We start from the raw sequence: 56665 nt of genomic DNA, 5'->3' as shown, positions 1-56665 counted from the left end.
GCAACGGGATCGACGATGATCCTGTTGTACTGGCTCCAGTTGACTTTCGTCTGATAGCGATACGGTACGCGGCCGGTTTTATCCTCGCTGTTCGGCTGGAGCTGCGATGCCGAAGCCAGCCCGGAATAAACCGTGGGGTCAGGTGTCGTGCATGCGGCAACGCTCGAACAGGCGAGCATCAGTGCGGCGCCGACTTTCAAATTTTTTATCAATGACTTGGCTCCAGCTTTGGAAATACCGAATGGCATCTGCTGGCAGCGGTTTTATGGAATTCGAATGTTGCTGTGTTTGCTATGATATGCGGAAATGTTCGTGAGCCGTGTTCGCTCCGGGCAGCGCGACGCGTGATGACGCGACGGCCGGGCAATAAGTCATTGCGATGAAGGGATCGGCGGCGCGCCTTCGGGCTGGATCGCCTGAGGGGCGGGAAGATCGATCACGACGACCAGGCCGGTTGGCGTCCTGTCCAGCAACGTCAACTGTCCATTATGCGCTTTGGTGACAATTCCTTTGGCGATCGGAAGGCCGAGCCCAAGCCCGGAGCCGCCCTGGGCACCGATCTGGCGGGATTTATCCACTTTGAAGAACGGCTCCAGAACTTTTGCCTTGGCCTCATCGGTCAAACCAGGACCATTGTCGCCCACCGATATTTTGATCCCGCCATCGTCGCTCTCTTGCAGATCGATTTCGACTTGCTTTGCATAACGAGACGCATTGTCGACCAGATTCGTGATTGCCCGGGTCAGGGCCTGAGGTTTGCAGATAAACGCCAGTCGCCGCGAACCGGTGAAGCTCACATCGACGCCCATGTCGGAGAAGTCTGTCGCAATCGTCTGCAGCAGGCTTGAGATATCGACCTTTCGATCAGTCTCCGCAGTGGACGCGTCTTTGAAATAGGCCAGGCACTCGTCGATCATGAAACTCAATGTGCCGATATCGGCCAGCATCAGGCTGCGAAGCTCGGGCTCGCCGGAACGCTCGGCACGCATCCGCAGTCTCGTCAGAGGTGTCCTGAGATCATGACCCACGCCACTCAGCATTCTTGTTCGATCCTCCGCCATGCTCTGGATTCGATCGCTCATGACGTTCAGCGATTCCGCCAGACTTCGAATCTCGGCTGCGCCGTCCGGTTCGAAAGGCTTTTCCCAACTGCCCTCGATGCTTGCTCGCTTTGCGGCGGCGGCAAAGCGCCTCAGAGGCTCGGTGATAAGCCAGCTGCTGAAATATGCGAGCAGCACCAATGGGATGACGATTTTCAAAAACCCGCTCGCAGCGGCTGGAACAAACCAGACATAGCTGGGAAAAACCGGCAGTTGAAAGACAAGGGCGCGCTTGTCATCAATTCTAACAGTTAGGACATCAGGGTGTGATTGACCGATGACGAAGCGATGAAATGCCGCGAAAATATTGTCGGCGAGCATTGTGTTGATACGCGCCACCAGCTCGCTGGGAGATACCATCTGCTGTTTGCCGGCAAGTGGCTGCTCCAGGGACAATTTTTCGACCCCAACGCCGAGTGCCGCTGCTCTCTTGAGAACGGTGACTTCGTCTTGCGCTGAACTTGCCTGGGCAAATTGCTCCGCGACCGTCGCCGCTCTGGCAGCAAACAGGCCGTTTTGAAACCCGCGATCGTGACGGCCGTAGATATAGGGCTCCATGGCGGTCGCCACCACGGAAACGAGCACGACAAGGAAGGTCGCCAATATGAGGATCTGGCTTTGGATCGAAGCGCGCCGGAAATTTCTCAAGAGAGACGCTCTACCTTGGATGCGAAGAGATATCCCCCCAGCCGCACCGTCTTTATGAACGTCGGATCTTTCAGATTTGGTTCGATCTTTTGCCTGACCCGGCTGATATGGGCGTCGATGCTGCGCTCGACCGGCCCCGCCGATCCGGCATGTGTCATCGACAACAGCTGTTCGCGCGTCAGGACCTTGTTGGGATTGCAGCAGAAGGCCAGGAGGATATCGAACTCCGCGGTTGTCATGGAAACTTGCGCTCCATCCGCGTCGTGGAGCCGGCGGCTTTTTGGATCAATGCGCCACCCCGAGAACATCATCGGTCCAAGTGCTTCCTCCTGATGATGAGCATATGACGCTCTTCGGAGAATACTCTTGATCCGGGCCAGCAGCTCGCGGGAGTTGAATGGTTTCGTGACATAGTCATCGGCTCCGAGCTCCAGGCCGAGAATGCGGTCGATATCCTCCTGCAGCGCCGTCAGCATCAGGATTGGCACCGAGCACGCCGCACGAAGCCGCCTGCAGATGCTGAAGCCGTCCTCGCCCGGCAACATCGCATCGAGAACGATGAGATCGAATTGCTGTCGCACCATCATTCGATCCATAGCCGCACCGCTCTCCACCGACGAGGCCTCGAAGCCGCTGCTTCGGACAAGGTCCACCAGCATATCCGCGATGGCGGGATCGTCTTCGACGATGAGGATATGAGCCTGATTGGGAACTGCCATTTCTTATGCCATCGTCATTCGTTCTCTTGCCGGGAGATGCCCCTCGGCGCGAAATTACCACGTTTCACCGTGTCTAGGTCAGGCGGGCTCGGCCACTGTCAACCGCACTGGTTAATCTCCCCAGCGTTCAGACACCACACGATCTGTCGCCGACACGGGTCCGCCTTCAGGATATCAAGTGTCGTGCAATGCTATATTCGATAATGTTGAGATATGTTGCAGGATTTCCGACACCGGGTCCGGCGTCAAAACTGGCTTTCGGGATCGCCACTGATTTCCACCTTGTCACCTTGGATGGCGCTGTCGATGATGACGGTGGCGATGAAACACATCCGAACGACCAGCAGGCAAAAGAACACCAGAGAGACGATCGCCGTCGTGTAATGCTTCAACGCCGAGCGCTTCGAAAGCCGTGCGGTGAATCTATCGAGACCGTTTCTGGCGAGACGACCGATTGCCACCAGCAGGAACAATAGCGTGATGATATATCCGCTTGCCGATGCTGCGCCTAGCAACTGAAACATGAGAAGACACCCGCACCAAGTAAAGAGCTCTGGTCTCGGAATGATGCTTTCGATCCGACGAAACCCGGTAGAAAGATGCCGATAGGCTCCGTCGGGAACGCGGCGCGTCGGCGATGAGAATTCGGCCACGTCTATTCAGCCCGCTCCGCGCTTGATGTGGAACGGCGACTTAAAAGAAGAGTTGTGGCAGCACGCCACCGAGATGCCTTCACCGCACCTGCAATCGGCGCCGAGGCTTTTTGGACCGCATCAATCCTGCCTGTCCTTGGCGTCGTCAGAGCCGCCACCCTTCTCAGAAATGCGTCGCTGTCGAATTCCTTCGAGGAATGAATCGACTTTGCTGTCGATTGGGCAGTATGAAAAAACACCTCCAGATTGATGACCGGTATCGGCTTGATGTTTCGGACCATATCGATATCTGATCGGATCGTTACGGCCAGAAAATATCGGTCCGAACGCAAGGCGTCGAAAAGCTCAGGCACCGAGGACACAGCCGCAGCAGCATATCCGTCCTCATTCAATTTCGAGACGATGTCGCAGGCAGCGTCTTTTCCGAGAAAGACGAGAATTGGCTTTTGCTGATTGCTTTGCGCGGAAGACATCACTGGCACGCTCCTGACTTGTCGCCAAAAGTGTAGCCCGCATCGACGCTTCTGTTTGTTCGGTTTTATTCGGTTTTATTGCGTCAGGGAGCGCGTGCGAAATTCATCAAATTCAGCCCCGTGATCGGACCTCGGGCATTCACGACAACGCCGCCCTGAGCCAGGGAGGCATCCCGGCCCGCTTTCGCAGTAGATTGTCGATCGATATCGATCCCGCACCCGAAGCCGCGAGCACGAACATGCCGCCGGCAATCGCCAGGTCCTTCTCGAAATGCAGCAGTTCGTTCTGGCTCGCAAAATTCGTGTGAAAGAGCAAGGCGGTCGCCAGGCAGAAGAGTGCCAGCGCCAATGCGCCAAGCCGGCTGAGGAGGCCTGCCGCAACGGAAAGGCCGGCGCCGATCTGAAGGGCAATGGTGGCAAGCGCCACCGGCGCCGACAGCCCCAGTTTTGCGAAAATGTCGAAAGTCGCGGTGATATCTGCCGCGAGCGACCAAGCTTCGTGCAGGAAGATCAGCGACAGCAGAAGCCTGCCGAGGAGAAGAATGAGATCGGCCAGTCGGGGCCGGCTTGAGGCGCTTTCCATCATACCCTCCGATTTGAAGAGCAGGTGGTTAGCCCGCTCAAGGCAAGGCGCATTATAGCAGGCTCGCCCCGACATTGATCGCAAGCGCCAGGATCGTCGTGTTGAACAGGAACGACAGCACCGCATGCAGCAGCGTCAGCTTGCGCATGCTGGTCGAGTTGACCGCGACATCCGCCGTCTGTGCGGCAACGCCGATGGTGAAGGAGAAATAGAGGAAATCCCAGTAGCCGGGCTCTTCGATCCCGTCCGGAAACTTGAGCCCGCCTTCCTCGTCCGCTCCGCCATAGAAATAATGGGCATAGTGGATGGTGAAGAGCGTATGCAGAAAGATCCAGGAGATCAGGATCGTCAGAACCGCGACACCTGCCCGCGCCAGCGCGACATCAGGTGCCGCCTCCTTGATCGAATGAAGCTCGAGGCCGATGCCGGCAACGCTGGCAAGTGCGGCACCGATCGAAAGAGCCAAGAGGACGGTGTCGGAGAAATCGAGATCCGCCGAGCGTTTCCGGATGCTCTCAACCGTGGCCCGCAGCATCTTGCGCCAGCTGAGAGCGACAAAAACGCCGGCGCTGACATTCCAGCCGAACAGAATGTTGCCGGCGCTGACCTCACGCGAGGTTACAGCCAAGAAGACCACCAGTCCGGCAACGACGGCGATGATGAAGCTCGCATGCTTATCGGCAAATGCCGCAAGCGAATTTGCTCGTTCCTCATCCGCCATTTCGGTCTCCGACAGCATATGCCCTTGATAACAGCACGAAAAAGGCGCGCCTGCCAGCCGGCAGCCGCGCCTCCGATTGTGGCCGGGCCTTATCAGGCGGCGGCGAGCTGCAGTTCCTTCTGCACCATGGTGCGCAGCGTTCCGAGATCCTTGGCGAAGGCGCGGATGCCTTCGGCGAGTTTTTCCGTCGCCATCGCGTCTTCGTTCATCATCCAGCGGAAGGTCTTCTCGTCGACCGAGACCTTCGGATCCGGCTTGCGGCTCTCCGGCGAGAGCTTGCGCTCCAGCTTGCCTTCATCCTTGGCGAGCTCGTCGAGCAGGTTCGGGCTGATGGTCAGGCGGTCGCAGCCGGCAAGGGCTTCGATTTCGCCGGCGCTGCGGAAGGAGGCGCCCATGACGATCGTCTTGATGTCGTTCGCCTTGTAGTAGTTGTAGATTTCACGGACAGAGATGACGCCCGGATCTTCCTCGGCAGTGTAGTCCTTGCCGGTCGACTTCTTGTACCAGTCGAGGATGCGGCCGACGAAGGGCGAGATCAGGAACACTTTGGCGTCGGCGCAGGCGATCGCCTGGGCCTTGCTGAAGAGAAGCGTCAGGTTGCAGTCGATGCCTTCCTTCTGCAGCACTTCCGCGGCGCGGATGCCTTCCCAGGTGGAAGCGAGCTTGATGAGGATGCGATCCTGGCCGATGCCGCGGTCCTTGTAGGCGGCGATGATGGCGCGCGCCTTGGCAAGCGAAGCCTCGGTATCAAAGGAAAGATCGGCGTCGACTTCGGTCGAGACGCGGCCCGGAACGAGCTTCACCAGGGCTGCACCGACGGAGATGGCGAGACGATCGGCGACGGCGGAAGAAACGGCTTCGGGATTGCCGCCCTGCTTCTTGCCCCAGGCGACGGCTTCCTTGATGGCGTCGGCAAACATCGGCGTGCCGAGAGCCTTGAGCACGATGCTCGGGTTCGTCGTGCAATCGACCGGCTTCAGGCGGGCAACGGCTTCGATGTCGCCGGTATCGGCGACCACGGTGGTAATCTCGCGAAGTTGGTCAAGCTTGGATGTCATGGTCAATAATCCTTGTTGAACTTGGGCTGCGACCGGCGCGAGTTCCGCCGGGCAAAGGTGATCTACCGACAGGTTGTTTGCATGCTGCAGGCGAAAATGCGCGCATCCGTCACGGATGATTCATAAACGTGAAGGACAGTGGCCGTGTTCCGGCCGCGAACGAACGGCTGCTCGCACGCAAGCGATACCGCTTGCGGCTGGGAGGCCGGTCGTGACTTTCGGCATGCCCGCACTATGTCCTCCTCGGACGGACAAGAACGACGTGTGTCACCCGGACTATCGCCATTCGCCTTGCGAAAAGTCAAGGACATTTGTGCATTTCAATTGACATAAGTGTCACACCCGTCAATATCCCCGGCAACAAAAGCGTCGCTAAGGCCTTCATCCCATGAGGGATCTAGGGCAGGAAATCGTGCGGAGGAGATGTGGTCAAGCTCAAACGCGGCACGCACACGGCCTATTCGGAGGCATCCTCGCTGCGGCTAAGGGCGGCATGGCTCTATTACAACGAGGGTCTGACCCAGAAGGACGTCGCCGAACAGCTCGGCATCAGCCGCACCACCGTGATCCGCCTGCTCGACGAGGCGATGAAGCGCAGCGAAGTCCAGATCTGGATCAACGATTCGATCGGCGACTGTGTTGAACTTTCGGTGAAGCTGGAGCGCGCCTATGGCCTTGACGAGGCGATCGTCGTCCCTGCGCCGGTCACTGGCGACGTCAATTCATTGGCTAAAAATGTCGGTCTGGCGCTTGGCCAGTTCCTCTCCGAAGCCATCCCCGACGATTACACCATCGGCGTCGGCTGGGGCCGCACCATGACCGCCTCGCTGTCGAGCTTCCGGCCGCCGCGCCGTGCCAATTGTAAGGTTGTCTCGCTGCTCGGCGGCATCGTTGCCGTGCACCAGACGAACCCGATCGATTACACATGGCGGCTGGCAAACCAGCTCGGCGCCGAATGCTACATGTTCCTGGCGCCGCTTCTCGTCGATTCCATCGAGACCAAGCGTAATCTGATCGAGAAATGCGGGCTGGACACGATCTACCGACTCGCCGAAAACCTCGATCTGGCGATCGTCAGCTGCGGCGATATCGGACCGCATTCGACCTCGCTGTCGGAGGGCTGGATCTCGAAGGCTGAGCTGCAGGAACTGATCGATGCCGGCTGCGTCTGCGACACCATGTTCAACTTCCTCGACAAGGACGGCAATTCGGTCGATCATTCGATCAATCGGCGCGTCATGTCCGTCGATCTCGACACGCTGAAAGAGGCAAAGCATATCGTGCTCTCCTCCGGCGGCGCCCATCGGGCCGTGGCGATCCGTGCGACGATCAAGCGCATCGGCTGCAACACGCTGATCACCGATGAAAGTGCTGCACGCGCATTGCTGGAATTGGCAGAAGCCTCGCCGCCCGTCTCTTCTCCCCAGCGGGGAGAAGTGCCGGAGCGATGAGCGGCGACCACGCCGCTCCGTCCTGGAAACCCCTCAGGCGTGCGCCGATTCCCAGCCGAGCATCGCCCGCTTCCGGGTGAGGCCCCAATGGTAGCCCGTCAGCGCGCCGTTCTTGCCGAGCGCCCGATGGCAGGGCACCACGAAGGAGATCGGGTTTGCCCCGACCGCCGCACCCACGGCGCGCTGCGCCGTCGGGCTGCCGATATCGTTGGCGATATCGGAATAGGTGACGGCCTTGCCGAACGGGATTTTCAGCAGGCTCTGCCAGACGCGCACCTGGAAGTCCGTGCCGATCAGCACGACACGCAGCGGCTGGTCCGAGGACCATTTGCCAGGCTCGAAGATGCGGGCGGCATAGGGAACCGTCGCCTGCAGGTCTTCGACATAACAGGCGTTCGGCCAGCGGCAGGTCATATCCTCGAGGCAGGCCCTCTCGTCGCCGGAATCGCTGAAGGCAAGGCCGGCAAGGCCGCGGTCGGTCACCATGATCAGCGCCACGCCGAAGGGGCAGATGTGGAAGCCGTAGCGGATGGTGAGACCACCGCCCTTGGCCTTCCATTCGCCGGGCGACATCGCCTCATGGGTGACGAAAAGGTCGTGCAGGCGGCTCGGCCCGGAAAGGCCGACCTCGATCGAGGTCTCGAGCAGCGGCATGTCTTCCTTGCGCAGCAGCCGCTTGGCGTGATCCAGCGTCACCGCTTGCAGGAAGCCCTTGGGCGACAGCCCGGCCCAGCGGGTGAAGGTCTTCTGCAGCTGGGTCGGCGACTGGTTAAGCCGCGCCGCAATCGCCTCCAGAGAAGGCTGGTCACGGTAATCCTCGGTGATGAGTTCGATCACCCGACGGACAATGTCATAATCAGGGCCGTCAGGCGTGATGTCTGTCTGCAGGTTGGCAATCATATTCATCGTCTTTCTCCTTGTAACAAGGAGATAGTCAAGTGGGGATGAGCAAACCACCCGATTCTTGCGCATCCGCTGGATAGAGCAATACCAGGAAAAGTGCGAAGCGGCTTTCCGTCCGGAATTGCGTAAAAACAAACGCTAGAGCGGTTCTGCGCTTCCGTGAAAAGCTGAAACCGCTCCAGTTCAGATCCGCTGCTTGACCGTCGCCAGCGCTCCCTTGAAGGCCCTGGCGAAGCTTTCGCGATCATCGGGATTGAGGAAGGAGCCGATATCCGTGCGCCGGCCTTCGCCGAAGATATGCATGGAAAGGATGCCGATCTCCTGGTGCCGGCGAACAAGGAAGCGCGTCCAGAACGGATTGAAATGATGCTCCACCATCCGCCCCGAGGGCGCAAACTTGCGCACCGACACATCAGTGCGCGATACCGTCACCTGTTCGCGCGCTTTCCCGGAGCGGTAATTCAGCCAGAAGGCGCCGTAGAGAAGCAGGAAATCCAGTCCGAAGAACAAGCCGATCGGCCAGGCCCCCGTCACGATGAAGAACGTGCCGTAAAGCAAGCAGACGGCACCGGATAGGGCAAGCAGCACCTTGAAGCCCCGGCGGCCGAGCGACCGGTGGGGAAAGAGCTCGGCAGCGAAAACAGGCTGCTCATTGAAGCTGTCGGCGTTGCTTTCCGTCATGGCTGCCGATTATAGAGTTTCCATGGCGAATCCGAAACTCAAATCCGTTACCAAGACGCCGCACGACGCGAATGTGATCGCCCGCCGCAAACCGGCGGCAGCGGTGCGCACGGCCTATTCGCTGGCCGAGCGCGAGGAGATCTTCCGCCGCTTCTCGGTGCAGCGGCCGGAACCGAGAGGCGAACTCGAGCACACCAACCCCTTCACGCTCGTCGTTGCCGTGGCACTTTCGGCGCAAGCGACCGACGTTGGCGTCAACAAGGCGACGCGCGCGCTCTTCAAGGTCGCCGATACACCGGAAAAGATGCTCGATCTCGGCGAAGAGCGGCTGCGCGACCACATCAGGACGATCGGCCTCTACCGCAACAAGGCGAAAAACGTCATCGCGCTCTCGCAGATGCTGGTCGACCAATTCGGCGGCAAGGTGCCGGAGACCCGCGACGAACTGGTGAGGTTGCCGGGTGTCGGCCGCAAGACCGCCAATGTCGTGCTTTCCATGGCCTTCGGCCAGGCGACGATGGCCGTCGACACGCACATCTTCCGCATCGCCAATCGCATCAGGCTTGCCCCCGGCAAGACGCCCGACGAGGTCGAGGCGCGGCTGATGAAGGTGATCCCGAGCCATTACCTCTATCACGCCCATCACTGGCTGATCCTGCATGGCCGCTACACCTGCAAGGCGCGCCGCCCAGAATGCGAGCGCTGTATCATCGCCGATCTCTGCAAATCGCCGGAGAAGAGTTGGGATGTGCCGGCGCCGCTGGTCGAGCTACCGCCGCAGGTGATCGGCGAGGCCGTCGAGTAGGACAGCGATCGCCTGCTCGTAATACCGCCTTTCACCGCCCGCTTCGATCGCGATCGCCGCGCGATCGAAGGCCGCCGATAGCAGCGACGTCAGCGGTTCGAGCATGGCACCGGCCTCGGGAAGCATCGCTGCAAGCCCTGCCCGCAGCGTCGCTTCCGCATTCTCTGCATCGATCGCCGCACTCGCCAGCGGACCGAGAACGGCAGGCGCCTCGATCAGCAGCAGCCGCGTGCGCCCTGGCGCCATCATCGCATCGAAATAGGCCGAGGCACCGGCGATCAGCATGGCACGCGGCGCGTCGTAGGACGCCGAGCGCGCCTCGATCGCCGCGGCCACCGCGCGCGCCTCGCATTCGATAACCGCTCGAAAAAGCGCCTTCTTGTCTTCAAAATGATGGTAGAGCGCGCCGCGCGTCACTCCCGCCGCCGTGACGATCTCCGGCGTCGCGGTTTCGGCATAACCTTTCTCGACGAAGAGACGTCGACCGGCATCGATCAGTGCCTGTCTGGTCTGCTCCGTTCTCTCGCGATTGCTGCGGCTCATGCACACCTCTTTACATACAAACAGAATGTATGTTAATAGTCAAAAACATACAGATTGTATGTAAACAAAAGGAGGAAAACGAGATGAAATCGACGAGCTATTATCCTGTCGTCATGACCGACGACGTTGCCGGCACCGCCAGCTTCTATTGCACGCATTTCGGCTTCAAAGCTCTGTTCGAAAGCGATTGGTATGTTCACCTGCAATCGGCAGAGGAGGAGCATATCGCGCTTGCCATCCTTGACGGCAGCCACGAGACCATCCCGGCCATAGCCCGCGGCAGGGTGTCCGGCCTGCTCCTCAATTTCGAGGTCGCCGATGTCGATGCGATCTATGCAGCCTGCCGGAGCGCCGGCTTGCCAATTCTCAGAGAAATTCGCGACGAGGATTTCGGCCAGCGGCATTTCATCACCGCCGATCCGAACGGCGTGCTGATCGACATCATCAAGCCGATCCCGCCGAACGCCGAATTCGCGGCGATGTATGACACCTCCGCCCTGCCCGCTTGAGCCTCAGGTGTCCCGTGCGGAAATCAGCTTGTGCAGATGCACCATCATGCCGGCGGCAAAAAGCGGCGTCAGAAGATTGACGATCGGGATCGCCAGGAAAAGGGCGATCATCAGCCCGCCGAGAAAGACGGTGGAGGCATGCTTGGCGCGGAAGAGCCGCGCCTCATCCGGCGAACGGAAGCGCATGGCGGCGAATTCGAAGAATTCCCGTCCGAGCAGATAGCCGTTCACCAGAAAGAACGCGACCAGATTGACGCCGGGTATGAACAGCAGCAGCAATGCCACGATATTGCCGAGGATCACCACGCCGAGGAACTTGATCGAGCTTGCCATTGCCGGACCGAGCGGCATGGCGGTGCCCGGCACGTCCTTCGGATAGTCGCGCTTTTCGATGACATCGGCGACGTCGTCGAGAAACAGGCCGGCAATCAGCGCCGTGACCGGCGACAGCAGCAGCGCCAGCATGAGAGCAAGGCCGATTCCGGCAAAAATTGCGAAGATGAGAGCGAACCACCCCGCCCAATCCGGCATATCGGGAAAGAAGCTCGTGAGCCAGGGAAAGAGAAAGGCCATGAAGGCTCCGCGCAGCGCGAACCAGAGACCGACAAGCACGAGAACCGTCAGGCCGAGCACCTTCCAGAAGACAGAGCGTGTTTCCGTTGCGAACAGATTGGCGAGCGAAAGTCGAGCGGCGTCAAGAATCATGTCTCAGGCGTCTCCGGTTGCGCCGAAGATGTAGGGAAGATGCGGGCCACCGACAAGAGAGAATAAAATTGCATTCAGTAATAGAAAACTTGTCGAAAACTAAATACTAATATAATATTGTGGCATACATGAAATACGCACGGGCCTGAGAAGCAGCTTCCGAAATAGTTGCAAAGACAAGGGGTCGCAACAGCGCATCCACGGAACGCCTCTGAGGAAGATGGGGAGGCTGCCGTGGAAGACTTTGTGCAAAAACTCAGGCAATACGCAAAAACCGGCACGCCCGCCGAGCGCCGTATCGCGAAATATTTTACCGAACATCTGAACGACCTGCCGTTCGAGACGGCTGCGTCCGTTGCCGACAGGCTGGATCTCTCGCCGATGACCGTCGGGCGCTTCCTGCGCTCGCTTGGTTATCAGGGATTGGACAGCGTCAAGGTGGAGATTCGCGAGACCGTGACGACATCGCCGGCGCAATTGCAGAGCGCCATGAGCGAGCTGCATGCCGACGCCGCGGAGGGCAAACCGCTCGCCGTGCTGGTTGCCGAACAAATCCAGGCCCTCCATCATATCTATCATCTGACGGCGCAGCCGCACTGGTCGGAAGCCGTCGGCTTGATCAGCACTGCCCGCGAAGTGTCGATCGCCACGCATGCGCGGCTCGCAAGCCTGGCCAATCATTTCTGCCAGCGGCTGACACAAGCCCGCGACGGCGTGCGCACGCTCGACGCCGCCGACAACCGTTTTGCGGAACTCTTCGCCCGGCTGGCGGTCGACGACGCACTGCTCGTCATCATCGATTGTCGCCGCTTCGCCAAGGCGCGGCTGCTTGCCAGAACGGCGCGGCGCTACGGCTATAAGGTCGTGCTCATTTCGCCGCAGCAAGCGGACTGGATGGCGGACCAGTCGAACGTCATGCTGCCTCTGCCGCCCGCTCGTGCCCCCGATCTCGACAATCTTCCGCCGCTGATCGCGCTGCTCGACTGCCTGTCGGAATCCGTCATCCTCCAAGTCGGAGAGGAGGCGGCACTTCGCCGCCGCCGCATGATGGAGTTCGCGACCGTCCTCGGCGAGACGGCAAACCACTAATTCAAAAGGTTACGCGCAGATTCAAAGTGATAGAGCGTCCTTAGAGAGGCGCTCTATTGCATCGCTTCCAATTCGGCGCGATGCCGATGCATGGCGAGAAGACAGCGGTAGTCGCGGTCGTAGAGCGCCTGCTTCGCCTTGTCGGGAAGCCGTTCGTCGGCGCCCGGATACATCGCCTCGCCGGCCGCCGCCAGATCCTTGTACAAGCCGCAGGCGACGGATGCTGCCATCGCCGTACCGAGCAGCACCGCCTCGTTCATCTTCGGCACCACGACCTTGCAGCCGGTCGCATCGCTATACAACTCCATGAGCACCGGGTTTTTCACATGCCCGCCGGCAATATGCAGCGTATCGGTCATGTAGCCGTATTCCTTCATCATTTCCAGAATATGGCGGATGCCGAGCGCGATCCCCACCGCAGAGCGCCAATAAAGCGCGCAGAGGCCGTCGAAGGACGTATCGAGCGTCAGTCCGCTGACGACGCCGACCGCATGCGGATCGGCGAGCGGCGAACGGTTGCCATGGAAATCCGGCAGCACGAAGATCCGTGCACCGAAGTCTTCGCCCTCCTCGGCCCGCAATTCGGCGATCCGTGCGACGATCCTCTGATGCAGCGCCGCCGTCGGCTCACCGCCGGCCGCATGCATCCGCACGATGTGGTCGAGCAGCGCGCCGGTCGCCGATTGTCCGGCCTCCACCAGCCAGGATTGCGGGAAGACTGCCTCGTAGTAGGGACCCCACATGCCATGACTCGGCTTGCGCTCCCGCGAGAAGGTAACGATGCAGCTCGATGTGCCGGCAATCAGCGCCAGCTGATGCTCGCGTTTGACAGGATCTGCGGCATAGCCGCCGAGCGCGCCGAGTGCGCCGGCATAGGCGTCGATCATCCCGGCAGCCACACGGCAGTCCACAGTCAGCCCCAGCGCTTCCGCCGCTTCTTCAGTCAGCCGCCCGACGCTGTCTCCGACAGGCGTGGTCTCATCCGGCAGGTGGCCGCGCGCCTGAAGGTCCTCGAGGCCGATCCGCTCCAGGAAGTCTTGCTGCCAGCCCCTTTCGAGATGGGCGAGATAGTTCCATTTCGCCGTCAGCGTGCAGCGCGAACGGGCAGGCGATCCGGTCGACTTCCACGTCATGAAATCGGCGAGGTCGAAGAAGTAGCCGGCCTTTTCCCAAGTGGCGGGCAGCTTCGTCTTCAGCCACATCAGCTTCGGCATTTCCATTTCCGGCGACATTACGTGGCCGGAATGTTCGAGCACCCTGTGCTGCGTCGCCGTGCAGAAATCGGCTTCCTTCAGCGCCCGGTGATCGAGCCAGACGATCGTGTCGAAACGCCTCTCGCCGCCTGTGGAAACACTGAGCTGCCGACCCTCGATGTCACGGACGACGAGCGAACAGGTGGCGTCGAAGCCGATCGCTCCGACTGCGGCGGCGGCGATGCCGGATTGCTCCATCGCCCTGCGCACTGCCGTGCAGGCGGCCGACCAGATGTCTTCGGAATCATGCTCGGCATGGTTTTCGCGCGGCCGGTTCATCACGATCGGATGCTCGGCCTTGGCGAGCAGACGGCCGCGTGCATCGAAGACGCCGGCGCGCGCGCTGCCCGTGCCGATATCCACCGCAACCACGTGATCACGCATCAAGTCTTGGTCCCGTCCAGCTTATGGTTGCGGACAAGGTGTATCAAATCCGGCATGGCGTCAAACACCACATCAGGCGAAAGGCGGTCGAGTTCGGCACGATATCCGGTGAAATTGGCGTGTGATCCGCCGGTGAAGGCAAAGACCGTCATGCCTGCCGCCTTGGCGGCGGCAATGCCGGCCGGGCTGTCTTCGACGACAACGCAATGAGCCGGCTCGACCTGCATTTCACGCGCCGCATGCAGGAAGAGATCGGGCGCCGGCTTGCCGCGCTTGACCATCGTTGCGCTGAAGATGTCGGGCAGCTTATCGAGAAGCCCAGTCACCGATAGCGACAACCGGATTCGTTCCATCTGGCTGGAGGAGGCAACGCAGCAGCGAACGCCCAGCCCGTCGATCGCCGCGGCGATACCGTCGAGCGGCTTCAGTTCCGTGCGGAAACGGGCGTAGAGTTCGATGCGGATACGCTCGAGGAATTCCTCGTCGGCATGGACATTGAATTCGGTTTCCAGCGTATCGACGAGGGTCGACAGGCTGCGGCCGAGAAAACGCTCATAGGCCTGGTCCTCGGTGATCGAGACGCCGAGATCGTTCATCGCCCCGACGAGCACGCTGATCGAGATCGGCTCGCTGTCGACGAGTACGCCATCGCAATCAAAGATCACCAGCCGTGTTTCAGCATCAGCCATGCAAGACCCAACCTGAGTTCAATTCGGACGCATTACCGTCCCGCTTCACTCGCAAGGCCGGATGATTGGCGGCAGCAGAGACCGCCATCCGGATTCCTTACACTGCGAGCTTGCCGTCGAGATAGAGCTGCAGCGTCTCACGCGTGCCCTTTTCCCACAGGGTTTTGAGAGCATGGGCAAAACGCTTGCGGAAAAGTTCGGATTTTGCCACTTCGCCGAAAATATCGTCGAAGACGAGGAAGGCCGAAGGATCGTCCTTGGCCTTCAGCGCCGCCGCATGCAGGCGCTCTGCGCTCGCGTCGTTGAAAACGATATCCTTGCCGCTGTCGGTCTTGCCGGCAAAATAACGGCACCAGAGTGCTGAAACCAGCGCCAGGCCGACGACATCCCTGCCCTGACTCAAATTGTCGAGCGTCGACGGCAGGATGAATTTCGGTTGGCGGTTCGAGCCGTCCTGCGCCAGCCGCGGAATGGTGTCGGCGATCTTCGGATTGAGCAGGCGATGTTCGATCAGCGCGAAATAGTCCGTTAGCGACGTGTTCGGCACCGGCGGTACAATCGGAATGATCTCGTCTTTCTCGAGTTTGGCGAGGAAGGCGCGGATCAACGGGTCTTCCATGGAATCATGCACGAAGTGAATATCCAACAGCGCCGCCGGATAGGCGATCGCGGCATGCCCGCCGTTGAGGATGCGGATCTTCATATGCTCGTAAGGCGTGACATCGGCAACGAAGGTGACGCCGACCTTTTCCAGCGCCGGCCGGCCGGCGGTGAACTTATCCTCGAGCACCCATTGCTTGAATTCCTCGCAATAGACCGGCCAACTGTCCTCGATCTGGAAATTGTCCCTGAGGAAATCGATCTCACGCTGGCTGGTCGCCGGCGTGATTCGGTCGACCATGGCGTTCGGGAAGGCGACATTCGCCCGGATCCAGTCGGCAAAGGCAGGGTCCGAAAGTGCCGCCGTGCCGACGACGGCATTGGCGGTGACGATGCCATTATGGGGAATGTTGTCGCAGGACATCACGGTGAAGGGTCCGATGCCCTTGTCCTTGCGCGCCTTCAGGCCGGCGACGATCAGGCCGAACACCGTCTTCGGCGCGTCGGGGTTCTCTCCGTCTGCGGCAATGGCGGGATGGGCCGGATTGAACGCGCCTGACGCATCGATGAAATAACCGCCCTCGGTAATCGTCATCGAAACGATGCGGATTTCGGGGTCGGCAAGCCTGGCGACGATCGCGGCGGCATCGCCGACCGGCAGGATGTCGATCATCGGTGCGGTGACGCGCGCCGCCGTCTTGTTGTTGTCCTGCTCGACCACCGTCGTCAGGAAGTCCTGCGCCGCGAGCTTTTCGCGCATCGCGGCATCCGACGGCAGAACGCCGGCGCCGACGATCGCCCAGTCGTGATCCGTGCCCGCGTTGAAGAGATCGTCGAGATAGATCGCCTGATGGGCACGGTGGAAATTGCCGACGCCGAAGTGCACGATGCCGGCTTTCAGCGACGCCCTGTCATATCCAGGGATGGCAGCAGTGCGCGCCACATCCGAAAGCGTTGCCAGCGATAGTTTGCACGTCATGTTTCAGTCCTCTTGAAGGTCTTGCCGAGACGGCCGGGCGCCATCGCTCGGCTCGCATGCCTGCCCCCTAGCCCGGCCGCCTGCTTCAGATGGCAAGGCCGCCCTCGTTGAATTTATGAATACGCGAACGGTCCGGCGTCAGGAAGACCGTATCGCCCGCTTTGGCGGCGAAGTCGCCGCTGCCGCGCGCCGTCAGCATGCCGATGCCATCGGCATCGATATGCAGGAAGGTGTCGGAGCCGAGATGTTCGGCGACCACCACCCTGCCCTTCCACTCGCCGCTTTCCATCGACAGCAGCACATGTTCGGGCCGGACGCCGATGGTATGGGCGTTGAGCGCGGCGGCATGTTGGCCGGTGATGAAGTTCATCTTCGGCGATCCGATGAAGCCGGCGACGAAGAGGTTGCGGGGACGGCTGTAGAGTTCGAGCGGCGATCCGACCTGCTCGATATTGCCCCGGTTCAGGACGACGATCTTGTCGGCCATGGTCATCGCCTCGACCTGGTCGTGGGTGACGTAGACCATCGTCGTCTTCAGCTGCTGATGCAACTCGCTGATTTCGAGGCGCATGTTGACGCGTAGCGCCGCATCGAGGTTCGACAGCGGTTCGTCGAACAGGAACGCCGAAGGCTGGCGCACGATGGCGCGGCCGATCGCCACGCGCTGGCGCTGGCCGCCGGACAGCTGGCGCGGCTTGCGCTCGAGATAGTCGGTGAGATTAAGCACCCGGGCGGCATCGCTCACCTTGCGGTCGATCTCCGCCTTGTCGATGCCCGCCATCTTCAGCGGGAAGGCGATGTTGTTGCGCACGCTCATATGCGGATAAAGCGCATAGGACTGGAACACCATGGCAAGGCCGCGCTCCGACGGCGCCTTTTCGGTGGCGTCCCTGCCGTCGATGACGATCTTGCCGCCGGAGACGTCCTCGAGCCCGGCGATCAGCCGGAGCAGCGTGGACTTGCCGCAGCCCGACGGGCCGACGAAGACGACGAACTCGCCGTCCTTGATGTCGAGATCGATCGAAGGGATGACCTTGGCTTCGCCGAAGACCTTGGAAACCTTCTGAAGGGTAATGCTGCCCATGTTTCTCTCCCTTTTATGTTATTTCACAGCGCCGAAGGTCAGGCCGCGGACGAGTTGCTTCTGGCTGAACCAGCCAAGGATCAGGATCGGCGCGATCGCCATCGTCGATGCCGCCGAGAGCTTGGCGTAAAACAGGCCTTCGGGGCTGGAATAGGAGGCGATGAAGGCCGTCAGCGGCGCTGCCTTCGAGGCGGTGAGGTTGAGCGTCCAGAACGCCTCGTTCCAGGCAAGGATGATGTTCAAGAGCAGCGTCGAGGCAATGCCGGGCACGGCCATCGGCGTCAGCACGTAGACGATCTCCTTCATCAGCGACGCCCCATCCATGCGGGCCGCCTCGAGGATCTCGCCGGGGATTTCCTTGAAGTAGGTGTAGAGCATCCAGACGATGATCGGCAGGTTGATCAGCGTCAGCACGATCACCAGGCCGGTGCGCGTGTCGAGCAGGCCGAAATTGCGAAACATCAGATAGATCGGGATCAGTGCGCCGACCGGCGGCATCATCTTGGTCGACAGCATCCACATCAGCACGTCCTTGGTCCGCTTGGTCGGCGAAAACGCCATCGCCCAGGCGGCCGGAATGGCGATAATCAGGCCAATCAGCGTCGAACCGAAGGAGATGATCACCGAGTTCATGAAGTGGCCGAGATAGTTCGACCGGCTCTGCACCTCCGCATAGTTCTCCGTCGTCCAGTGGAAGAACAGGAACTGCGGCGGCGAGGCGATGGCGTCGGCTTCCGACTTGAAGCTGGTCAAGAAGGTCCAGAGAATCGGGAAGAAGATCAGGATGCCGAGCGTCCAGGCGATCGCGGTGACGATGAGCTTGCGCTTGGTTGTGACTTTTCTGGCCATCTCAAGCCTCCAGATTCTTGCCGACGAGGCGCACGAGGAAGATCGCAACGATATTGGCGAGGATAACAGCCACGATGCCGCCGGCCGATGCCCCGCCGATATCGAACTGCAGCAGCGCCTGGGCATAGACGAGATAGGTAAGGTTGGTGCTGTCGGTGCCCGGCCCGCCATTGGTGGTGACGAGGATTTCGGCAAAGACCGAAAGCAGGAAGATCGTCTGGATCAGGATCACCACGGTGATGGCACGCGCCATGTGCGGCAGGATGATGTAGATGAACTTCGAGATCGGCCCGGCGCCGTCCATTTCGGAGGCTTCCTTCTGCTCCTCGTCGAGCGACTGCAGCGCCGTCAGCATGATGAGGGTGGCAAAGGGCAGCCACTGCCAGGCGACGATCAGAATGACGGAAAACAGCGGCGCATTGGCCAGCCAGTCGATCGGCTGCAGGCCGAGCGCCTTGGCAAGATGGGCGAACAACCCGTTGACCGGGTTCATGAACATGTTCTTCCAGACCAGCGCTGCCACCGTCGGCATGACGAAGAACGGCGCAATCACCAGGATGCGCACGATGCCCTGGCCGTACATCGGCTGGTCGAGCAGCAGCGCAAAGGCGATGCCGCCGATGACGGTGATCAATAACACGCCGGCGACAAGCAGCAGCGTGTTGATCAGCGCGGCGAAGAAAGCCGGATCCGTCAGAAAGTACTGATAGTTCAGAAAACCGACGAAGCTTTCCATGCCGGGGCTGAGCAGATTGTAGTTCAGCAGCGAGAAATAGATCGTCATCGCCAGCGGGACGATCATCCACGCAAAGAGCAGCAGCACGGAGGGCGCAATCATCAGGCGCGCGGAGGAGCGGGTATGTAACGTTGCCATGGCAATCACCGATCTGGACTGAAGCGGGGAGCGGCCGCAAGGCAGCTTTGTCTGGAAAAAAGCGGCCGCCGATGCAGTTCGGGCAATCGGCGGCCCAGAGGGGCGGATTGTCAAGTATCCGCCTCTTGCTCAGGAGGTTTTACTTAATGTAGCCGGCCTTGGTCATTTCGCGGGTGGCCAGTTGCTGTGCGCTCTGCAACGCCTGGTCGACCGAAAGCTGGCCGGCAAGGGCTGCCGAGAACTGCTGACCGATCGCCGTGCCGATGCCCTGGAATTCCGGGATCGCCACGAACTGGACGCCGACATAAGGGACCGGCTTGACGGTCGGCTTGCTCGGATCGGCCGAGTTGATCGAGTCGATCGTCGTCTTGGCGAAGGGAGCCGCCTTCTGGTATTCCGCATTCGCATAGAGCGAGGCGCGGGTGCCCGGAGGTGCGTTCAGCCAGCCTTCCTTCTCGGCGACGAGGTTGGTGTAGTCCTTGCTTGTCGCCCAGGCGACGAACTTCTCGGCGGCTTCGGCCTTCTGCGAACCTGCCGGGATGGCAAGGCTCCAGGCCCACAGCCAGTTGCCGCGTTTGCCGAGGCCCTTGTCGGGAGCGAGCGCAAAGCCGACCTTGTCGGCGACGGTGGATTCCTTCGGGTTGCTGACAAAGGACGCAGCAACGGTGGCGTCGATCCACATGCCGCACTTGCCGGTCTGGAAGAGCGCCAGGTTCTCGTTGAAGCCGTTGGAGGAAGCGCCCGGAGGGCCGGCATCCTTCATCAGCTTGACGTAGAAGTCGAGCGTGTCTTTCCATTCCGGCTGATCGAACTGCGGCTTCCAGCTTTCATCGAACCAGCGGGCGCCGAAGGAGTTGGACATCGCCGTCAGGAAGGCCATGTTCTCGCCCCAGCCGGCCTTGCCGCGCAGGCAGATGCCGTAGACTTCCTTGTCCTTGTCGGTGATCTTGCGGGCAGCATCGGCAATGAAGTCCCAGGTCGGGGCGTCCGGCATCTTCAGGCCGGCGGCGTCGAACAGGTCCTTGCGGTACATCACCATCGAGCTTTCGCCGTAGAACGGCGCCGCATAGAGCTTGCCGTCCATGGTCAGGCCGCTGCGGATCGCCGGCAGCAGGTCGTCGACGTCGTAGTTGGCGCCGAGATTGTCGAGCGGCACCAGCCAGCCCTGCTTTGCCCAGATCGGAACTTCATAGGTGCCGATCGTCAAGACGTCGTACTGGCCGCCCTTGGTCGCGATGTCGGTCGTGACCTTCTGGCGCAGTACGTTCTCTTCCAGGGTGACCCATTCAAGGTCGATGCCGGGATTCTTCGCCTTGAAATCATCCGTCAGCTTCTGCATCCGGATCATGTCGCCGTTGTTCACGGTTGCGATTGTCAGCGTTTCGGCCGAAGCCATGCCGGCAAACGCCAGTGCTGAGCAGGCGCCCAGCATAAAAGTTTTCAATGTCATAATCTTCCTCCCAGAAGATGGGGTGTGAGCATTCGCTTCGCTCATGGGCAATTACTCAACAAATGATAGCGAATGTCAATCGGCAATCGTTGCTGCGATGCCGAAAAGGGTATTCATCCAATTGATTTAACTATGATATTTTTTGCTCAATTCCTGAGCAAAAACTCAGCTGTCTCTTCATCGGTGATCAAAGCATTGATTTGATGGCCGACAACGGCAGCCCTGATCGCCTTGAATTTGCGCTTGCCCTTGGCCAGCCCAATGACCATCGATGCGTCGCGGGACGGGATCGGCGCCGATGCGACGCGCTCGTTAATCGGGTTGTCGATCAACCTGCCGTCGACGTCGAAGATCCAGCCGCAGATTTCGCCGACAGCACCCCCGCGCATCAGCTCCATCATCTCGTCCTTCTCCAGAAAACCGTCGACGCAGAGCGGCCCATCGATGCCGAGTTCGCCGATGCCGACGAAGGTGACATCGGCTTGCGCGCTCATATTAAGCGTCGAGCGCACCAGCTGTTGGCCATGCAGCAGCTCCCGCTCCTCGGCCGAGGTGACAAGCACCGGCAGCGGCATCGGATAGTGTCGCGCCTTCACCGCATCGGCCATGCTGAAGATGACGTTGTAATAGGCCGCCGATCCATCCGGGGCGATATTGCCGGTCAGCGAAACGATGCGGTGATTTGGACATTCGATCGCCGGAAGCTGGTCGACGGCCGCCTTCAGCGTGCGGCCGGTCCCAATGGCGAGGACGATCGGCTCCGGCCGTTTCAGCCACCGCTCGATCTCGGCCGCGGCTGCCTCGGCAATACCGACCGTCGTCGACGACGACGCGGGATCGCTCGGCACCACCTCCACATGTTTCAGCCCGAATTTCCGCCGTAGCTGACTGCCTAGCTCCAGGCAGGCTGCGATCGGATGATCGAGCCGCACCTTGATCAGGCGCTCGGCGACCGCCAGCGACACCAGACGCTGCGCCGATTGCCGCGAGATGCCCATCGCAGCGGCGATTTCATCCTGCGTGCGCCCGGCGACGTAATACAGCCAGCCGGCACGCGCCGCATCGTCGAGCCGTGCAGGGGTCTCGGATCTTTTTACCATCTAATGCCTACCGCGCAAAATGAGCCGGCGTGCCGTCGCCGAACATGATTTGAGTCTGTATCGCGCCAGATCAAAACAAAATTCCGGCAAATGTCGAGCCTGTTGCAAGGAGCCCCGCCAAATAACCGCCGTCACTCGGACAAACCCGCTCAGGCAAACCATTGCACGACGAGATAGATCCCCGCCTTCACCAGACCGTAAATCACCCCGCCGGCAACAACGAGCGACACGGCCGTCATCACGAAGCCGATGAGCGCGAAGAGGCCGTCACGGCCCAAGATCCCGAACGCGAAGACCGAGATCGTGACCGCCGGCAGGATATTGCCGAGCGGGACCGGCAGCAGCAGCACGATCGACAGCAGCAGGCATGCCGCCCCGGCAAGATATTCCGCCGGAGGTTCGGCGAAGATCGCAAGCCTCGGCTTCAACATGCGCTCGGCCCAGGCGAGCCAGCGATGGATGCGGCCGACAATGGTCTCGAAATCCTCCCGCCGCATCGAACGGTTGGCAATCACCTTCGGTAGCCATGGTTTCAGCCCGAAGGTCAGTTGTGCTGCCAGGAAGACCAAGGGCGCCCCGAGCACGGCCGAGGTGCCCGGCGGAGTGGGAAAGGCGTTCGGCAGCGCGAAGATCAGCATCAACGCGCTGATCGCCCTGTCGCCCATCGTGTTGAACAGATCGCCGATCGAGATCCGTTCGCGGCTCTGATCGGCGGCCATCTGCCGCAAAATGGATGAGAGGCGGCGGCCTTTGGGACGTGCTCTTCGGATGGTACTGTTTTCTCTCGTATCGATGGTCGTGGGTCCGGCAGTTGATGAAAGTCTAGGGTCGAATTCTGGCGATGCAATATGCCAATTGAATGACTTGCGGGGTTAGAAATTGCGGCTGCGATCGGAGCCGATGGGCTTGGGCTCACCGGACTTCTCCAACGCCTTGCCATCACGGATGGAAGACGGAAACCCGTCCCGCCTATCCCATCTCCCCACCTGTGGCAGAGATATCAAGCAGAACAGAGGGGATGCCACACGGCACGACCATAAAGCCGGTGACACCACCGCCGAATGAGCGCTTGAAATTCCCCGCCAACAATGCAAGCAGACGCGAGAGACCAGAGAAACGGCAGAGTGGCAATGATCATTTCATTCGACATCGGGGGCACCGCCATCAAGGGTGGCATCGCTCGTTCCAAGACAGACATCCTTCCCCTCGGCCGCCGTCCGACACCCAGGGATGATTTCGCCGCTTTCGTCGAGACCCTGCGCGGCCTCATCGCCGAGACCGGTGAGCAGCCGAGCCGCATCGTCCTTTCCATCGCCGGCGTCGTCGATCCCGATACGCAGCGCCTGATCTGCGCCAACATTCCCTGCATCCACGACCGCACGCTTGGCGCCGACCTCGAAGCCGAGCTCGGCCTGCCGGTGCTGATCGCCAACGACGCCGACTGTTTCGCGATGGCCGAAGCCGGTCTCGGCGCCGGCCGCGGCCACCGCATCGTCTTCGGCGCCATCCTCGGTACCGGCGTCGGCGGCGGCCTGGTTGCCGACGGGCGCCTCGTCAACGAGGCCGGCGGCTTTGCCGGCGAATGGGGTCACGGGCCGATCATCGCATCTGCGGCCGGCAATCCGCCCGTCGCCATTCCCGCCTATGCCTGCGGCTGCGGCCAGAGGGGCTGCGTCGACACGGTCGGCGGCGCCCGCGGCCTGGAGCGCCTGCACAAGACGCTGCACGATCTCGACCTTGCCAGCGAGGAGATCATCGCCCAGTGGCGCCATGGAGAGGAGAAGGCGACACGGACGATCGACGTCTATGTCGATCTCGTCGCCTCGCCCTTGGCGCTGACGATCAACATCACCGGTGCGACCATCGTGCCGGTCGGCGGCGGACTTTCCAATGTCGAGCCGCTGCTTGCCGAGCTCGACCACGCGGTGCGCGCCCGTATCCTGCGCAAGTTCGACCGCCCGCTGGTGGTGCGCAGCGAATGCCGCATCGAACCCGGCCTGATCGGCGCGGCACTGCTGGGACTGAAGGCCGAGGCGGCCTGAAGCAATTCCACGAAAAGTGCGAAGCGATTTTCGTGGAATTGCGATCCCTTAAAGCACCGGCCACATCCGCACGATCGCTGCGAACCGATCCCAGTCCTTGCGTCCAGAAGGCGTCCAGGCAGCCTCGGCGATTGCCGGGAGACGCGGAAAAACCAGTCGGTTGAAATAGGCGCGGGAGAGGAAGTTTTCGGTCCAGATGCAGGCCTGGATGCCGCGCATCTTCTCCTGCAGCGCCTCCGGCAGCTCGCCCTCGGCCTCGTAAGCGTAGGTGTGTTCCGGCGGTGCGTAGCCCGCCCAGCTGGCGCCGGGCTCGGCCCAGGCCTCCGCCTGCGCCATGTCGAGATAATAGGCCTGCCCCGGTGTCATCACCACGTCGTAACCTTGCTGCGCGAGCTCGATGCCGACCTCGGATTTTTCCCAGGCCATCAGCAACGTGCCGTCCCGATCGACCCCGCCGCCGTGCGAGACCTCGTTCCAGCCGACGAGTTTCCTGCCGCGCTCCGACAGCATGGCTTTGATACGTTTCAGGAAATAGGATTGCAGCTCGGCGGTGCCGGCAAGTTCCTCCCGCTCCATCAGCGCCTTGCAGAGCGGCGAGGAAAGCCAGGAGCCATGCGCCACTTCGTCGCCGCCGATATGAAGGTACTCGCCGGGAAACAGCGTCACCATTTCGTCGAACACCTTGCCGAGAAATTTATAGGTGAATTCCACCGCCGGATTGAGGGCGTTGTTCGGATAACCCTGCACCGAGCGGTAACTGTCCGGCGCCTCCTGGCCGTCGACAAGCTCGGGCAATGAGAACAGCGTCGCCATGCTGTGGCCCGGAATATCGATTTCCGGCACCACCTCGATATGCAGCGAGGCGGCATGCGCAACGATCTGCTTCACCTCATCCTGCGTGTAATGGCCGGCGCGCGTTTGCGCCCCGTCGCCGAGCTGCGGCACGAGCACTTCATCCGGGCCGCGCCGGGCGCCGATCTCCGTCAGCGCGGGGTAAGCCTTGATCTCCAGCCGCCACGCTTCGTCATCGGTCAGATGCCAGTGGAAGATGTTGAGCTTGTTCCAGGCGAGAATATCAATCAGCCGCCCGACGTCTGCCACCGGATAGAACTGTCTGGACACATCGAGATGACAGCCACGCCACTCATAACGCGGCTGGTCGGCGATCGTGCCGAAATTGGGGAATTTGAAGCGCTCAGGGTCGGCGCGGGCGCCGTGCAGCAATTGCACCAGGCTGATCAGCCCGTAATGCCGCCCGGCGTCATCCGCACTCGAAAGCACGATCTCATGCGCGGTAAAACGCAATTCGTAGGCGAAGGCAGCGATCGACGATTCGGTGACGAAACGAACGGCCCGCCCGCCTTCGACGGCACTGAGGGAAAACGGCACATTGTCGGCCGGATAGAGCCGCTGATAAAGCGCGAGAACCAGCGAGAGCGCCTTGACCGCATCGGGCCGCGTCCGCGCTGCCGGATAAAGGACGACCGGCAGCTCTCCCGCCTTCAGCCCGAGCGCCAGCGGCCAGGGCAGCAGCGAATAAGGTTCCTCGGCCCGGCCCGGCGGCAGAATGGGCGGCGCCACGCCACCATCCCGGCCTTCGAGCATGAGATCGCCGAAACCAACAGAAACGTGGCGCCCGTCGCCAAGTGTCAGATAGGCCGACTTGACGCCTGATGTCATATGTTTCGGCGCCCTGGTCAGCCCCTCGACCGTGAACCGCCAGCGCCCGCCGGGCGGCACGCTCAGCCCCTCGGACGGCAGGAATTCATGGAAATGCGCGACCTGCCGCTTGAGGCTGCCGCCGTCACAGACATGTTTGTCGGCAACCCGCGTCTCCGACGTATAGGCGAGCGAGAAGCCGGACAGCGGCTCGGTCGAAAGATTGAAAAGCGTGAAGGTGAGGCGCCCGAAACTGCCCTCGATCGGGCTCCAGCTTGCTTCCAGATGGTAATCGGCCATGGTCGGGTTCTGCCTCGTCGCTGAGTGGCCGGGATCGCGGTTGGTCTCCCGGCATGCTTTCGCAGCTTAGCTTTTTCGAGGCGGCAATGGAATCGGCGCGCAGCTCCAAGACGGAGCAGGCAGTAAAGACTGCGCTGTGGGCAGCGACGCGCTTTGATGAGTAAGCTGTGACCCGATCGAGTAGGAGGGAGCCTTGCGGCGTCCCTCCTCCCACACCACCGTGCGTACGGTTCCGTACACGGCGGTTCATGTCGCGCTCGGTTCATGGTCCCCAATGCCCGCCGCCCTACAAGCGCCCAGCCTTGTCTCGCGGGTTCCGCCCGCTACCTCCGGCTTAGGCCCTCTTGCGAGGCATCTGCTCAAGGCGGTCGGAAAAGCGGTCCGGCCTCCGTCGACATGTTCAGCCCTTCACCGGTTGGTCCGGCTACTACGGCGTCTGCTGACTTCTGCCGCCCCATCCCGACGCCTTGCGACGTCGTTAGCACATCTGTTTCCAGAGGCAGGTCGGCAGACCTTCCCAGGGTAAGACGCGTGACCTTCGTGCCATATACCTGTCGCATCTACGCCCGCACCCTCCGGGTGATATCGGGCTTCGGGTACTTTGGCCCCCTCGCCCGGATGCGGACATATGCGCCTCCTGTTCGTCAGGCCGGCACTTTGCCTGCAGCTTCCTTCAGACCTCGCCTCGCGACGACGCCCTTGCTATTCGGCTAGCGGTTCCCATCACCAGGGCCCGCAGAGGACTCTCACCTCCAAGTCATCGGCCGGATACCACCCCCGCCAAACGGTGCTCACACACCACGCGCCATGCCTGGCGCACCAAGGAAAACGGCGCGGCTTTCGCCGCGCCGTCCTCACTCTGCTGCCAACGCCGGCGGATGTCTGTCATCCGCCTCTTCCTGGATGGCGTCGGCATGCTGGCCTGGCTCGTCCTTTGTCTTCGGCTCGCGGCCGAAGAAAAGGGCGTAACCGGCGGGCAGAACCAGAATGGTAAGCACGGTCGCAACCAGGATGCCGCCCATCATCGCGTAGGCGAGCGGACCCCAGAAGACACCGCGCGAGATCGGGATCAGCGCCAGCACGGCGGTCAGCGCCGTCAGCATGATCGGCCGGAAACGCCGCACAGCCGCGCCGACGATCGCCTCCTGCCGGTGCATGCCGGCCTTGATATCCTGGTCGATCTGGTCGACCAGGATGATCGAGTTGCGCATGATGATGCCGAGCAGCGCGATGACGCCGAGGATCGCCACGAAGCCGAAGGGCGCGCCGCTGATCAGCAATGCGGCCGCCGCACCGATGATCCCGAGCGGACCGGTGGCGAGAACCAGCATCGCCTTGCCGAAATGCTGCAGCTGCACCATCAGCAGCACGATGATGACGGCGAGCATGATCGGCGCCTTGGCGGCAATCGACATCTGGCTTTCCGCCGCATCCTCGGCGCCGCCCTGAATCTCGACATGGTAACCGGCAGGCAGGCTGTCGCGCAGGTCCTTCATGTCGGCATACATCTTCATCACCACGTCGTTCGCCTGCACATCGTCCGGCAGCGTGGCGCGCACGGTGATCGTCGGCAGGCGGTCGCGCCGCCATTCGATGCCCTGCTCCATGACGGGCACGACCTTGGCAACCTGCGAGACCGGCACGAAACCGCCGAAATCCGTCGGCACATAGACCGAGTTGACCGCCGACAGCAGCGAGCGGCTGGCATCCGGCTCGCGGGCGACGATCGAGACCGTCTCCTCGCCGTCGCGGAAATCGTCGAGCGCAGCCCCCGACATGGCGGTCTGCAGCATCTGGCGCACGCGCTGCGAAGTGACGCCGAGTGCCCGGGCGCGGTCCTGGTCGATCACCAGCTTCATCCCCGGCACCTCTTCCAGCCAGTCGTCATGGATGGCGCCGAGCATCGGATTGGCCTGGAAGCGTGCCTTTACCTGATCGGCAATCTCCCTGACTTCCTGGCGGTCAGGCCCCATGACGCGCATCTGCACCGGCCAGCCGGTCGGCGGACCGAGGAAGAGGCGGTCGACCTTGCCGCGAATATCGGGGAAGTCTTCCGCAAGGATCGTCCGTAGCTTGACGATCAGCCGCTCGCGTGCCGGCTCGTCATTGGCCATGACAAGCAGCTGGGCGAAGTTCGGATTGCGCAGCTGCTGGTCGAGCGGCAGGAAGAAGCGTGGCGCGCCTTCGCCGATATAGGTGGCGATGAACCGCTTGTCGGGATCATCCATCATCTTGGCTTCGAGCGCCTTTGCCTGCACCTCGACTTCCTTGATGCTGGTGCCCTCGGGCAGCCAGAGATCGACGAGGATTTCCGGCCGCGAAGATTGCGGGAAGAAATTCTGCGGAATGAATTGAAAGGCCCAGAGGCTGGTGACGAAGGTGCCGAGCGTCAGCAGCAGCACGATGACGCGGTGGCGCACCGCCCAGCCGACCGTGCCGCGCAGCCGACGGTAGAAGCCGGTGTCGAAAGCGTCGTGATGCTCGCCGGCGTGATGGCGCTGCTTGAGGATCATATAGCCGAGCCACGGCGTGAAGTAGACAGCGACGAACCACGAGGTGACAAGCGCGATGCCGACGACGTAAAATAGCGACCGCACATATTCGCCGGCCGTCGAGGCGGCGAAGCCGACCGGAATGAAGCCGGCCGTGGTGATCAGCGTGCCCGTCAGCATCGGGAAGGCGGTCGAGGAATAGGCAAAGCTTGCCGCCTCGATCTTGACGAGCCCCTCTTCCAGCTTTCGCTCCATCATCTCGACGACGATCATCGCATCGTCGACAAGCAGGCCGAGCGCGATGATCAGCGCGCCGAGCGAGATGCGCTGCAGGTCGATGCCGAGTTCGTACATCAGCGCAAAAGTAGCGGCGAGCACCAGTGGAATGGCGATGGCGATGACGAGCCCCGATCGCCAGCCGATCGACACGAACGAGACGACCAGCACGATGATGAGAGCTTCGCCGAGCGCATGCATGAATTCGCTGACCGCATCCGTCACCACGTCGGGCTGGTTCGCGATCTGATCGACCGCGACGCCGTAAGGCAGCGCCTCCTCGAAGCGCTGATAGGTCGCCTCCACGCCCTTGCCGACATCGGTCACGTTGAAGCCCTTGGCCATCACCACGCCGACCTGAACGCTGTCGTGGCCGTTGAAACGGTACTTGCGCTGGTAGGGATCTTCGAGGCCGGAACTGACGGTGGCGATATCGCCGAGGCGCGTCACCTGGCCGCCGGCGCGAAGGCGCAGCTCGCGGATATCGGCGGCCTTCTTCACGTCGCCTTCGACCGATATGCGCACCGAGCGCAGGCCGGTATCGACGGAGCCGGCCGGATCGACATTGTTCTGGCCCTTGATGGCGTTCTGCAGATCGAGGATCGTCAGGCCGCGCTCGGCGAGCGCCTTCGACGAGACGTCGATATAGATCTTCTCAGGCTGGTCGCCGATGATGACGGCTTTCTCGACGCCCGGCGTCGTCAGCAGCATGTCGCGCGCCTGGATCGCGAATTTCTTCAGTTCCGGATAGGAATAACCGTCTCCGCTGATCGAATGCAGCGTGATGAAAGTATCGCCGAACTCGTCGTTGAAGTATGGGCCGAGCAGGCCCTGCGGCAGCTCGTTGGAGATGTCGCCGACCTTCTTGCGCACCTGATAGAAGGCATCCGCCACCTCTTGCGAATTCGTGTCGCCCTTGACCTGCAGGGTGATGATCGCACTGCCCGCCCGCGTATAGGACTTGACCCAGTCGATATGCGGCGTTTCCTGCAGCTTGCGCTCGATCTTGTTGACGACCTGATCTTCCATCTCCTGGATGGAAGCGCCCGGCCAGAGCGCCTGAACGACCATGACGCGGAAGGTGAATTCGGGGTCCTCGCGCTGGCCCATGCGCATCAGGCCGAGCACGCCGGTGATGATGATCAGCCCGAAGAGGAAGCGGGCGATGCTCGGATGTCCGATCGCCCAGCGCGACAGATTGAAGGGCCGCTTCTCGGTGGTGGTGGCGTCCATGGTCTTGTTCCCTATCCTATGGCGCGATCAGCGGACGGTCTGGTCCGTGGCGGCCAGGGCCGACTGCTGGTTCGGCACCTTCACCTTCAGGTTCTCGCTCATGAACTGCGTGCCGGCCGAAACGACGAGATCGCCGGTATCGAGACCCTCGGTCACATGCACGCCGTCGCCGGTGAAATCGGCAACCTTGATGTCGCGGCCATGCACGGTCGCCGTGTCGCGGTCGACGGTCCAGACCATCTGCTTGCCGTCCTTTTCAGCCAATGCGCTGAGCGGGATCGAGACATAGCTGTTGCCATTGCTGACGTCGGCCTCGATCGTCGCCGTCATGCCGAGCAACACCTGCGGATCGTTCGGCAGGCTCACCCGAACCGCAAAGGTACGCGACTGCTGGTCGGCGCTGCCGGAAACCTCGCGCACCTTACCGTCGAGCACCAGCCTGTCGTCGGCCCAGAAGCTGGCCTTGACTGTCTTGCCCGGCTTGAATTCGGCAATGTCGTTTTCCGGAACCGCAATCTGCACTTCCTTTTCGCCGTCGACGGCAACGGCGACGACGGGAGTGCCCGACGCAACGACCTGGCCGACATCGGCATTGATCGTCGTGACAATCCCGTTGTGGTCGGCCTTCAGCTCCGCATAACTCACCTGGTTCTTCGCCTGTTCGAGCGCCGAGACGGCGGCATCGCGGCTTGAAACGGCTTGATCGTAACTGAGCGCCGCTTGCTCGAGCTGCGATTTCGGCGAAACATTCTTGTCGAACAACTGCTGATTGCGCTTGTTCACGAGATCGGCGGTTTCGACGCCTTTTTCAGCGGCTGCGAGATTGGCTTCCGCCGTCTTGACCGCCAGCTGGTAATCGGTGGAGTCCATCCGAGCGAGCACGTCGCCCGGCTTCACCTTGTCGCCGATATCGACGAGGCGTTCGGTGATCTTGCCGGCGACGCGAAATCCGAGGTTCATCTCCGTGCGCGCCTTGACCGAGCCCGAATAGTCGAGCTTGCGAGTGTCGCCGGCCTTGGCAATCTCGACGACCTTCACCGGCCGGATGACTTGCTTGACCTCAGCCTTCTCTTCCGAGCAGGCGGAAACGCCAATGCCGATGGCGCCGAAGAGCACGAGACTGGCGACGGACGGCATGCGATGGCTGAGGGTCTTGAGCGAAAACATCTTTCGCACTCCTGGATCGTTTGGGGTTTCGGCGGCGGCTGCCGTCCATTATTTCTTCAGCGCCCTGATCACATAACTGATCAGCTCGTCGACGCTTGCGCGGTTCGTTTTGGCAAGACATTGCGCCACCATCTGCGGGTGGCAGAGATTGATCGTCGCCGCGCCGAAGCAACGCGAGGCAACGACCGGGTCCTGCTCGGCGAATTCCCCGGCTGCAATACCTTCGGCGATGATTTCGGCAATGAGATCATGGACGCGGTCGATATGTTTCTCGATGACATGCCAGTCGCGTTCGATCGCGACGATGATCATCTCGTGCACCTTCATCTCGTCGAGCATCAGATCCAGCGTCAACTGGTGCTGGGTCTCGACATAACGGCGCAGCCGCTCGCTGGCGCTGATCGGCTGATGGCGGATGTCGTAAGCGATTTGATAGGCTGTGGCGAGCATGCGCCCGCAGAGCGCCTGATGAATTTCGACCTTGGAGGCGAAGAAACGATAAATATTGGCCGGCGACATGCCGAGATCGCGGGCAATGTCGGCCACCGTCGTCTTGCTGTAGCCATAGTGCCGAAACAGCCGCTCGGCCGCATCGAGAATGCGCGTGACATTCTCCTGCCGCGTGATGTCGAGTGTATTTTCCGCAATGTCGTTCATGATTTTCGAGACCCGAATTATGACTGACGATTTTCGAATTTCGTCATTCATAAAATATCAGACGTTACTTGTCAATATACTGGGGCGCAGCACAAGGTCTCGCCGGACGAGCGCGGTCCGGCGGAAGCGATAACTCGATGAATGGTGAGAAGGCCTGTCCGACAGCCGATGACGTCGGAATAGGCGGACCCCGACAATGGGGGCAGCAAATGGAAAGTGCCGCGGCGAGAAGCGCGCGGCACTTCGTCAATGGAGTGACGGGTCAGACGACCTTGACGTCGAGTGTGATCGGAACCGACGCAAGCGCCTTCGAAACCGGGCAACCGGCTTTCGCCTTGTTGGCGAGTTCGGTGAAGGTCGCCTCATCGGCACCGGGGATACGGCCGGAGAGCGAGAGATGAATGGCGGTAATGGCAAAACCGCCCTCGACGCTTTCGAGCGTCACCTTGGCAGAGGTTTCCATATGCTCGGCGGTAAAGCCGGCTTCACCGAGGATCAACGACAGCGCCATGGTGAAGCAGCCGGCATGGGCGGCGCCGATCAGTTCTTCCGGGTTGGTGCCGGCAACGCCTTCGAAGCGGCTCGCAAAGCCGTAGGGGTAATCCTTCAGGGCGCCGCTCTGCGTCGAGATCAGGCCTTTTCCGTCCTTGAGGCCACCGGTCCAATGAGCCGAAGCCGTGCGATTGATCTGCATGCCGTCCTCCTGTTTTCGATTGTGCTTTCAGAACATGATACCGAAAAGTGTGCGCGGTTTTCGGAAAACATCATGCTCCAACTGTTTTCAGGAAGCGGCGGGGCCGCTCCGTGCCTGCGGGAGATCAGATAGCCTTCCCGATGGGCAATATAATGCTCTATCCCGAGAAGACGACAGGCTTGTAAAAATAGCGGGATCAAAGCCTTTCAGGCGGAATGCTGCAGCACGCTGAGGCCGCCGTCGATCGTCAGGCAGGTGGCATTGATGAACGGGCACTCGTCGGAGATCATGAACACGGCCGCCATGGCAATCTCCTCCGGCGTCGCGATGCGCCCGCCGGGATGCAGTTTCATCGTCTCGGCCTTTGCCGCCTCCGGATCAGGAAAGCCGTTCCAGTAATCGATCACCTTCTGAGTCGAGACATAGCCCGGCGCCAGCGCGTTCACGCGGATATTGCGGGCGGCATATTCGAGCCCCAAGGATTTCGTCATTCCGAGCAGGGCGTGTTTTGCCAGCGGATAGGGAAATGTGTGCGGGATGATGGTGAAAGCGTGCGTCGAGGCGATGTTGAGGATAACGCCACCGCCCTGTTCGATCAGGCCCGGCAGCACCGCCTTGCAGCAGTTCCATGCGCCCTTCAGATTGATGTCGAAGCAGCGGTTCCATTCCTCGTCCGTCGTCTCGAGCGGTTCGGAAAAGACATTCACCCCGGCATTGTTGACGAGCGCGTTCAGCTGGCCGATTTCTTCATTCGCCTGAGCGACCAATGTCGTGATCGTCCCGGCATCGGTAATATCGGCCGGCAGATAACCAAGCCGGCCGCCGCTGCTCTGGAGCTCTTTCGCCGCCTGCGCCAGCAGCGCCGCATCGCGATCGACGAGGAAGACGGCAGCATCCTCCCGCATGAAAGCCTTCGCCATCGCAAGCCCGATACCCTGCGCAGCACCTGTTATCAGGATGTTCTTGCCTTGCAGACGGCTGCCCATCTTATGACCCCTTCGGTTGAACCGGCAGCGCCGACATCAGGATCGTCACCGTGCCGGCAAGAACCTCCCCCGGCGCAAGCGGCGCGAGTCCACCGAAATCAGGCAGATGGTGGCCGTTCGGCAGGTGGCTCATCGGCTCGAGGCAAAAGAAGTCGCTCCGGTTGACCGGCATATACAGCATGAAGCGATCGAGCGCACCGTCGGCTTCCAGCGCCGCCTGAATTCCAAGTTCCGGCCAGGCGATCGCGGCTCGCCCATTCCAACCCTCGAAGGCATTGTTCATCCATCTCTGCGGCAAAAGCTTTTCGGATCTGAAATCGAAATAGTCCGGGACAGGGCCAGGCATCTCTGGCAGATGGTCCGGCCGCTCGCTCCAATAGCGATCGGCCGTTATCGTCAGTCGCGTCTTTGGCGTGCGCGCGAAGAAGGGATGTTGACCGAGCCCGAAAGGAAGAGCCGCTTCCCCGCGGTTTTCCACGGAGAGCCTCAGCACCAGCGCATCCCCGGCGAGACGAATCTCCTGCCGGGTGAGATAGGCATAGGGTGAAACCCCGTCGGCACTACGGGAAAAGGTGAACTGCGCATGCTCCACACCGGTATCTTCAAGCTGCCAGAGGCTGAGCCAGCCGTCGCCGTGCCGATAGAGCGGATCGGAAGTATTCGGCTGGAAGGCATAGTCGCGTCCGGCAAAGGACATGATATTGCCTTCCACGCGGTTGCCGAACGGCACCATCGCGAAATTCGCCATCATTCCTTCAGGGCCGCCGGCCGCCACGAGAAAAGGGATGCCTCTATACGTCGCGGCGGTGACGGCGGCGCCCCGACGGCTGACCCGGACGGCGATATCGCCGTGCCTCAGTTCGATGTCATCGCCGGCTTGTTCCTGGTTCATCCACGCCGTCCCGCAGCCGAAGACCTCAAATTGTCGAGCAGCACCGCGATCAGCAGGATCAGCCCGCGGACCACATACTGATAGAACGCCTGGATATTCAAGAGGTTCATGACGTTTTCGGCGATGCCCATAATCAGCACGCCGACGATGACACCGCTCATCGCCGCCCGACCGCCGGCCAGCGAAACGCCGCCGAGAACGCAGGCCGAAATCACCGAAAGCTCAAGCCCTGTCGCCGCATTCGGCTGGCCGGAGGTGATGCGCGAGGCAAGCAGGATGCCGGCAATGCCGCAGACGAGACCCTGCAGCGCAAAGATCCAGATGCGCATGTTGACGACGTTGACGCCGGCAAGCCGCGAGGCCTCGGGATTGCCGCCGATAGCCAGCGTGTTCTTGCCGAAGACGGTGCGGTTGAGCACGAAACCGAAGAGGATGAAAAGGATTAGCATGATCCAGATCGGCGTCGGCACGGTGAGAAATCGCGACAGGGCAAGCTGGTAGAAGGCGGGATCATTGATGCCGACGGCGCGGCCATCGGAGGCGATCAGCGCCAGCCCGCGGACGATCTGCATGGTCGCAAGCGTGGTGATCAGCGCGTTGATACGAAAGCGCGCAATGACGATACCGTTGACGAGGCCGACGACGGCGCCGCACAGCAGAGCGGCGAGCAGCCCGACGGGGATGGAGCCCGTGGCATTCGAGACCATCACCGCGATCATGCCGGAGAAGGCGACGATCGATCCGACCGAAAGGTCGAAATCGCGAGACGCCAGGCAGAACATCATCGTGCAGGCGACGATGCCGATCGTGACGACCGACTGCAGCAGCCCCAGCATGTTTCGCTCGGTCAGGAAGTTCGGAACGAAGAGCGAGACGATCACGAAGGCGGCAGCGAAGATCACCACTAGCCCTTGTTCGCCGAGAAGAATTTTTTTCAACGAATTCATCGTCCGTATTCCTGGTTCTAAAAGGTGCCTGCGGCATTCTTGTCGGGAAGCGCCGCCGTCAGGATGCTGCGCTCGTCGAAATCCGGACGGGCGACAGCGGCCGCCACCCTGCCCTGGCACATCACCATGATGCGATCGGAGATGCCCATGACTTCGGGCAACTCGCTTGAAATCACCACGATCGCCATGCCGCCGGCCGCAAGCTCATAGAGAATTTCGTAGATTTCCGATTTCGCCCCGACATCGATGCCGCGCGTCGGCTCGTCGATGACCAGGACTTTGATCCCCTGCTCGGACAACCAGCGGCCGAGAATGACCTTCTGCTGGTTGCCGCCCGAGAGATTGATGATGTCCTGCTTGCGTGACGGTGTTCGCACCCGAAGCTTGGCGATGAACCGATCTGCCAGCGCCGCCTCTTGTCTCGGGCTCAGAATGCCGAAGGGCGAAAAGTGCCGGCGTGACGAGATCGCGATATTTTCTTCGATCGATCGGCCCTGGACGATGCCGTCGAACTTGCGGTCCTCGGGGCAAAGCACCATGCCGGCATTGATCGCCGCTTTCGGATTGTTCGGCGAAACGGCAACGCCGTCGATGGTCACCTGGCCCTGATGCCTGGCATCGGCGCCGTAAAGCAGCCGCGCCATCTCGCTGCGGCCGGCGCCGATCAGGCCGAAGAAACCGAGGATCTCGCCCTGGCGGACGGAAAAGCTGATCGGATGGCGCAGCCTCGGCCCCGACAGGCCCTTGACCTCCAGCCGTACGCCGCCGAGCGGACGTTCGCGCCATCCCCAGACATTGCTGATCTCGCGTCCGACCATTTCCGAGATGATCTGCTCACGCGTGGTTTCGGCGATGTCAGGATGGTGGGCGGCAAGCTTGCCGTCGCGCAGCACCGTCAGGCTGTCGCAAAGACGAAAGATCTCATCGAGACGATGCGAGACGTAGAGAATGACCGTTCCCTTCGCCTTCAGCCTGTCGATGAGTGAAAACAGGATTTCGCTTTCACGCGAGGAAAGCGAGGAGGTCGGCTCGTCGAGCGCAATCACCCGTGCATCGAGCATGACGGCCTTGGCGATCTCGACCATCTGCCGCGCGCCGATCGAAAGCGAGGCGACCTTGGCCGACGGATCGACATCGATGCCGATCTCCTCGAGCTTCGACCGCACCGTCTCGATCAGCACTTTCGAATGGATGACGCCGCCCTTGGCCGGAAAGCGTCCGAGCCAGAGATTTTCAGCGACCGTCAACTCCGGAACGAGTTGCAGTTCCTGATGGATGACGATGACACCGGCATGGAAGGCGTCACGGACGGACGCATATTTCTGCTCCTCGCCGTCGATGAGGATGTTGCCGGCATCGGCGGCCTGATCGCCGGACAGTACCCGGATCAGCGTCGATTTACCGGCGCCGTTTTCACCCATCAAGCCGTGGACGGCGCCCTTCTCGACAGTGAAGGACACATTCGCCAGCGCCTGAACGCCGGGATAACCCTTGGAGATATTGCTGAATTCGAGGAAAGCCATCATCGCTCCGCCGAGAAGAGCCAGCGGCGCGCTGAGCGGCCGCCGGACGATATCATCTTGGAAGGACGATCACTCGATGCCAAGATCCTTGCGGACCTTTTCAAAATCGCCGCGCAGCGCTAGGGAACCCGAGGTCAGCGTCAGCTTTTCCGGCTCCTTGTCGTTGGCGATCCAGTCGTACATGTTGAGCGCCGTTTCATAGCCGTGACGCTTCGGCGAGATGATGACGGTGCCGAAGAAGCCCGTCGCCGCCGGCTTCTTGAATTCGTTGATCGCCGATTCCGCCCCGCCGATGCCGACACCGATGACGTTGGCCGCCGGAATGCCGACCGATTCGGAAGCACGGACGGCGCCGAGGACGGCTTCGTCGTTGAGGCCGAAGGCGACCCAGTATTTCACGTCGGCATGCTTGTTGAGAACGGTGGTCGCCGCGTTGAGCGCTGCCTCCGTATCCGTCTTCGCCTGTGGCGCATCATAGATGTTTTCGGCCGGGAAACCGGCGGACTTCAGCACCGAGATCGCACCTTCGACGCGGTCGACGGCGGTCGGCAGCTGGTCGTAGGAGACCCGCACGGCGCCGACATTCTTCATGTCCCAGCCGCGCTTCTTGATTTCGTCGACGAGCGCCTGGCCGACGGTCTCGCCGATCTTGGTGGCTGAAATGCCCATATGCGGCACGTCTTCCAGCGGCTTGCCGTCGGCGCTGACGAGGCGGTCGTCGACCGTCATCAGCTTCAGTTGGTTGGCTTCGGCCTTGGCGACGATGCCGGGGCCGAGTTTGACGTCGGGCGTGCAGATGATGAAGCCCTGCGCACCCTGGGCGCCGAGATTATCGATCGCCGACTGGACCTTCTCGCCGTCTTCGGCGGCGATCTTGACGACGGTGAAGCCTTTTTCCTTGGCGGCCTGGTCGGCGAATTTCCATTCGTCCTGGAACCAAGGCTCCTCGGGCTGCTTGACGATGAAGCCTATCTTGACGTCCGCGGAAAATGCCGAGCCGGCTGCCAGAATGGCGAAAGTGCCAGCCAGAATGGCTGCTTTGAACAAGCGCATGTCTCTCTCCCTAACTCTCAAAAACCGAGCCGCTGCCTCCCAGGCAACGTTCACTGAATTATGATAAATCATCATACCAGTCAATTGCCAATGTATGATGATTGGAATAATAGGATTATTGACGAGGTGCTGGGAGGAAGCGTCGCAATGCGGATCGAATTCGGATAATCAGGTTCGGTTGCCTAGCACGCGAGACAGAGCGGAGAGGTGAGTTGGAAACAATCGAGCGACAGAGCGGGGCCGAAAGCCGCCGCATCGAGCGCCGCCCGCGCGTACGCCGCAACGTCACGGCGGCGATCGCTCAGGATATCTGTGCAGACCGCTATCCCGCGGGCTCGCCGCTGCCCCGCGAAAACGATCTCTGCGAACTCTACGGCGTCAGCCGCACCGTCATTCGCGAATCGCTGAAAGTGCTGGAATCCAAAGGCCTTGTCCGTGGCAAGCCGCGCATCGGAACCACCGTCTGCGACAAGGATGACTGGAATATCCTGGACGCCGACGTGCTCGAATGGATGGGTCCCTATATCAAGGATTTCGACCTGCTCGGCTGCATTCTCGAAGCCCGCCGCACCATCGAGCCGGCAGCCGCCGAATATGCCGCCGAGCGCGCCAGCGCTCAGGAGATCGCCGATCTCGACAATGCCTGGCGGCAGATGCGCGACAGCGCCCGCGACCCGGAAAGCTTCACCGATGCCGACGTCATGTTCCACACGGTGCTGCTCACCGCCAGCCACAACCAGGTCTTCCGCCGCCTGTCGAGCGCCATTCACGCGGCACTGAAATATGCGCTGCATGCCTCCAATATCGGTGTCGAGAATCGCGAGGATGCGGTGCTCGTTCACGGCCAGTTGGTCGAGGCCCTGCGCATGCGCGACAAGACAGGCGCCCGCGAATGCGCCAACCGCATGCTCGATCTTGCGGTGCGCGATCTTGCCGCCGCCGAAAAAGCGATCGGCAGAACGAAATGAACTATCACGACAAATCTGCGGACGCGCCGCCGATCGCAAACCCGGGAAGAGACTGAAAGAGCAGCGATGAAGATCACCAAACTCACCACCTATATCGTTCCCCCGCGCTGGCTGTTTTTGAAGGTCGAGACCGACGAGGGCATCGTCGGCTGGGGCGAACCGGTCGTCGAAGGCCGTGCGCTCACCGTTCAGGCCGCCGTCCATGAGCTGGAAGACTACTTGATCGGCAAGGATCCTTTCCTGATCGAGGACCACTGGACCGTGATGTATCGCGGCGGCTTCTATCGCGGCGGCGCCGTCCACATGAGTGCGATCTCGGGCATCGACCAGGCGCTGTGGGATATCAAGGGCAAGGCGCTCGGCCAGCCGATCCATTCCCTGCTCGGCGGCCAGCTTCGTGATCGCATCAAAGTCTATTCCTGGATCGGCGGCGACCGTCCCTCGGATGTCGCCAACAATGCCAAGGAAGTGGTTGCCCGCGGCTTCAAGGCGATCAAGCTCAATGGCTGCGAGGAAATGCAGATCGTCGACACCAACGAGAAGGTGGAAAAGGCGGTCGAGACCATCGCTGCCATCCGCGAGGCGATCGGCCCACATATCGGCATCGGCGTCGATTTCCACGGGCGCGTGCACAAACCGATGGCGAAGGTTCTCGCCAAGGAGCTCGATCCCTACAAGCTGATGTTCATCGAAGAGCCGGTGCTTTCCGAAAACAAGGAAGCGCTGCGCGATATCGTCAACCACACCTCGACGCCGATCGCGCTGGGTGAACGCCTCTTTTCGCGCTGGGACTTCAAGCAGGTCCTTTCGGACGGCTATGTCGACATCATCCAGCCGGATCTCTCCCATGCCGGCGGCATCACCGAATGCCGGAAGATCGCGGCCATGGCCGAAGCCTATGACGTGGCGCTGGCGCCGCATTGCCCGCTGGGTCCGATCGCGCTTGCCGCCTGCCTGCAGGTCGATGCCGTCAGCTACAATGCCTTCATCCAGGAACAGAGCCTCGGCATCCATTACAACAAGGGCAACGACATCCTCGACTACATCTCCAACAAGGAGGTGTTCCAGTATGCCGATGGTTTCGTCTCGATCCCGCAGGGCCCAGGGCTCGGCATCGAGGTCGACGAGGCCTATGTCATCGAACGCGCCAAGGAGGGCCATCGTTGGCGCAACCCGATCTGGCGGCATGCCGACGGCAGCTTCGCCGAATGGTGAGAGCGCATAACCCCGAAAATCGGAACCGGTTTTCGGAAAGGATTGTGTGCAATCAAAGTGATAGGGTCGCGCAAGCGGCCCTTTTTCATTCCCGGTGTAGGATATCGCGTGTTCCGTCCGCCATAGTGGAAGCTCAAAGAGGAGATTTCAGGATGGCCAGAGCAATCGCAATCATCGTCGCCCGCATCATCTTCAGCTTCGTCTTCTTCATGGCCGCCGGCTTCAAGTTCGCCGATATCGGCGCAACAGCGGGCTATATCACTGCCGCCGGTTTTCCGATGGCGACATTTCTTACCTGGGTCGCCGCCTTCTTCGAGATCGCGCTGGCGCTCGCTTTCATAACAGGGGCCTTCTTCACCGAGGCCAGCCTGCTCGCAGCCGTCTATGTGATCTTCCTCGCTTTCGCCTTCCACGGTCCGTCCCTTTGGCAACAGAACCAGGCCGAATTCGGCTTCTTCATCGATCACTTTACCTTCCTCGCCGGTCTGCTCTTTGCCGCCATCCACGGGCCGGAGAGATGGGCGTTGAAGCAAACGCTTCTAAGATAACCGCGACGACCGCCTCCTCCGGAACCAACTGCCGCGCCGAACATTTGCCCACCGGCAAAACGGCAAGGAGAGGCCGCCCATGGAGCTGAAGGGAAAGATCGCATTGGTAACAGGCGCCGGTTCCGGCATCGGCAAAGCGGCCGCGCTGCGGCTCGCTGTCGAGGGTGCAAGGGTCGCAGCATTGAGCCGCACCGCCGACGAGGTCGAAAAGACCTGCGCCGAAATCGAGGCCGCCGGCGGCCAGTCGATCGCGTTGACGGCAGATACCAGCGACGAAGCTCAAATGCGGGGCGCCGTCGCGCAACTGACCGACACCTTCGACGGCCTCGACATCGTTGTCGCCAATGCTGGGATCAACGGCGTCTGGGCGCCGATCGACGATCTGAAACCGGAAGAATGGGACAAGACCATCGCCGTCAATCTGCGCGGCACCTATCTGACCCTGCATCTGACGGTTCCGCATCTGAAGCGTCATGGCGGTTCGATCATCGTCGTCTCTTCGATCAATGGCACCCGTACCTTCACCACGCCGGGCGCCACCGCCTACACCGCAACCAAGGCGGGCCAGGTGGCCATGGTCCAGCAGCTCGCCCTCGAACTCGGTCGACACGGCATCCGCGTCAATGCTGTCTGCCCCGGCGAGATCGAGACCAATATCGGCGCCAATACCGACAGCCGCCATCGCGAGAAGACGGAGGTTCCGGTCATCTGGCCGCAGGGAGATATTCCGATTGCCGGCGGCAAGGCAGGCAAGAGCGAAGATGTCGCCGAAGCAATCCTTTTCCTCGCCTCCGACCGCGCACGGCACATTACCGGTACGCCGATCTGGATCGACGGCGGCCAGGGTCTGCTGCGATAGCTTTGCAGTCAGGAGCTCAGCCGTTCAGCCGGGTGCTGTCGAGGGTATACAGTTCCTGCGCGCGCTGCACGCCGCGCAACGCATAGCGTCCGACGCAGGCGAGTGCGGTACGCTGCTGCTCCGGTATCGCCGCCGCGAAATCGGAGGAGATCAACAGGTTGAGATCGACGGAACGACACATCGAGGCGATCCGGCTGACCTCGTTGACGGCAGGTCCGATGACGGTGAAGTCCAACCGGTCCTGGCTGCCGATATTGCCGTAGAAGACATCGCCGATATGCAGGCCGATATAGACGTCGGTCATTGCGCGGCCGTCGGCCGCACGCGCGGCATTCAGCGTGGTGAGCTTTTCCCGCAACAACGATTCGGCGCTCAGCGCCGCACGACATGTCTCCGCCGGCACCTCGCCCTTGAAGATGGCGAGCACACCGTCGCCGATCAGCTTCAGCACGTTGCCGCCGGACTCGTGGACCGCCGTGATCACCGCCTCGCTATAGTCGTTGAGCAGCGGGATGATCTCCTCCGGCGGCACGCTGTCGGAGATCTTGGTGTAGTTCAGCAGGTCGGAAAACCAGAGTGCAGCGGAGATCCGTTCCGATTTGCCGCGGCTGATCTTGCCTTCCATCACCTGGCGCGCGGCGTCCTCGCCGAGATAGACCTCGGCGATGGTGCGGGCGATACGCCCGAGCGCGATGCATTTGATCGCCAAGCCCAACACCGGCACCAGCTTGCGCAGGATGGCGAGGTCGTGATCGGAAAAGCCCTCAGGATGTTTCGTCGCGAAATGCGAGAAGAAGCAATCCATCTCGCCGATCGTGCCGGCCTCGGAAAAACGATGCATCATCGCCACGAAATCCGTGTGACCGGCTTCAGCGATCGTATCGAGCATGGAGAAATCGATCGGATCGCCGAAGCCGAGACGCCGGCGTATCTCCCGTTCGTTGCGAGACCAAAGATGAAAGAAGGCCGAACGCTGCCAGTTCGACGCTGCCTCCCCCGAGATCGTCGGACCATATTCGAATTCGGTCTGGACTTCCTCGACGCTATCCCAGCGAAAGGCGCGGCCCTCATGCACCGGATGCAGCGTATCCATCAGCGCCAGACCACGGTCGAGCGGAAGGCCGGCATCCCTGCAAGCCGAGCAGAAACCGGTCATGAGCTCGGCCTCCGAAACGCCTTTCAGTCCCTGCTCCGTGATCCAGGCTGCAATCGTGCTGACGTCGCTGTAATCCATGCCACTTACCTATACTCGTGTCAAAGCTGTAGCCCGAATTCGGCATCGAAGGAAAGTCAATTGGCTCAATCGGCCGCGGGCATATTGTAGGGCGTGACGATTTCGACTGATGAAAGCGAGGGCGTAGCCGCGCGCGTCAAGGCGGTCGCCCGGCTCATGATCGCCCGGAAGGCCGAACGCGCATCGGTTCTGAGATCATGATGCAGCACGAAGCCGATCCGACGCGCCGCAAGCAGGGCGCGATTATCGGCATCGAGATCATGGGCGACGAAAACGCGGACTGGGCGTTTGGCCATGTCGAAGGCCGCAAGCACCGCCCGGTTGCCGCCGCCGATCGAATAGACGGCGTTGATGGCGGGATTGGCCGCAAGCGCTGCCGCGGCAAGCGTTCCCGTCGCAGCATCGGTGCCGTGGCCCTCGCTGATCTCGGTAATGCCGATGTCGAGATAACGGGCGCGGATGACGCGGCGAAAGCCGATTTCGCGCTCCTCCTCGCCACGGAACCGTCCGCTCGACAGCGTTACCAGCACCTTGCCGCCGCCAGCCCCGAGGAATTCGCCGATCAGATAGGCAGCGGTCTCTCCCGCTGCCCGGTTGTCGGCGCCGGCATAGGCGATGCGTGCCGAATTCGGCAGGTCGGTCACCAGCGTCACGACGGGAATGCCGGCCGCATCCGCCCGCGCGACGGCGGCAGCCACCTCGGCGACGTCAGGCGCCTTGAGCACGATGCCGTGCGTGCCGCGCAGCCGGATGCGATCGAGAAGCTGCACCAGCTCGGCCGGCTTCATGACCTCGGCAAAATGGAACCGGCAGCGGAAGACGCCCGGCAGGAAGGTCGCCATCTCCGCCTCAAAGGCGGCGCGCACCGCATCGCTGAAACGCTGCGGTGTCTCCATGACGATATCGATCGCCAGCATGCGGCCGCTGCCCATCGCCCCGGCCTGCTGCTTCTCCAACTCCGCGATCGCCGCCTTCACCCGCATCTCGGTCTGCCGGCGTACACCCGGTCTGCCGTTCAGCACCCGGTCGACGGTCGCGGTGCTGAGCCCTGCCTGGAAGGCAATATCCTTGACGAGAAAGAGGTGTGCCATGCGACCGGCCTGATGGTTTTTTGATGGATTTCTGATCTATATCACCAGGCATCGCGGCGTATAGTGCCTCCATTGGAAAGAGGGAGGAGCCCGCCATGAAAACCGACAACCAGCAGAAACTGCGCGCCGACCGCGTCTGGCTGAGCGAAGACGCCTGCGATCTCGATGAGTTTCGCGCCCTTGCGGAAAAGACGACGGCACTTGCCGATTACCCCGCAGCGTCTGCGGTCGAAAAAAACGTGCTGATCTATGACAGCCGCAAGGTGATGACGGCAGCCGCAACGCCAGAAGGCCGACGCGCCGTGCTGGCGGAAATCTGTGATGCCTTCGGCGAGGGTCCTGGTGTCGTCGTGTTCAAGCGCGCTTACGAAGACACCGGCATCGTCGACCGCGCCAGCACGATCTTCGATGCGATCATCGAGGAACAGCACCGCACCTCGACCGGCGGTGGCGACCACTTCGCCAAGCCTGGCGCCAACGACCGCATCTGGAATTCGCTGGAAAAACATTGCCTCGCTGATCCGGCAAATTTCGCCGAATATTACGGCAACGCCATCGTCGCGCTGGCAAGCGAAGCCTGGCTCGGCCCGAACTACCAGATGACGGCGCAGGTCAACCGCGTCAATCCGGGCGGTTCGGCGCAGTCGGCGCATCGCGACTACCATCTCGGCTTTCAGTCCTCAAAGGTGATCGAGCAGTTCCCGGTACATGTGCATCGGCTCTCGCCGGTGCTCACATTGCAGGGTGCGGTCGCCCATTGCGATATGCCGATCGAAAGCGGTCCGACACTCTTCCTGCCGTACAGCCAGACCTATATACCGGGCTATCTCGCGCTGAAGCGGCAGGAGTTCCGGGATTATTTCGAGACCAACCATGTCCAGCTGCCACTCGAAACGGGTGACGTCGTCTTCTTCAATCCCGCCCTCTTCCACGCCGCCGGCACCAACCGCTCGGTCGACATCAAACGTGTCGCCAACCTCCTGCAAGTCTCTTCCGCCTTCGGCCGGGCAATGGAAACCGTCCATCGCGAGAGGATGAGCGCTAGGCTGTTTCCCGCCTTGAAGGCCTTGCAGGGCAGGCTCTCGCCTGACGAAATCGCCAACGCCGTCGCCGCCTGCGCCGAGGGCTACTCCTTCCCAACCAACCTCGACCGCGACCCGCCACTCGGCGGACTGGCGCCGAAGACGCAGGCGCAGTTGATGCATGAAGCGCTGAAGGAAGGCTGGAGCGATGACACCTTTACGGCAGCACTTGCCGAGCAGACGCAGAAGAAGCTGAGCTGATTTGGAAGCTTGAGCCTCTTATATCCGCACTGACATAAAAGCCTTCCGCACCGGCGGGAGGCCATTCGCACGTCATCACAAAGGAGGAACCTCATGAGCACAGACCACGGCCGCCTCGACGGCAAGATCGCCATCGTCACCGGCGGCACGCAAGGATTGGGCGCGACCATCGCCCGCCTCTTCGCCGAACGCGGCGCGGAAGGCATCGTCATCTGCGGCCGCAACGAAGCCAAGGGTAAGGCAAAGGCGGCGGAGATTTCGGCTGCGACCGGCGCCAGGATCGTCTACGTCAAGGCCGACCTCGGCAAGGTCGGGGATGCACAGAATGTCGTGCGCGCCTGTGACGAGACCTTCGGCCGCGTCGACGCGCTGGTCAATGCCGCCGCCATCACCGATCGCGGCACCATCCTCGACACCAGCCCGGAACTCTTCGACGCCATGTTCGCCGTCAATGTTCGCGCACCGTTTTTCCTGATGCAGGAGGCGGTGAAGGTCATGCGCCGCGAAAAAATCGAGGGTACGGTCGTCAATATCGGCTCGATGTCGGCCAAAGCCGGCCAGCCCTTCATCGCCGCCTATTGCGCCTCCAAGGGCGCGCTGGAAACGCTGACGAAGAACACAGCCTACGCGCTGCTGCGCAACCGCATCCGCGTCAACGGTCTGAACATCGGTTGGATGGCCTCCGAAGGCGAGGACCGGATCCAGCGTGAATATCACGATGCCCCTGCCGACTGGCTGGAGAAGGCGGCGGCAAGCCAGCCCTTCGGCCGCCTCGTCGATCCGCACGAGGTGGCGCGCGCTTGCGCTTACCTGTCGTCGTCCGAATCCGGCCTGATGACCGGCTCGGTCATCTGCTTCGACCAGTCGATCTGGGGCGCCTACGACGGCTCGCCGCATCCGGTCGCGGCCCTCTGAAGAAACCGGAGCCCGGCATTTCCATCGCCGGGCTCTGGCACCTCTCAGGAATTATCGATAGGAAAAGAACGGCAGCATTTAGGGAGAAAACTGGCATGGGCGACAATCCGATTTATGAGATCCGCGACGAACGCTTCGGTGCAATGGTCATCGGCAGCGCCGGCCTCGAGGAGCTTTATTCCGGCTGCCGCTGGACGGAGGGCCCGGTCTGGTTTTCCGACCTGAACTGCCTTCTCTGGAGCGATATCCCGAATGAACGCATGATGCGCTGGACACCGGACGGGACGGTCTCCGTCTTCCGCTCGCCCTCCAACTACGTCAACGGCAACACCCGCGACCGGCAGGGCCGGTTGGTCTCTTGCGAACATGGCGGCCGCCGCGTCACCCGCACCGAGACGGACGGCACCATCACCGTTCTCGCCGACAGCTACCAAGGCAAGCGGCTGAACTCGCCGAACGACGTCGTCGTGCACTCCGACGGAGGGGTCTGGTTCACCGATCCGACCTACGGCATCCTGTCGGATTACGAGGGCCACAAGGCCGAGCCCGAGCAGCCCACGCGCAACGTCTACCGGATCGACCCGGCAAGCGGCGCGATCGACGCCGTCGTCGAGGACTTCATCCAGCCGAACGGCCTTGCCTTCTCGCCCGATGAGACGAAGCTTTATATTGCCGATTCCGGCTCCGCAAAACATGAAGTGCCGCGCCATATCCGCGTTTTCGACGTCATCGACGGCAGGGCGCTTGCCAACAGCCACTATTTCTGCAGCCTCGATGTCGGCCATCCCGACGGTTTTCGTTTCGATGTCGCCGGCAATCTCTGGACGAGTGCCTCCGACGGCGTGCACTGCTTTTCGCCCGACGGAACCCTGCTCGGCAAGATCAGGGTGCCGCAGACGGTGTCCAACCTCACCTTCGGCGGCCCCAAGAAAAACCGGCTCTTCATCACCGCGACGCGTTCGGTCTATTCGATCTATATCAAGACGACCGGCGCGCAATATCCATAGATCAGGCCTTCGCCTTGTCGGGGCGGCCGTGCAGCGGCTCGGCGCGGTGCCAGTTTTCCAGAATGCGGCCATCGGTGTGTTTCTGCCGCGCCCAGCGGATGCCGTTCGAGATCACCTTATGCACGGTCTTGTCGTGATAGATCGGGTAGGTCTCGTGGCCGGGGCTGAAAAAGAAGATGCGCCCGCGCCCGCGCTGGAAGGTGCAGCCGCTGCGGAACACCTCGCCACCGGAATACCAGGATATGAACACAAGCTCGTCCGGCTGCGGAATATCGAAGGGCTCGCCATACATTTCCGAGGCATTGACCTCGAAATAGGGCGGCAGCCCCTCGGCGATCGGATGCGAGGGATTGACCACCCAGACGCGCTCCAGGTCGCCTTCCGGCGTCTCGCGCCAGGAAAGGTTGGCATTGGTCCCCATCAGCCGGCGGAAGAGCTTGGAATGATGGCCGGAATGCAGGACCAGCAGGCCCATGCCCTTCAGCACGCGCTGCTGCACGCGGTCGATCAGCCCGTCGCTGACCTCTTCATGCGCCATGTGCCCCCACCAGAGCAGCACGTCGGTATCATTGAGCACGGAATCCGGCAGCCCTTCATCCGGATCGTCTAGCGTACCGCGGCGAACCTCGAAATCGGGGTGGGCGATACCGGCAGCGATCGCTCCGTCGATACGATCAGGATAGATATCCTGAACTTCCTTGTGGACCTGCTCGTGGCGTCCTTCGTTCCAGATCGTGACCTTGATTGTCATGTCATTCCTCGATGTGTTTCAAGCGGTTGCCGAGCGGATTACCCGGCCGGCGGAATCAAACAGATGGCAACCGGCGCGCTCGGCAGTCAGCGACACGCGATCGCCGGGGCGAATGGTCATGTCGCCTTCCGTGCGTACGACGATCGGCTGCTGCTGCGAACCGACTGTCAGATAGGTCTCCACGCCCAAACGCTCGACGATGACGACCTCGGCCGAAAAATCACCCTGCCCTTGGGGTGCGAGCTTCAGATGTTCCGGCCGAATGCCGAGTTTCGCCTCGCCCTGCTGCACGGCGCCATTGGCGTCTGAAAGGTCGATGGAAAGGCCGAGTGGGCTTTCCAGATGCACCTTGCCCGCATCCCGGCGCGTCGCCGTCATCGGCAGCACGTTCATCTTTGGCGAGCCGATGAAGGTTGCGACAAACTCGTTATCGGGCTGATGGTAGAGATCCATCGGCGCGCCCTGTTGAGCGACGACGCCCTTGTTCAGCACGACGATACGGTCCGCCATCGTCATCGCTTCGACCTGGTCGTGCGTGACATACACGACTGTCGCCTTCAACTCGCGGTGCAGGCGTTGCAGCTCGGCGCGCATCTGCACGCGCAGCGCCGAATCGAGGTTCGACAGCGGCTCGTCGAACAGGATCAGCGCCGGTTTCTTGATGATGGCGCGGCCGATCGCCACGCGCTGGCGCTGGCCGCCGGAAAGCGCGGCCGGGCGTCGGTCGAGGTAATCGGTGAGCTGCAGGATTTCGGCGACACCTTCCACCTGCCGGCGGATCTCAGCCTCCGGCACCTTCTTCAGGCTGAGCGAAAAGCCGATATTTTCGGCAACGCTCATATGCGGATAGAGCGCATAGGACTGGAACACCATGGCGATACCGCGCTTATCGGGCGGCACGTCGTTGATGCGTGTGCCGTTAAGGATGAGGTCGCCCTCGTCGATGCCTTCGAGGCCGGCGATCATCCGCAGCAGCGTGGACTTGCCGCAGCCGGACGGGCCGACGAAGACCGCGAATTCGCCGTCTTCCACGGTAACGTCGACGCCCTTGATGACCTCGAGCGCACCGTAGAACTTGCGAACGTTTCTGAGATTGATCATCTGTTTCTCTTTCTTGATCTCAGCCCTTCACACCGCCCGAAAATGTCTGGACGAGGAAGCGCCGCGCAAAGCCGAAGGCGACGACGGCAGGCAGCAGATAGATGAATGCAAGTGCGGTCAGCAGGCCGTAATCGATCTCGTTGATGCGCAGGAAGGCGCGAAAGAGACCGAGCGGCAGCGTCTGCAGCTCCGGCGACGACAGGAAGATCAGCGGCAGCAGGAAATCGCCCCAGGCCGACATGAAGGCGAACAGCCCAGCAGCGGCAAGCCCCGGCAGCGCCAGCGGGATCAACACCCGGCGGATGCGCTGGATGAGTGTCGCCCCATCCATCAGCGCCGCCTCCTCATAGTCCCTCGGCAGCCCGTCGAAGAAGGTCTTCATGATCCAGAGCGCCAACGGCAATTGCATCGTCGCCAGCACCAGAATCAACCCGAGATAACCGTCGATGAAGCCGGTCCAGCGCATGATGTCGCGGGCATAGCTGCCGAAGATCGGTCTGAGCACCGCCGCTTCCGCATTGTTCAGCGTCAGCAGGAATTTGTAGAGCGGCACGACGAGCGCCGTCGGCGGCAGCACACGGATGAGCAGGATCGCGTAGAGGAAGGGCAGCTTCCACCAGGCCCGGGTGCGCGACAGTGCATAACCGCCGAGCCCCGAAAGCACCATGACGAGCAGCGTCGCGCTAGCGACCACGAAGAGCGAATTGAACAGCCACTTCGCCCCGTCCTCCTTAGTGAAGACCCTGATATAATTGGCGAAAGTCCACTGCTCCGGCCAATGCAGGAAGAGCTGGGCATTGCCGTCGAGCGAGGCGAGCAGCACCCAGAAGAAAGGCACCGCGCAGAAGATCGAGATCAGCGACAGTGTCGCATAGGCGATGAGGTCGGAGCGACCCTTGTTTGCAGTTTCACTTGGGGAAACGACGGCCATGTCAGACCTCCACCTTCATGGCCCGGACATAGGCGATACCTAATATCAGCGAGATGACGAGCGCGACGACGGCGACCGCGGCACCATAACCCAGCTGGAACGACGTAAAGGACTGGTTGTAGATATAGATGCTGACCACCTCGGTCGCCCCGCCCGGTCCGCCGCGCGTCAGCGCATAGACGAGGCCGAAGACGGCGATGGTGGAGACGGCGGAGATCAGCATATAGAGCAGGATCGTCGGCATCATCAGCGGCAGGGTGATGCGGCGGAACATCTGCGATGGGGTGGCGCCGTCCATGCGCGCTGCCTCATAGATCTCCGCCGGAATGGTACTGAGGCCGGCCGTTAGCAGGATCATCGCCGTGGCGATGCCGCGCCAGGTGTTGACGACGATGATCATCGACAGCGGGAAGACCTGCAGCCAGTCGGCCGGCGTGATGCCGAAAAAACTGACGATGCGGCTGAGTGTGGCATTGTCGCCTCCCGCCAGCATCGAGATCCACATGAAACCGGCGACGACTTCAGGGGCTGCATTCGGCAACAGGATGATCGACGAAAACACCCGCCGAAAGCGGATCGGCCGCGCAACGCAATTGCCGAGATCAGGCCGAGCACGAACTGGCCGATCACCGCCGAACCGATGACGAAGACGAAGGTGACGAACAGCGAATTCCAGAACTTCGCGTCGTTGAAGAGCCGCGTGTAATTCCTGAAACCAACGAAACGGGGCCGAAGGGCCGCGGCCCCGGTCAGCGCCTCATTGGTGAAGCTCAGATAGATCGAATAGAGGGCCGGATAGATGACGAAGGCCAGAAGCAGCACCAGCGAGGGCAGCAGGATCAGCAGCCATTGCCGCTCGGCGCGCTTTTCATGAGAGTTTCGGGCCATGGAAGCTCACAAACCTTATCGATGGAACCGGCTTATCGAATGAAAGCGGGAAGACGCGGGCGTTGGCGCCGCGTCCCCGTCGTGGCGGAAGAGAGCGTGCCGGAGCTTACTTGACCATGTCGTCGCCGAGCGTTTCCTTGACGTAGTCGACAAGGATCTTCTGGGCGCCGGCGGCATCGGTTTCCTTGCGCAGCAGCGCTTCGGTGGCGCGCGCGACACCTTCCGAGACCGTACCGAAACCGGAGGCCTGCTTCAGGAACACGCCGTTCCCGGCCGCGGCATGGATCGGAACCAGTTCCGTCAGCTTCTGGAACTCGGCATTGTCAGCCGCATCCTTGCTGGCCGGGATGTTGCCGATGCGGGCGGCGTAGGAAACCTGCGTCTCGATCGAGCCGATCTCCATCAGCGCCTTGATTGCCAGGTCGGTATTGGCCGACTTGGAATTGACGGCCCACGGCGCAGCGAGATTGGCAAGCACATACTGGCCGCTGCTCTGGCCGGGAACCGTCCAGGTGCCGACCACCTTCGTCACGTCAGGGATCGGGTTCTTGCTTTCGCGACCCCAGTCGAAAATATAGCACCAGGAGCCGCAGGTAGTCGCGGCGAGCTTGCCTGCCGGGAACATCTGGTACTTCGGCACGACCCAGGGCTCGGGTCCGAGCAGCGGCTGCGTCGGCATCAGATCCTTGTCGATCAGTTCCTTGTAGACGTTGAAGACATCCTTGATGCCTTCGCCATTCAGATCGAGCTTGCCGTCGGCATCGACCAGCTGCGGCGTCTTGGAACCGACGAGCAGATGCTGGAAACCTTCGTCGAAGGCACCGCTTCCCCAGGAAACGCCGGCCGGAAAGAGTAGGCCGTAGGCGCCGGTCTTCTGCTTGATCTCCGCCGCGCGGTCGAGAAGTTCCTGCCAGGTCTTCGGCTGTTCGGTGGAGATGCCGGCCTTTTCGAGAACGTCCTTGCGGTAATAGATTTCCTGAATGCCGAGCATGAACGGCATCACATAGGTTTCACCATCCGGGCTGACGGCAAGCTCCTTGGCGACGTCATAGAGGTTGGCGTAGCCGTCCCAGGCCTTGAACTCCTTGGTAACAGGCGCGAGGTAGCCGGCTTCCACCATGTCGGCGACCGCAGCCGTCGTCGGGATGGAGAACAGGTCGGGCGCGTTGCCGGCGCCGAGCTCGGTCAGGAGCTTGGTCAGATAATCCTTGTCGGGTGCCGGATATTCGATGACCTCGACGGTGACGCCATATTTCTTTTCGATCCGCTCGACCGTCGACTTCATCGCGTCGATGCCGGCCTGACCATGATTTGCAATTCGGATTGTTTCTGCCTGTGCCAGCGTCGAAACCGCGCTCAGCAGAATGGCGCATAGGCCGCCAAGAACCATTTTCTTCAACGGAAGTCCTCCCTTTTGTAGAGACACGGCGCCCTCCAGCACCGGTCGTGAAAATGTACACGCATTCCGAATGCTGACAAGACGGTTTTTGAAAAGATTCGATACTGAGATTTAATATACTGATATTACTTACTTATTTAGATATTGCCATCACCATACCGTTTGTGTAATCGTGTGCACAATGTATTCAGGGAGGAATTCATGTCTGAGAAATTGCGCCTCGGCGTCATCGGCGCTGGCTTGAAGGCGGCGGAATATGCCGAGAGCTGGGTCAAGATGCCGGAGATCGAATTCGCGGCACTCGCCGACACCACGGCGGCGTCGCGCCAGCGCCTGATCGACGTCTGCCTCGCCGCCGGCGCACCAGAACCGAGGAGCTTCGAGGATTATCGCCAGATGCTCGCGGAATGCCGGGGCGAACTCGACATCGTCTACGTCTCGACCCCGCATGCCTTCCATGCCGAGCAGGCAACTGCCGTCGCCGAGGCTGGCCTCGATCTCTTCCTGGAAAAGCCGATGGTGACGACGGTTGCTGAGGCCGAGAGGCTGATCGCCGCACAGAAAAAGAGCGGCGTCACCATCGTCACCGCCTTCCAGGGCGGCCTGTCGCCGCTGGTGCTCGACACGCGTCGGCGGGCTCTCGCCGGCGAATTCGGCGAGCTGATCGCCATATCGGGCATGATCTGGGAAAGCTGGTCGTCCAATTACGACGGCCACTGGAAGCAGCAGCCTGACATCTCCGGCGGCGGCTTCATGTTCGATACCGGCGCCCATATGATGAACACCGTCTGCCTGCTCGCCAATTCGGACTTCGACAGTGTGTCCGCCTATATGAACAATCACGGCAGACAGGTCGATATCACCACGGCCGTCTCCGCCCGGCTGAAGAACGGCGCGCTGGCGACATTGACGGCCGCCGGCGAAGGCCCTCCGGGCTGCGCTTCCTATATCACCTTCTTCTATTCGAAGGCGATCGTGCGCATCGACGCCTGGGGCGGCTGGCGCGAGATCAGTATCGGGCGGACCGCCGAGCCGCGCGAGGAAGCCGAGATTCTCGGCAACCCGATGAAGAATTTCCTCGCCATTCGCGAGGGAAAGATGGAAAACTCCGGCTCCGTTGAAATGGGCCTCAGATTCGCTAGGCTATGGGATGCAATCAAGGAATCGGCAGCGGCCGACGGCGCTTCCGTCAGGATCGTCGCCCGATAGGCGCTGAAGATGAGCGGAATGAACAGACGGCGGATCACTTCGAAGGAACTGGCGAAACTCGCCGGCGTCTCTTCCGCCACCATTTCCCGCGCCTTCTCGCCGGATTCGCGCATCGGCAGCGCCACGCGCGACCGCATCCTCGCCGTTGCGCGTGAACATGGCTATCAGCCGAACGCGATCGCCCGCTCGCTGAACAACCAGCGCTCGCGGCTCGTCGCTCTGGTCGTCAATGCAATCGGCAACCCTTGCGAGGCCGAGGAGCAGCAGCTTCTCGTCCACCGCCTGCAGGCGAGACAATTGCTGCCGATTATCCTCTGCTGCGCCGATCATTCCGACCGGCTGCAGCTGATGCGCCTTGCCTCCACCTATCAGGTCGATCACGTCGTCGTCTTCTCCGACATGGTGTCGATGCAGGATGCGGTCGACATCTTCCACACGACGAAGCCGATCATCGTCTCCTTCGAGCCGCTCGAAAACGAAAACGTCTCCAGCATTCGCATCGACGGCTCTGAGGCCGCCGACGAGATCATCGACAAGATCGTCCGCGACGGCAAAAAGCGTTTCGCCTACCTCTCCGGCACCAATTCAAGCTGGATCGACAAGCTCAGGCGAAAATGGTTCGCCGATGCGTTGGCCAAGCGCGGCCTTGCCTTCGAGGCCCAGGCCTTCGGTGACTATTCCTATGATTCCGGCTTCAAGGAAGCCGTGCTGCTGCTGCACCGGGACAAGGTCGACGCCATCATCTGCGGCAACGACGTCATGGCGATCGGCGCACGCGATGCGGCCCGCCGGGTGCTCGGCAAGAACACACCTGACGATATCGCCATCGTCGGCCAGGACGGCATTGCCATGGCAGCCTGGGATTGCAACGACCTCACCACGCTGAGCCTCGACCACGTCGCCTTCATCGATGCCGTCGTCGAACTGATCGAACGCCATGACGCCGAGGTCGAAGGCCCGCACAGCATCACGCTCACCTGCACCGCCCGCTGGGGCTCAACCGCCTGACAGCTCGCATACCCATCGCATCAAGGAGGAATAGTATGACTCAATTTTCACGCGCCGAAAGGCGCCGCACCGTCCCTGATGCCGTAACCGGGAGAGCCTGAAATGCGTTCCGTCGTTTCCTTCAACGAAGGCTGGAGTTTCCATGAGGGCTTCGGCCAGCGTTTGCTCGAAGCTTTCGATGCGGCCAAGTCGGTCAGCCTGCCGCATACCGCCGTCGAACTGCCCTTCAGCTATTTCGACGAGACCAGCTATCAGCGCGCCTTCACCTATCAGAAGGTGCTGCGCTGGCTACCGGAATTCGAGGGCCGCGAGGTCTCGCTCGTCTTCGACGCCGCCATGGCCGACAGCGTCGTCTATCTGAACGGCGAAGAGATCATTGCCCATAAGGACGGCTACACTCCCTTCGAGGCCCGCCTCACCGGCAAGCTCGTCAAGGGCGAGAACCTCGTCACCGTCAAGATCGACGGCAGCGAGAACCCCGACATTCCGCCTTTCGGCGGCCGCATCGATTATCTGACCTATGCCGGCATCTACCGCGATGTCTGGCTGAAGGTCACCGACCCGGTCTCGATCCGCAATCTCAAGATCGAAACCACCGACGTTCTTCGCCCGGAGAAATCGGCGACCATCCGCGTCGACATCTCCAATCCCGAGGGCCGCAGCTTCTCGGCGACCGTCACCGCCACGCTGAAACAGGCCGACGGCACGGTGGTCGCCACTGCCGCGACCGAAACGATCGGCAGCCGCACCACGCTCTCCTTTGGCGGCCTCACCGGCATCGCCCTCTGGGACATCACCGATCCCACGCTCTATGACGTCACCGTCGAGCTCAGGACCGAACACGGCTCCGACCGTGTCTCGACCAGGTTCGGCTTCCGCACCGCCGAATTCACGCCGGAAGGTTTCCTCCTCAACGGCAAGCCATTGAAGCTGCGCGGCCTCAACCGTCACCAGGCCTTCCCCTATGTCGGTTATGCCGCCGGCCGCTCTGCCCAGGAGCGTGACGCCGACATCATGAAGACGGTGCTGAAGTGCAATGTCGTCCGCACTTCGCATTATCCGCAGTCGAAATGGTTCCTCGATCGATGCGACGCTATCGGCCTGCTCGTTTTCGAGGAAATCCCCGGCTGGCAGCACATCGGCGATGCCGACTGGCAGCAGGAATCGATCGAGAACGTCCGCCGCATGATCGAGCGCGACTGGAACCACCCCTCGATCATCATCTGGGGCGTGCGCATCAACGAGTCGCAGGATAATCACGATTTCTACGCCGAGACCAACCGGCTCGCCCGCGAACTCGACAGCACCCGCCAGACCGGCGGCGTGCGTTATCTCACCGAGAGCGAGCTGCTCGAAGACGTCTACACGATGAACGACTTCATCCTCGGCAATGAAGAGCTGCCGGGCGCCAACCGCCCGCGCACCGCGTTGCGCGCCCAGCAGGAAAATACCGGATTATCGCACAAGGTGCCGTACCTCATCACCGAGTTCAACGGCCACATGCACCCGACGAAGATCTATGACCAGGAGCAGCGCCAGGCCGAGCATGTGCGCCGTCACCTGGAAGTGCTGAATGCCGCCTATGGCGATCCCGATATATCAGGCGCCATCGGCTGGTGCATGTTCGATTACAACACCCACAAGGATTTCGGCTCCGGCGACCGTATCTGCTATCACGGCGTCATGGACATGTTCCGCGAGCCGAAATTCGCCGCCTATGCCTATATCAGCCAGTGCGACCCTTCCGAGGAGATCGTCATGAAGCCGGTGACCTTCTGGGCGCGCGGCGAACGCAATATCGGCGGCGTGCTGCCGCTGATCATCCTGACCAACTGCGACGAGGTGGAACTGCAGTATGGCGCCCTCAGCAAGCGCATCGGTCCAGACCGCGAGAACTATCCGCATCTGCCGCATCCGCCCGTCGTGCTCGACCATCGGCACTTCACCGCCGACGAGCTCGGCACCTGGGGTCTCGAATGGATCGACGGCACCTTCACCGGCTATATCGGCGGCGAGCCGGTGGCCAGCCTGACGCTGGCGGCCGATCCGTTGCCGACGACCCTGGAAGTGGTTGCCGACAGCTCGACGTTGAAAGCCCGTGAACGCGACAGCACGCGCGTCATCATCCGCGCCCTCGACCAGCGCGGCCAGCGCCTGCCCTTCATGAACGACAGCATTTCGCTGAAGGTGCACGGCCCGGCAAGGATCGTCGGCCCGACCAATGTGCCGCTGCAGGGCGGCAGCGCCGGTTTCTGGCTGGAGGCGACGGGGTTCACCGGCGAGATCACCGTCGAAGCGGTTTCCACGCGTTTTGCGCCGGTGACGCTCGGCGTGACGGCTGCCTGACGGTCGTCAAGCGATCCGCGCCTGTGTTTCCGGATCGAAGAACACGGCCTTGTCGAGATTGAATGCGAGGCGGGTGTTTTGTCCTGGG

At 61.4% G+C, this 56665-nt stretch carries 52 protein-coding genes and 1 pseudogene (1 of these 53 cut by a window edge); 15 read left to right on the top strand and 38 right to left on the bottom strand.

What is annotated here, in order from left to right; translation table 11 throughout:
• From OLZ32_RS06095 to tal, 8 genes are all read right to left on the bottom strand, one after another.
• Positions 1-212, bottom strand: partial view of a DUF3313 domain-containing protein gene (locus OLZ32_RS06095; RefSeq protein ID WP_210162457.1) — the 5' portion only. It extends 448 nt beyond the left edge of the window; only the first 212 of its 660 coding nucleotides appear in the window; it begins with the start codon at positions 210-212; the stop codon falls past the left edge of the window.
• Positions 213-371: 159 nt separating this feature from the next.
• The gene (locus tag OLZ32_RS06090; RefSeq protein ID WP_264420160.1) at positions 372-1748 is read right to left on the bottom strand and encodes a sensor histidine kinase; all 1377 of its coding nucleotides are present in this window, start codon (positions 1746-1748) and stop codon (positions 372-374) included.
• On the bottom strand, positions 1745-2467 hold the full coding sequence (locus tag OLZ32_RS06085) for a response regulator (protein ID WP_164047437.1): 723 nt from the start codon (positions 2465-2467) through the stop codon (positions 1745-1747). Before OLZ32_RS06085 ends, OLZ32_RS06090 begins: the two co-directional genes overlap by 4 nt.
• A 245-nt stretch (positions 2468-2712) precedes the next feature.
• Entirely contained in the window at positions 2713-2991 is a 279-nt protein-coding gene (locus tag OLZ32_RS06080) for a hypothetical protein (RefSeq protein WP_003543071.1), read from the bottom strand.
• A 131-nt stretch (positions 2992-3122) separates the two neighbouring features.
• Positions 3123-3602 carry a hypothetical protein gene (locus OLZ32_RS06075; protein ID WP_264420155.1) on the bottom strand — a complete coding sequence of 160 codons (480 nt, stop codon included), beginning with the start codon at positions 3600-3602 and terminating at the stop codon, positions 3123-3125.
• A gap of 130 nt (positions 3603-3732) precedes the next feature.
• The gene (locus tag OLZ32_RS06070; protein WP_264420153.1) at positions 3733-4179 is read right to left on the bottom strand and encodes a DoxX family protein; all 447 of its coding nucleotides are present in this window, start codon (positions 4177-4179) and stop codon (positions 3733-3735) included.
• Positions 4180-4228: 49 nt separating this feature from the next.
• Positions 4229-4897 (bottom strand): DUF1345 domain-containing protein, encoded by a 669-nt coding sequence (locus OLZ32_RS06065; RefSeq protein ID WP_264420151.1) that lies wholly within the window; start codon positions 4895-4897, stop codon positions 4229-4231.
• Positions 4898-4989: 92 nt separating this feature from the next.
• On the bottom strand, positions 4990-5955 hold the full coding sequence (gene tal / locus OLZ32_RS06060; protein WP_003543075.1) for a transaldolase: 966 nt from the start codon (positions 5953-5955) through the stop codon (positions 4990-4992).
• Between the two features lie 425 nt (positions 5956-6380).
• Here tal and OLZ32_RS06055 point away from each other — a divergent pair, with 425 nt between their 5' ends.
• The gene (locus OLZ32_RS06055; protein WP_003543076.1) at positions 6381-7406 is read left to right on the top strand and encodes a sugar-binding transcriptional regulator; all 1026 of its coding nucleotides are present in this window, start codon (positions 6381-6383) and stop codon (positions 7404-7406) included.
• A 33-nt stretch (positions 7407-7439) separates the two neighbouring features.
• Here OLZ32_RS06055 and OLZ32_RS06050 read toward each other — a convergent pair whose 3' ends face one another.
• Together OLZ32_RS06050 and OLZ32_RS06045 are read right to left on the bottom strand one after the other, a co-directional pair.
• Positions 7440-8312, bottom strand: coding sequence for a methylated-DNA--[protein]-cysteine S-methyltransferase (locus tag OLZ32_RS06050; protein WP_003543077.1), 873 nt, complete (start codon positions 8310-8312; stop codon positions 7440-7442).
• 180 nt (positions 8313-8492) lie between these two features.
• On the bottom strand, positions 8493-8990 hold the full coding sequence (locus OLZ32_RS06045) for a DUF2244 domain-containing protein (RefSeq protein WP_003543078.1): 498 nt from the start codon (positions 8988-8990) through the stop codon (positions 8493-8495).
• On the opposite strand from OLZ32_RS06045, the gene nth reads away from it, so the two are divergent.
• Positions 8989-9795 (top strand): endonuclease III, encoded by an 807-nt coding sequence (gene nth / locus OLZ32_RS06040; RefSeq protein WP_017989483.1) that lies wholly within the window; start codon positions 8989-8991, stop codon positions 9793-9795. The genes OLZ32_RS06045 and nth overlap by 2 nt on opposite strands.
• Here the strand turns inward: nth and OLZ32_RS06035 are convergent.
• A complete protein-coding gene (locus tag OLZ32_RS06035; protein ID WP_003543080.1) occupies positions 9760-10338 on the bottom strand; it encodes a TetR family transcriptional regulator in 579 nt (192 codons plus the stop codon). The two genes, nth and OLZ32_RS06035, sit on opposite strands and share 36 nt — an antisense overlap.
• 83 nt (positions 10339-10421) lie before the next feature.
• Here OLZ32_RS06035 and OLZ32_RS06030 point away from each other — a divergent pair, with 83 nt between their 5' ends.
• Positions 10422-10847, top strand: a complete 426-nt coding sequence (locus tag OLZ32_RS06030) for a VOC family protein (RefSeq protein ID WP_003543081.1) — start codon at positions 10422-10424, stop codon at positions 10845-10847.
• A gap of 3 nt (positions 10848-10850) precedes the next feature.
• Here OLZ32_RS06030 and OLZ32_RS06025 read toward each other — a convergent pair whose 3' ends face one another.
• Positions 10851-11552 carry a sulfate transporter family protein gene (locus OLZ32_RS06025; protein ID WP_003543083.1) on the bottom strand — a complete coding sequence of 234 codons (702 nt, stop codon included), beginning with the start codon at positions 11550-11552 and terminating at the stop codon, positions 10851-10853.
• Positions 11553-11786: 234 nt separating this feature from the next.
• Between OLZ32_RS06025 and OLZ32_RS06020 the strand changes: the two genes are divergently transcribed.
• Positions 11787-12641, top strand: coding sequence for a MurR/RpiR family transcriptional regulator (locus tag OLZ32_RS06020; protein WP_003543085.1), 855 nt, complete (start codon positions 11787-11789; stop codon positions 12639-12641).
• A gap of 53 nt (positions 12642-12694) precedes the next feature.
• Here OLZ32_RS06020 and OLZ32_RS06015 read toward each other — a convergent pair whose 3' ends face one another.
• The 9 genes from OLZ32_RS06015 to OLZ32_RS05975 form a co-directional block, all read right to left on the bottom strand.
• On the bottom strand, positions 12695-14278 hold the full coding sequence (locus OLZ32_RS06015) for an FGGY-family carbohydrate kinase (RefSeq protein ID WP_264420148.1): 1584 nt from the start codon (positions 14276-14278) through the stop codon (positions 12695-12697).
• Positions 14278-14967, bottom strand: a complete 690-nt coding sequence (locus OLZ32_RS06010; protein ID WP_003543099.1) for an HAD family hydrolase — start codon at positions 14965-14967, stop codon at positions 14278-14280. The genes OLZ32_RS06015 and OLZ32_RS06010 overlap by 1 nt, the downstream gene beginning before the upstream one ends.
• Positions 14968-15064: 97 nt before the next feature.
• Positions 15065-16546 carry a mannitol dehydrogenase family protein gene (locus OLZ32_RS06005; RefSeq protein WP_264420146.1) on the bottom strand — a complete coding sequence of 494 codons (1482 nt, stop codon included), beginning with the start codon at positions 16544-16546 and terminating at the stop codon, positions 15065-15067.
• An 85-nt stretch (positions 16547-16631) separates the two neighbouring features.
• On the bottom strand, positions 16632-17630 hold the full coding sequence (locus OLZ32_RS06000; RefSeq protein ID WP_003543123.1) for an ABC transporter ATP-binding protein: 999 nt from the start codon (positions 17628-17630) through the stop codon (positions 16632-16634).
• An 18-nt stretch (positions 17631-17648) separates the two neighbouring features.
• Positions 17649-18479, bottom strand: a complete 831-nt coding sequence (locus tag OLZ32_RS05995) for a carbohydrate ABC transporter permease (RefSeq protein ID WP_017989488.1) — start codon at positions 18477-18479, stop codon at positions 17649-17651.
• Between the two features lies 1 nt (position 18480).
• Positions 18481-19353, bottom strand: coding sequence for a carbohydrate ABC transporter permease (locus tag OLZ32_RS05990; protein WP_017989489.1), 873 nt, complete (start codon positions 19351-19353; stop codon positions 18481-18483).
• Positions 19354-19492: 139 nt separating this feature from the next.
• Positions 19493-20803: an ABC transporter substrate-binding protein gene (locus OLZ32_RS05985; RefSeq protein WP_264398594.1), complete on the bottom strand. Its 1311-nt coding sequence runs from the start codon at positions 20801-20803 to the stop codon at positions 19493-19495.
• A gap of 146 nt (positions 20804-20949) precedes the next feature.
• The gene (locus tag OLZ32_RS05980; RefSeq protein ID WP_003543131.1) at positions 20950-21903 is read right to left on the bottom strand and encodes a sugar-binding transcriptional regulator; all 954 of its coding nucleotides are present in this window, start codon (positions 21901-21903) and stop codon (positions 20950-20952) included.
• A gap of 149 nt (positions 21904-22052) precedes the next feature.
• Positions 22053-22622 (bottom strand): exopolysaccharide biosynthesis protein, encoded by a 570-nt coding sequence (locus OLZ32_RS05975; protein ID WP_245271957.1) that lies wholly within the window; start codon positions 22620-22622, stop codon positions 22053-22055.
• A 411-nt stretch (positions 22623-23033) separates the two neighbouring features.
• Here OLZ32_RS05975 and OLZ32_RS05970 point away from each other — a divergent pair, with 411 nt between their 5' ends.
• The gene (locus OLZ32_RS05970; RefSeq protein ID WP_264398595.1) at positions 23034-23945 is read left to right on the top strand and encodes an ROK family protein; all 912 of its coding nucleotides are present in this window, start codon (positions 23034-23036) and stop codon (positions 23943-23945) included.
• 48 nt (positions 23946-23993) lie between these two features.
• On the opposite strand, the gene OLZ32_RS05965 is transcribed toward OLZ32_RS05970, so the two are convergent.
• The 10 genes from OLZ32_RS05965 to OLZ32_RS05920 form a co-directional block, all read right to left on the bottom strand.
• On the bottom strand, positions 23994-25904 hold the full coding sequence (locus OLZ32_RS05965; protein ID WP_264420144.1) for a beta-N-acetylhexosaminidase: 1911 nt from the start codon (positions 25902-25904) through the stop codon (positions 23994-23996).
• Between the two features lie 854 nt (positions 25905-26758).
• The gene (locus OLZ32_RS05960) at positions 26759-29905 is read right to left on the bottom strand and encodes an efflux RND transporter permease subunit (protein WP_003543136.1); all 3147 of its coding nucleotides are present in this window, start codon (positions 29903-29905) and stop codon (positions 26759-26761) included.
• 27 nt (positions 29906-29932) lie between these two features.
• Positions 29933-31072 carry an efflux RND transporter periplasmic adaptor subunit gene (locus OLZ32_RS05955; protein ID WP_003543145.1) on the bottom strand — a complete coding sequence of 380 codons (1140 nt, stop codon included), beginning with the start codon at positions 31070-31072 and terminating at the stop codon, positions 29933-29935.
• Between the two features lie 48 nt (positions 31073-31120).
• The gene (locus OLZ32_RS05950) at positions 31121-31729 is read right to left on the bottom strand and encodes a TetR family transcriptional regulator (protein ID WP_003543146.1); all 609 of its coding nucleotides are present in this window, start codon (positions 31727-31729) and stop codon (positions 31121-31123) included.
• A 262-nt stretch (positions 31730-31991) separates the two neighbouring features.
• Entirely contained in the window at positions 31992-32423 is a 432-nt protein-coding gene (locus OLZ32_RS05945) for an OsmC family protein (protein WP_003543147.1), read from the bottom strand.
• A gap of 206 nt (positions 32424-32629) precedes the next feature.
• On the bottom strand, positions 32630-33409 hold the full coding sequence (locus OLZ32_RS05940; protein WP_003543148.1) for an SDR family oxidoreductase: 780 nt from the start codon (positions 33407-33409) through the stop codon (positions 32630-32632).
• A 1-nt stretch (position 33410) separates the two neighbouring features.
• Positions 33411-34301, bottom strand: a complete 891-nt coding sequence (locus OLZ32_RS05935; RefSeq protein WP_264420142.1) for an aldose 1-epimerase — start codon at positions 34299-34301, stop codon at positions 33411-33413.
• Positions 34298-35248 carry an L-arabinose ABC transporter permease AraH gene (araH, locus tag OLZ32_RS05930; RefSeq protein WP_264420140.1) on the bottom strand — a complete coding sequence of 317 codons (951 nt, stop codon included), beginning with the start codon at positions 35246-35248 and terminating at the stop codon, positions 34298-34300. The genes OLZ32_RS05935 and araH overlap by 4 nt, the downstream gene beginning before the upstream one ends.
• 17 nt (positions 35249-35265) lie before the next feature.
• Positions 35266-36771: an L-arabinose ABC transporter ATP-binding protein AraG gene (araG, locus tag OLZ32_RS05925; protein WP_264420138.1), complete on the bottom strand. Its 1506-nt coding sequence runs from the start codon at positions 36769-36771 to the stop codon at positions 35266-35268.
• Between the two features lie 69 nt (positions 36772-36840).
• Entirely contained in the window at positions 36841-37824 is a 984-nt protein-coding gene (locus tag OLZ32_RS05920) for an arabinose ABC transporter substrate-binding protein (RefSeq protein ID WP_264420136.1), read from the bottom strand.
• A 212-nt stretch (positions 37825-38036) separates the two neighbouring features.
• Here OLZ32_RS05920 and OLZ32_RS05915 point away from each other — a divergent pair, with 212 nt between their 5' ends.
• The 4 genes from OLZ32_RS05915 to OLZ32_RS05900 all read left to right on the top strand — a co-directional run bounded on the left by OLZ32_RS05915 (position 38037) and on the right by OLZ32_RS05900 (position 41414).
• A complete protein-coding gene (locus tag OLZ32_RS05915; RefSeq protein ID WP_017989502.1) occupies positions 38037-38792 on the top strand; it encodes a FadR/GntR family transcriptional regulator in 756 nt (251 codons plus the stop codon).
• Between the two features lie 66 nt (positions 38793-38858).
• Entirely contained in the window at positions 38859-40007 is a 1149-nt protein-coding gene (gene dgoD / locus OLZ32_RS05910) for a galactonate dehydratase (RefSeq protein ID WP_011653629.1), read from the top strand.
• Positions 40008-40159: 152 nt separating this feature from the next.
• Positions 40160-40555, top strand: coding sequence for a DoxX family protein (locus OLZ32_RS05905; RefSeq protein WP_003543155.1), 396 nt, complete (start codon positions 40160-40162; stop codon positions 40553-40555).
• Positions 40556-40634: 79 nt separating this feature from the next.
• Positions 40635-41414: an SDR family oxidoreductase gene (locus tag OLZ32_RS05900; protein ID WP_003543156.1), complete on the top strand. Its 780-nt coding sequence runs from the start codon at positions 40635-40637 to the stop codon at positions 41412-41414.
• 16 nt (positions 41415-41430) lie between these two features.
• Here the strand turns inward: OLZ32_RS05900 and OLZ32_RS05895 are convergent, their stop codons facing one another.
• Positions 41431-42648, bottom strand: a complete 1218-nt coding sequence (locus OLZ32_RS05895; RefSeq protein WP_003543157.1) for an adenylate/guanylate cyclase domain-containing protein — start codon at positions 42646-42648, stop codon at positions 41431-41433.
• A gap of 65 nt (positions 42649-42713) precedes the next feature.
• Entirely contained in the window at positions 42714-43739 is a 1026-nt protein-coding gene (locus tag OLZ32_RS05890) for a LacI family DNA-binding transcriptional regulator (RefSeq protein ID WP_264420130.1), read from the bottom strand.
• A 95-nt stretch (positions 43740-43834) separates the two neighbouring features.
• On the opposite strand from OLZ32_RS05890, the gene OLZ32_RS05885 reads away from it, so the two are divergent.
• From OLZ32_RS05885 to OLZ32_RS05875, 3 genes are all read left to right on the top strand, one after another.
• Positions 43835-45022: a phytanoyl-CoA dioxygenase family protein gene (locus OLZ32_RS05885; protein ID WP_264420128.1), complete on the top strand. Its 1188-nt coding sequence runs from the start codon at positions 43835-43837 to the stop codon at positions 45020-45022.
• A 93-nt stretch (positions 45023-45115) separates the two neighbouring features.
• A complete protein-coding gene (locus OLZ32_RS05880; RefSeq protein ID WP_264420126.1) occupies positions 45116-45937 on the top strand; it encodes an SDR family oxidoreductase in 822 nt (273 codons plus the stop codon).
• Between the two features lie 95 nt (positions 45938-46032).
• The gene (locus tag OLZ32_RS05875; protein WP_264420124.1) at positions 46033-46944 is read left to right on the top strand and encodes an SMP-30/gluconolactonase/LRE family protein; all 912 of its coding nucleotides are present in this window, start codon (positions 46033-46035) and stop codon (positions 46942-46944) included.
• 1 nt (position 46945) lies between these two features.
• Here the strand turns inward: OLZ32_RS05875 and OLZ32_RS05870 are convergent, their stop codons facing one another.
• From OLZ32_RS05870 to OLZ32_RS05850, 5 genes and pseudogenes are all read right to left on the bottom strand, one after another.
• Positions 46946-47695 (bottom strand): ThuA domain-containing protein, encoded by a 750-nt coding sequence (locus OLZ32_RS05870; protein ID WP_029871778.1) that lies wholly within the window; start codon positions 47693-47695, stop codon positions 46946-46948.
• A gap of 18 nt (positions 47696-47713) precedes the next feature.
• Entirely contained in the window at positions 47714-48796 is a 1083-nt protein-coding gene (locus OLZ32_RS05865) for an ABC transporter ATP-binding protein (protein ID WP_264420122.1), read from the bottom strand.
• Positions 48797-48815: 19 nt separating this feature from the next.
• Positions 48816-49727 (bottom strand): carbohydrate ABC transporter permease, encoded by a 912-nt coding sequence (locus OLZ32_RS05860; RefSeq protein WP_027689374.1) that lies wholly within the window; start codon positions 49725-49727, stop codon positions 48816-48818.
• Between the two features lies 1 nt (position 49728).
• A pseudogene (locus OLZ32_RS05855) lies at positions 49729-50615 on the bottom strand (carbohydrate ABC transporter permease).
• A 106-nt stretch (positions 50616-50721) separates the two neighbouring features.
• The gene (locus OLZ32_RS05850; protein ID WP_264420118.1) at positions 50722-52014 is read right to left on the bottom strand and encodes an ABC transporter substrate-binding protein; all 1293 of its coding nucleotides are present in this window, start codon (positions 52012-52014) and stop codon (positions 50722-50724) included.
• Positions 52015-52215: 201 nt separating this feature from the next.
• Here OLZ32_RS05850 and OLZ32_RS05845 point away from each other — a divergent pair, with 201 nt between their 5' ends.
• The 3 genes from OLZ32_RS05845 to OLZ32_RS05835 all read left to right on the top strand — a co-directional run bounded on the left by OLZ32_RS05845 (position 52216) and on the right by OLZ32_RS05835 (position 56577).
• Positions 52216-53223, top strand: coding sequence for a Gfo/Idh/MocA family protein (locus tag OLZ32_RS05845; protein WP_264420116.1), 1008 nt, complete (start codon positions 52216-52218; stop codon positions 53221-53223).
• A 9-nt stretch (positions 53224-53232) separates the two neighbouring features.
• A complete protein-coding gene (locus OLZ32_RS05840) occupies positions 53233-54231 on the top strand; it encodes a LacI family DNA-binding transcriptional regulator (RefSeq protein WP_264420114.1) in 999 nt (332 codons plus the stop codon).
• Between the two features lie 102 nt (positions 54232-54333).
• On the top strand, positions 54334-56577 hold the full coding sequence (locus OLZ32_RS05835) for a glycoside hydrolase family 2 protein (protein WP_264420112.1): 2244 nt from the start codon (positions 54334-54336) through the stop codon (positions 56575-56577).
• Positions 56578-56665: the final 88 nt, after the last annotated feature.

Source organism: Rhizobium acaciae (assembly GCF_025941625.1).
GTDB lineage: Bacteria > Pseudomonadota > Alphaproteobacteria > Rhizobiales > Rhizobiaceae > Rhizobium > Rhizobium acaciae.
This window is presented reverse-complemented; position numbering and strand designations above follow the sequence as displayed.

What these genes read in the sequence shown, in the direction of transcription:
- OLZ32_RS06085 (WP_164047437.1), bottom strand. Translation starts at nt 2,467, where the DNA reads ATGGCAGTTCCCAATCAGGCTCATATCCTCATCGTCGAAGACGATCCC.
- OLZ32_RS06080 (WP_003543071.1), bottom strand. Translation starts at nt 2,991, where the DNA reads ATGTTTCAGTTGCTAGGCGCAGCATCGGCAAGCGGATATATCATCACG.
- OLZ32_RS06070 (WP_264420153.1), bottom strand. Translation starts at nt 4,179, where the DNA reads ATGATGGAAAGCGCCTCAAGCCGGCCCCGACTGGCCGATCTCATTCTT.
- OLZ32_RS06065 (WP_264420151.1), bottom strand. Translation starts at nt 4,897, where the DNA reads ATGGCGGATGAGGAACGAGCAAATTCGCTTGCGGCATTTGCCGATAAG.
- tal (WP_003543075.1), bottom strand. Translation starts at nt 5,955, where the DNA reads ATGACATCCAAGCTTGACCAACTTCGCGAGATTACCACCGTGGTCGCC.
- OLZ32_RS06050 (WP_003543077.1), bottom strand. Translation starts at nt 8,312, where the DNA reads ATGAATATGATTGCCAACCTGCAGACAGACATCACGCCTGACGGCCCT.
- nth (WP_017989483.1), top strand. Translation starts at nt 8,989, where the DNA reads ATGGCTGCCGATTATAGAGTTTCCATGGCGAATCCGAAACTCAAATCC.
- OLZ32_RS06045 (WP_003543078.1), bottom strand. Translation starts at nt 8,990, where the DNA reads ATGACGGAAAGCAACGCCGACAGCTTCAATGAGCAGCCTGTTTTCGCT.
- OLZ32_RS06035 (WP_003543080.1), bottom strand. Translation starts at nt 10,338, where the DNA reads ATGAGCCGCAGCAATCGCGAGAGAACGGAGCAGACCAGACAGGCACTG.
- OLZ32_RS06030 (WP_003543081.1), top strand. Translation starts at nt 10,422, where the DNA reads ATGAAATCGACGAGCTATTATCCTGTCGTCATGACCGACGACGTTGCC.
- OLZ32_RS06025 (WP_003543083.1), bottom strand. Translation starts at nt 11,552, where the DNA reads ATGATTCTTGACGCCGCTCGACTTTCGCTCGCCAATCTGTTCGCAACG.
- OLZ32_RS06015 (WP_264420148.1), bottom strand. Translation starts at nt 14,278, where the DNA reads ATGCGTGATCACGTGGTTGCGGTGGATATCGGCACGGGCAGCGCGCGC.
- OLZ32_RS06010 (WP_003543099.1), bottom strand. Translation starts at nt 14,967, where the DNA reads ATGGCTGATGCTGAAACACGGCTGGTGATCTTTGATTGCGATGGCGTA.
- OLZ32_RS06005 (WP_264420146.1), bottom strand. Translation starts at nt 16,546, where the DNA reads ATGACGTGCAAACTATCGCTGGCAACGCTTTCGGATGTGGCGCGCACT.
- OLZ32_RS06000 (WP_003543123.1), bottom strand. Translation starts at nt 17,630, where the DNA reads ATGGGCAGCATTACCCTTCAGAAGGTTTCCAAGGTCTTCGGCGAAGCC.
- OLZ32_RS05995 (WP_017989488.1), bottom strand. Translation starts at nt 18,479, where the DNA reads ATGGCCAGAAAAGTCACAACCAAGCGCAAGCTCATCGTCACCGCGATC.
- OLZ32_RS05990 (WP_017989489.1), bottom strand. Translation starts at nt 19,353, where the DNA reads ATGGCAACGTTACATACCCGCTCCTCCGCGCGCCTGATGATTGCGCCC.
- OLZ32_RS05985 (WP_264398594.1), bottom strand. Translation starts at nt 20,803, where the DNA reads ATGACATTGAAAACTTTTATGCTGGGCGCCTGCTCAGCACTGGCGTTT.
- OLZ32_RS05980 (WP_003543131.1), bottom strand. Translation starts at nt 21,903, where the DNA reads ATGGTAAAAAGATCCGAGACCCCTGCACGGCTCGACGATGCGGCGCGT.
- OLZ32_RS05975 (WP_245271957.1), bottom strand. Translation starts at nt 22,622, where the DNA reads ATGGCCGCCGATCAGAGCCGCGAACGGATCTCGATCGGCGATCTGTTC.
- OLZ32_RS05970 (WP_264398595.1), top strand. Translation starts at nt 23,034, where the DNA reads ATGATCATTTCATTCGACATCGGGGGCACCGCCATCAAGGGTGGCATC.
- OLZ32_RS05965 (WP_264420144.1), bottom strand. Translation starts at nt 25,904, where the DNA reads ATGGCCGATTACCATCTGGAAGCAAGCTGGAGCCCGATCGAGGGCAGT.
- OLZ32_RS05960 (WP_003543136.1), bottom strand. Translation starts at nt 29,905, where the DNA reads ATGGACGCCACCACCACCGAGAAGCGGCCCTTCAATCTGTCGCGCTGG.
- OLZ32_RS05955 (WP_003543145.1), bottom strand. Translation starts at nt 31,072, where the DNA reads ATGTTTTCGCTCAAGACCCTCAGCCATCGCATGCCGTCCGTCGCCAGT.
- OLZ32_RS05950 (WP_003543146.1), bottom strand. Translation starts at nt 31,729, where the DNA reads ATGAACGACATTGCGGAAAATACACTCGACATCACGCGGCAGGAGAAT.
- OLZ32_RS05945 (WP_003543147.1), bottom strand. Translation starts at nt 32,423, where the DNA reads ATGCAGATCAATCGCACGGCTTCGGCTCATTGGACCGGTGGCCTCAAG.
- OLZ32_RS05940 (WP_003543148.1), bottom strand. Translation starts at nt 33,409, where the DNA reads ATGGGCAGCCGTCTGCAAGGCAAGAACATCCTGATAACAGGTGCTGCG.
- OLZ32_RS05935 (WP_264420142.1), bottom strand. Translation starts at nt 34,301, where the DNA reads ATGAACCAGGAACAAGCCGGCGATGACATCGAACTGAGGCACGGCGAT.
- araH (WP_264420140.1), bottom strand. Translation starts at nt 35,248, where the DNA reads ATGAATTCGTTGAAAAAAATTCTTCTCGGCGAACAAGGGCTAGTGGTG.
- araG (WP_264420138.1), bottom strand. Translation starts at nt 36,771, where the DNA reads ATGGCTTTCCTCGAATTCAGCAATATCTCCAAGGGTTATCCCGGCGTT.
- OLZ32_RS05920 (WP_264420136.1), bottom strand. Translation starts at nt 37,824, where the DNA reads ATGCGCTTGTTCAAAGCAGCCATTCTGGCTGGCACTTTCGCCATTCTG.
- dgoD (WP_011653629.1), top strand. Translation starts at nt 38,859, where the DNA reads ATGAAGATCACCAAACTCACCACCTATATCGTTCCCCCGCGCTGGCTG.
- OLZ32_RS05905 (WP_003543155.1), top strand. Translation starts at nt 40,160, where the DNA reads ATGGCCAGAGCAATCGCAATCATCGTCGCCCGCATCATCTTCAGCTTC.
- OLZ32_RS05900 (WP_003543156.1), top strand. Translation starts at nt 40,635, where the DNA reads ATGGAGCTGAAGGGAAAGATCGCATTGGTAACAGGCGCCGGTTCCGGC.
- OLZ32_RS05895 (WP_003543157.1), bottom strand. Translation starts at nt 42,648, where the DNA reads ATGGATTACAGCGACGTCAGCACGATTGCAGCCTGGATCACGGAGCAG.
- OLZ32_RS05890 (WP_264420130.1), bottom strand. Translation starts at nt 43,739, where the DNA reads ATGGCACACCTCTTTCTCGTCAAGGATATTGCCTTCCAGGCAGGGCTC.
- OLZ32_RS05885 (WP_264420128.1), top strand. Translation starts at nt 43,835, where the DNA reads ATGAAAACCGACAACCAGCAGAAACTGCGCGCCGACCGCGTCTGGCTG.
- OLZ32_RS05880 (WP_264420126.1), top strand. Translation starts at nt 45,116, where the DNA reads ATGAGCACAGACCACGGCCGCCTCGACGGCAAGATCGCCATCGTCACC.
- OLZ32_RS05875 (WP_264420124.1), top strand. Translation starts at nt 46,033, where the DNA reads ATGGGCGACAATCCGATTTATGAGATCCGCGACGAACGCTTCGGTGCA.
- OLZ32_RS05870 (WP_029871778.1), bottom strand. Translation starts at nt 47,695, where the DNA reads ATGACAATCAAGGTCACGATCTGGAACGAAGGACGCCACGAGCAGGTC.
- OLZ32_RS05865 (WP_264420122.1), bottom strand. Translation starts at nt 48,796, where the DNA reads ATGATCAATCTCAGAAACGTTCGCAAGTTCTACGGTGCGCTCGAGGTC.
- OLZ32_RS05860 (WP_027689374.1), bottom strand. Translation starts at nt 49,727, where the DNA reads ATGGCCGTCGTTTCCCCAAGTGAAACTGCAAACAAGGGTCGCTCCGAC.
- OLZ32_RS05845 (WP_264420116.1), top strand. Translation starts at nt 52,216, where the DNA reads ATGTCTGAGAAATTGCGCCTCGGCGTCATCGGCGCTGGCTTGAAGGCG.
- OLZ32_RS05840 (WP_264420114.1), top strand. Translation starts at nt 53,233, where the DNA reads ATGAGCGGAATGAACAGACGGCGGATCACTTCGAAGGAACTGGCGAAA.
- OLZ32_RS05835 (WP_264420112.1), top strand. Translation starts at nt 54,334, where the DNA reads ATGCGTTCCGTCGTTTCCTTCAACGAAGGCTGGAGTTTCCATGAGGGC.